Origin of the sequence: Corynebacterium sp. HMSC063A05, assembly GCF_001809695.1 — a bacterium.
Lineage (GTDB): Bacteria > Actinomycetota > Actinomycetes > Mycobacteriales > Mycobacteriaceae > Corynebacterium > Corynebacterium amycolatum.
This window is the reverse complement of the sequence record NZ_KV798493.1, coordinates 115344-172343: the sequence shown is the minus strand read 5'-3', so window position 1 is coordinate 172343 and position 57000 is coordinate 115344. Positions and strand designations below refer to the sequence as shown.

The 57000-nt window shown below is 58.7% G+C and carries 52 protein-coding genes and 1 tRNA gene; 26 read left to right on the top strand and 27 right to left on the bottom strand.

Annotated elements, in window-relative coordinates; all coding sequences use genetic code 11:
* Window positions 1-211: 211 nt before the first annotated feature.
* The gene (locus tag HMPREF2651_RS01730) at window positions 212-1354 is read left to right on the top strand and encodes an alpha/beta hydrolase (RefSeq protein ID WP_070585953.1); all 1143 of its coding nucleotides are present in this window, start codon (window positions 212-214) and stop codon (window positions 1352-1354) included.
* 131 nt (window positions 1355-1485) lie between these two features.
* On the opposite strand, the gene HMPREF2651_RS01725 is transcribed toward HMPREF2651_RS01730, so the two are convergent.
* From HMPREF2651_RS01725 to HMPREF2651_RS01715, 3 genes are all read right to left on the bottom strand, one after another.
* Entirely contained in the window at window positions 1486-2127 is a 642-nt protein-coding gene (locus HMPREF2651_RS01725) for a DUF3239 domain-containing protein (protein ID WP_038626431.1), read from the bottom strand.
* Between the two features lie 25 nt (window positions 2128-2152).
* Complete coding sequence (locus HMPREF2651_RS01720) at window positions 2153-3856, bottom strand: DNA repair helicase XPB (RefSeq protein ID WP_049180898.1); 1704 nt, start codon at window positions 3854-3856, stop codon at window positions 2153-2155.
* Window positions 3857-4004: 148 nt separating this feature from the next.
* Window positions 4005-6521: a helicase-associated domain-containing protein gene (locus HMPREF2651_RS01715; RefSeq protein ID WP_049180899.1), complete on the bottom strand. Its 2517-nt coding sequence runs from the start codon at window positions 6519-6521 to the stop codon at window positions 4005-4007.
* A gap of 74 nt (window positions 6522-6595) precedes the next feature.
* Here HMPREF2651_RS01715 and HMPREF2651_RS01710 point away from each other — a divergent pair, with 74 nt between their 5' ends.
* Complete coding sequence (locus HMPREF2651_RS01710; RefSeq protein WP_016423317.1) at window positions 6596-6784, top strand: hypothetical protein; 189 nt, start codon at window positions 6596-6598, stop codon at window positions 6782-6784.
* A 315-nt stretch (window positions 6785-7099) separates the two neighbouring features.
* Here the strand turns inward: HMPREF2651_RS01710 and HMPREF2651_RS01705 are convergent, their stop codons facing one another.
* Window positions 7100-7720, bottom strand: a complete 621-nt coding sequence (locus HMPREF2651_RS01705; RefSeq protein WP_038626426.1) for a transglycosylase family protein — start codon at window positions 7718-7720, stop codon at window positions 7100-7102.
* Window positions 7721-8590: 870 nt separating this feature from the next.
* Here HMPREF2651_RS01705 and HMPREF2651_RS01700 point away from each other — a divergent pair.
* Window positions 8591-9022 carry a cold-shock protein gene (locus HMPREF2651_RS01700; RefSeq protein ID WP_070585952.1) on the top strand — a complete coding sequence of 144 codons (432 nt, stop codon included), beginning with the start codon at window positions 8591-8593 and terminating at the stop codon, window positions 9020-9022.
* Window positions 9023-9093: 71 nt separating this feature from the next.
* Here the strand turns inward: HMPREF2651_RS01700 and HMPREF2651_RS01695 are convergent, their stop codons facing one another.
* Window positions 9094-9633 carry a DUF2771 family protein gene (locus HMPREF2651_RS01695; RefSeq protein WP_239663043.1) on the bottom strand — a complete coding sequence of 180 codons (540 nt, stop codon included), beginning with the start codon at window positions 9631-9633 and terminating at the stop codon, window positions 9094-9096.
* A 77-nt stretch (window positions 9634-9710) separates the two neighbouring features.
* Entirely contained in the window at window positions 9711-10871 is a 1161-nt protein-coding gene (locus HMPREF2651_RS01690) for a glutaminyl-peptide cyclotransferase (RefSeq protein ID WP_049180901.1), read from the bottom strand.
* A 23-nt stretch (window positions 10872-10894) separates the two neighbouring features.
* Here HMPREF2651_RS01690 and HMPREF2651_RS01685 point away from each other — a divergent pair, with 23 nt between their 5' ends.
* The 3 genes from HMPREF2651_RS01685 (at window position 10895) to HMPREF2651_RS01675 (ending at window position 14142) form a co-directional block, all read left to right on the top strand.
* Window positions 10895-11587 carry a DUF3027 domain-containing protein gene (locus HMPREF2651_RS01685; protein ID WP_239393054.1) on the top strand — a complete coding sequence of 231 codons (693 nt, stop codon included), beginning with the start codon at window positions 10895-10897 and terminating at the stop codon, window positions 11585-11587.
* Between the two features lie 158 nt (window positions 11588-11745).
* Window positions 11746-13260 (top strand): NCS2 family permease, encoded by a 1515-nt coding sequence (locus tag HMPREF2651_RS01680; RefSeq protein WP_070560173.1) that lies wholly within the window; start codon window positions 11746-11748, stop codon window positions 13258-13260.
* Window positions 13261-13269: 9 nt separating this feature from the next.
* Complete coding sequence (locus tag HMPREF2651_RS01675) at window positions 13270-14142, top strand: TrmH family RNA methyltransferase (protein ID WP_049180904.1); 873 nt, start codon at window positions 13270-13272, stop codon at window positions 14140-14142.
* Window positions 14143-14145: 3 nt separating this feature from the next.
* Here HMPREF2651_RS01675 and HMPREF2651_RS01670 read toward each other — a convergent pair whose 3' ends face one another.
* The 3 genes from HMPREF2651_RS01670 to serC form a co-directional block, all read right to left on the bottom strand.
* Window positions 14146-15042: a DUF6928 family protein gene (locus tag HMPREF2651_RS01670; RefSeq protein ID WP_246817321.1), complete on the bottom strand. Its 897-nt coding sequence runs from the start codon at window positions 15040-15042 to the stop codon at window positions 14146-14148.
* Between the two features lie 24 nt (window positions 15043-15066).
* Window positions 15067-16194 carry a septation protein SepH gene (sepH, locus tag HMPREF2651_RS01665; RefSeq protein WP_049180906.1) on the bottom strand — a complete coding sequence of 376 codons (1128 nt, stop codon included), beginning with the start codon at window positions 16192-16194 and terminating at the stop codon, window positions 15067-15069.
* A 222-nt stretch (window positions 16195-16416) separates the two neighbouring features.
* Window positions 16417-17553: a phosphoserine transaminase gene (gene serC, locus HMPREF2651_RS01660; RefSeq protein WP_049180907.1), complete on the bottom strand. Its 1137-nt coding sequence runs from the start codon at window positions 17551-17553 to the stop codon at window positions 16417-16419.
* 715 nt (window positions 17554-18268) lie between these two features.
* Between serC and HMPREF2651_RS01655 the strand changes: the two genes are divergently transcribed.
* Entirely contained in the window at window positions 18269-19564 is a 1296-nt protein-coding gene (locus HMPREF2651_RS01655) for a citrate synthase (protein WP_038626406.1), read from the top strand.
* Window positions 19565-19777: 213 nt separating this feature from the next.
* The gene (locus tag HMPREF2651_RS01650) at window positions 19778-20137 is read left to right on the top strand and encodes an FKBP-type peptidyl-prolyl cis-trans isomerase (protein WP_005511805.1); all 360 of its coding nucleotides are present in this window, start codon (window positions 19778-19780) and stop codon (window positions 20135-20137) included.
* Window positions 20138-20310: 173 nt separating this feature from the next.
* Here the strand turns inward: HMPREF2651_RS01650 and HMPREF2651_RS01645 are convergent, their stop codons facing one another.
* Window positions 20311-21792 carry a carboxyl transferase domain-containing protein gene (locus tag HMPREF2651_RS01645; RefSeq protein ID WP_049180908.1) on the bottom strand — a complete coding sequence of 494 codons (1482 nt, stop codon included), beginning with the start codon at window positions 21790-21792 and terminating at the stop codon, window positions 20311-20313.
* Between the two features lie 108 nt (window positions 21793-21900).
* Here HMPREF2651_RS01645 and HMPREF2651_RS01640 point away from each other — a divergent pair, with 108 nt between their 5' ends.
* Window positions 21901-22887, top strand: coding sequence for a ribokinase (locus HMPREF2651_RS01640; RefSeq protein WP_038626400.1), 987 nt, complete (start codon window positions 21901-21903; stop codon window positions 22885-22887).
* Between the two features lie 92 nt (window positions 22888-22979).
* Here HMPREF2651_RS01640 and HMPREF2651_RS01635 read toward each other — a convergent pair whose 3' ends face one another.
* The 4 genes from HMPREF2651_RS01635 to HMPREF2651_RS01620 form a co-directional block, all read right to left on the bottom strand.
* On the bottom strand, window positions 22980-24245 hold the full coding sequence (locus HMPREF2651_RS01635; RefSeq protein WP_038626399.1) for an ABC transporter permease: 1266 nt from the start codon (window positions 24243-24245) through the stop codon (window positions 22980-22982).
* Window positions 24242-25147, bottom strand: a complete 906-nt coding sequence (locus HMPREF2651_RS01630) for an ABC transporter ATP-binding protein (protein WP_038626397.1) — start codon at window positions 25145-25147, stop codon at window positions 24242-24244. Before HMPREF2651_RS01630 ends, HMPREF2651_RS01635 begins: the two co-directional genes overlap by 4 nt.
* A 64-nt stretch (window positions 25148-25211) precedes the next feature.
* Entirely contained in the window at window positions 25212-25781 is a 570-nt protein-coding gene (locus HMPREF2651_RS01625) for a hypothetical protein (protein ID WP_038626395.1), read from the bottom strand.
* A gap of 2 nt (window positions 25782-25783) precedes the next feature.
* Window positions 25784-26047 (bottom strand): helix-turn-helix transcriptional regulator, encoded by a 264-nt coding sequence (locus tag HMPREF2651_RS01620; protein ID WP_038626393.1) that lies wholly within the window; start codon window positions 26045-26047, stop codon window positions 25784-25786.
* Between the two features lie 143 nt (window positions 26048-26190).
* On the opposite strand from HMPREF2651_RS01620, the gene HMPREF2651_RS01615 reads away from it, so the two are divergent.
* From HMPREF2651_RS01615 to gcvT, 6 genes are all read left to right on the top strand, one after another.
* Window positions 26191-27057 (top strand): aldo/keto reductase, encoded by an 867-nt coding sequence (locus HMPREF2651_RS01615; RefSeq protein WP_049180909.1) that lies wholly within the window; start codon window positions 26191-26193, stop codon window positions 27055-27057.
* A gap of 61 nt (window positions 27058-27118) precedes the next feature.
* On the top strand, window positions 27119-27871 hold the full coding sequence (locus tag HMPREF2651_RS01610) for an enoyl-CoA hydratase (protein WP_070585951.1): 753 nt from the start codon (window positions 27119-27121) through the stop codon (window positions 27869-27871).
* Between the two features lie 41 nt (window positions 27872-27912).
* Window positions 27913-30366, top strand: coding sequence for an HAD-IC family P-type ATPase (locus tag HMPREF2651_RS01605; RefSeq protein WP_038626388.1), 2454 nt, complete (start codon window positions 27913-27915; stop codon window positions 30364-30366).
* 229 nt (window positions 30367-30595) lie between these two features.
* Window positions 30596-30973 carry a DUF485 domain-containing protein gene (locus tag HMPREF2651_RS01600; protein ID WP_038626386.1) on the top strand — a complete coding sequence of 126 codons (378 nt, stop codon included), beginning with the start codon at window positions 30596-30598 and terminating at the stop codon, window positions 30971-30973.
* A gap of 2 nt (window positions 30974-30975) precedes the next feature.
* Window positions 30976-32628, top strand: a complete 1653-nt coding sequence (locus HMPREF2651_RS01595) for a solute symporter family protein (protein ID WP_038626384.1) — start codon at window positions 30976-30978, stop codon at window positions 32626-32628.
* A 279-nt stretch (window positions 32629-32907) separates the two neighbouring features.
* Window positions 32908-34080 (top strand): glycine cleavage system aminomethyltransferase GcvT, encoded by a 1173-nt coding sequence (gene gcvT / locus HMPREF2651_RS01590; protein WP_049180911.1) that lies wholly within the window; start codon window positions 32908-32910, stop codon window positions 34078-34080.
* Between the two features lie 188 nt (window positions 34081-34268).
* Here gcvT and HMPREF2651_RS01585 read toward each other — a convergent pair whose 3' ends face one another.
* A complete protein-coding gene (locus HMPREF2651_RS01585; RefSeq protein ID WP_235191267.1) occupies window positions 34269-34898 on the bottom strand; it encodes a hypothetical protein in 630 nt (209 codons plus the stop codon).
* Window positions 34899-35185: 287 nt separating this feature from the next.
* On the opposite strand from HMPREF2651_RS01585, the gene HMPREF2651_RS01580 reads away from it, so the two are divergent.
* Window positions 35186-35764 carry an RDD family protein gene (locus HMPREF2651_RS01580; RefSeq protein ID WP_038626380.1) on the top strand — a complete coding sequence of 193 codons (579 nt, stop codon included), beginning with the start codon at window positions 35186-35188 and terminating at the stop codon, window positions 35762-35764.
* 14 nt (window positions 35765-35778) lie between these two features.
* Here the strand turns inward: HMPREF2651_RS01580 and HMPREF2651_RS01575 are convergent, their stop codons facing one another.
* Window positions 35779-36636, bottom strand: coding sequence for a siderophore-interacting protein (locus tag HMPREF2651_RS01575; RefSeq protein WP_038626378.1), 858 nt, complete (start codon window positions 36634-36636; stop codon window positions 35779-35781).
* A gap of 391 nt (window positions 36637-37027) precedes the next feature.
* Between HMPREF2651_RS01575 and HMPREF2651_RS01570 the strand changes: the two genes are divergently transcribed.
* Window positions 37028-38245 carry an IS481 family transposase gene (locus tag HMPREF2651_RS01570; RefSeq protein ID WP_049180912.1) on the top strand — a complete coding sequence of 406 codons (1218 nt, stop codon included), beginning with the start codon at window positions 37028-37030 and terminating at the stop codon, window positions 38243-38245.
* 29 nt (window positions 38246-38274) lie between these two features.
* Here HMPREF2651_RS01570 and HMPREF2651_RS01565 read toward each other — a convergent pair.
* A tRNA-Arg gene (locus tag HMPREF2651_RS01565) sits at window positions 38275-38347 on the bottom strand.
* A gap of 275 nt (window positions 38348-38622) precedes the next feature.
* Here HMPREF2651_RS01565 and HMPREF2651_RS01560 point away from each other — a divergent pair.
* A complete protein-coding gene (locus HMPREF2651_RS01560) occupies window positions 38623-38904 on the top strand; it encodes a cg0963 family protein (protein WP_016423292.1) in 282 nt (93 codons plus the stop codon).
* Window positions 38855-39703: a precorrin-6A synthase (deacetylating) gene (gene cobF, locus HMPREF2651_RS01555; protein WP_038626374.1), complete on the top strand. Its 849-nt coding sequence runs from the start codon at window positions 38855-38857 to the stop codon at window positions 39701-39703. The genes HMPREF2651_RS01560 and cobF overlap by 50 nt, the downstream gene beginning before the upstream one ends.
* A 30-nt stretch (window positions 39704-39733) precedes the next feature.
* On the opposite strand, the gene HMPREF2651_RS01550 is transcribed toward cobF, so the two are convergent.
* The 3 genes from HMPREF2651_RS01550 to HMPREF2651_RS01540 form a co-directional block, all read right to left on the bottom strand.
* On the bottom strand, window positions 39734-40135 hold the full coding sequence (locus tag HMPREF2651_RS01550; protein ID WP_038626372.1) for a hypothetical protein: 402 nt from the start codon (window positions 40133-40135) through the stop codon (window positions 39734-39736).
* A gap of 115 nt (window positions 40136-40250) precedes the next feature.
* Window positions 40251-42038 carry an acetyl/propionyl/methylcrotonyl-CoA carboxylase subunit alpha gene (locus HMPREF2651_RS01545; protein WP_038626370.1) on the bottom strand — a complete coding sequence of 596 codons (1788 nt, stop codon included), beginning with the start codon at window positions 42036-42038 and terminating at the stop codon, window positions 40251-40253.
* Between the two features lie 420 nt (window positions 42039-42458).
* On the bottom strand, window positions 42459-43343 hold the full coding sequence (locus HMPREF2651_RS01540) for a sulfurtransferase (RefSeq protein WP_049180913.1): 885 nt from the start codon (window positions 43341-43343) through the stop codon (window positions 42459-42461).
* A gap of 364 nt (window positions 43344-43707) precedes the next feature.
* Between HMPREF2651_RS01540 and HMPREF2651_RS01535 the strand changes: the two genes are divergently transcribed.
* Window positions 43708-44766: a Cj0069 family protein gene (locus HMPREF2651_RS01535; protein WP_038626366.1), complete on the top strand. Its 1059-nt coding sequence runs from the start codon at window positions 43708-43710 to the stop codon at window positions 44764-44766.
* Between the two features lie 66 nt (window positions 44767-44832).
* On the opposite strand, the gene HMPREF2651_RS01530 is transcribed toward HMPREF2651_RS01535, so the two are convergent.
* The gene (locus tag HMPREF2651_RS01530) at window positions 44833-45435 is read right to left on the bottom strand and encodes a Maf family protein (protein ID WP_038626365.1); all 603 of its coding nucleotides are present in this window, start codon (window positions 45433-45435) and stop codon (window positions 44833-44835) included.
* Between the two features lie 157 nt (window positions 45436-45592).
* Here HMPREF2651_RS01530 and HMPREF2651_RS01525 point away from each other — a divergent pair, with 157 nt between their 5' ends.
* Together HMPREF2651_RS01525 and HMPREF2651_RS01520 are read left to right on the top strand one after the other, a co-directional pair.
* Window positions 45593-45805 (top strand): helix-turn-helix transcriptional regulator, encoded by a 213-nt coding sequence (locus tag HMPREF2651_RS01525; protein WP_038626363.1) that lies wholly within the window; start codon window positions 45593-45595, stop codon window positions 45803-45805.
* Between the two features lie 2 nt (window positions 45806-45807).
* Window positions 45808-46344, top strand: a complete 537-nt coding sequence (locus tag HMPREF2651_RS01520) for a hypothetical protein (protein WP_038626361.1) — start codon at window positions 45808-45810, stop codon at window positions 46342-46344.
* Window positions 46345-46486: 142 nt separating this feature from the next.
* Here the strand turns inward: HMPREF2651_RS01520 and HMPREF2651_RS01515 are convergent, their stop codons facing one another.
* From HMPREF2651_RS01515 to HMPREF2651_RS01505, 3 genes are all read right to left on the bottom strand, one after another.
* Entirely contained in the window at window positions 46487-46747 is a 261-nt protein-coding gene (locus HMPREF2651_RS01515) for an acyl-CoA carboxylase epsilon subunit (RefSeq protein WP_038626359.1), read from the bottom strand.
* Window positions 46744-48372, bottom strand: coding sequence for an acyl-CoA carboxylase subunit beta (locus HMPREF2651_RS01510; RefSeq protein ID WP_049180914.1), 1629 nt, complete (start codon window positions 48370-48372; stop codon window positions 46744-46746). The genes HMPREF2651_RS01515 and HMPREF2651_RS01510 overlap by 4 nt, the downstream gene beginning before the upstream one ends.
* A 105-nt stretch (window positions 48373-48477) precedes the next feature.
* Entirely contained in the window at window positions 48478-50118 is a 1641-nt protein-coding gene (locus tag HMPREF2651_RS01505; protein ID WP_038626355.1) for an acyl-CoA carboxylase subunit beta, read from the bottom strand.
* Window positions 50119-50244: 126 nt separating this feature from the next.
* On the opposite strand from HMPREF2651_RS01505, the gene HMPREF2651_RS01500 reads away from it, so the two are divergent.
* The 4 genes from HMPREF2651_RS01500 (at window position 50245) to purE (ending at window position 53485) form a co-directional block, all read left to right on the top strand.
* Entirely contained in the window at window positions 50245-51102 is an 858-nt protein-coding gene (locus tag HMPREF2651_RS01500) for a biotin--[acetyl-CoA-carboxylase] ligase (protein ID WP_080972820.1), read from the top strand.
* A gap of 6 nt (window positions 51103-51108) precedes the next feature.
* Window positions 51109-51570 carry a YdbT family protein gene (locus HMPREF2651_RS01495; RefSeq protein WP_038626353.1) on the top strand — a complete coding sequence of 154 codons (462 nt, stop codon included), beginning with the start codon at window positions 51109-51111 and terminating at the stop codon, window positions 51568-51570.
* 30 nt (window positions 51571-51600) lie between these two features.
* Window positions 51601-52890: a 5-(carboxyamino)imidazole ribonucleotide synthase gene (locus HMPREF2651_RS01490; RefSeq protein WP_080972821.1), complete on the top strand. Its 1290-nt coding sequence runs from the start codon at window positions 51601-51603 to the stop codon at window positions 52888-52890.
* Window positions 52891-53020: 130 nt separating this feature from the next.
* A complete protein-coding gene (gene purE, locus HMPREF2651_RS01485) occupies window positions 53021-53485 on the top strand; it encodes a 5-(carboxyamino)imidazole ribonucleotide mutase (RefSeq protein WP_070585955.1) in 465 nt (154 codons plus the stop codon).
* A gap of 34 nt (window positions 53486-53519) precedes the next feature.
* Here the strand turns inward: purE and HMPREF2651_RS01480 are convergent, their stop codons facing one another.
* The 3 genes from HMPREF2651_RS01480 to HMPREF2651_RS01470 are packed head-to-tail and all read right to left on the bottom strand — an operon-like array spanning window position 53520 to window position 56899.
* Window positions 53520-55130, bottom strand: coding sequence for an FMN-binding glutamate synthase family protein (locus tag HMPREF2651_RS01480; protein ID WP_038626348.1), 1611 nt, complete (start codon window positions 55128-55130; stop codon window positions 53520-53522).
* Window positions 55131-55183: 53 nt separating this feature from the next.
* Complete coding sequence (locus HMPREF2651_RS01475; protein ID WP_049180915.1) at window positions 55184-55909, bottom strand: TIGR03089 family protein; 726 nt, start codon at window positions 55907-55909, stop codon at window positions 55184-55186.
* 54 nt (window positions 55910-55963) lie between these two features.
* Complete coding sequence (locus HMPREF2651_RS01470) at window positions 55964-56899, bottom strand: AEC family transporter (protein WP_049180916.1); 936 nt, start codon at window positions 56897-56899, stop codon at window positions 55964-55966.
* Between the last annotated feature and the right edge of the window lie 101 nt (window positions 56900-57000).

Sequence of the window (57000 nt, the reverse complement as noted above, 5' to 3'; positions counted from 1 at the left end):
TGGTTGCTCCCCTTTGTTGTTGTGGGGTGGTGGCTGCGGCCCACTTTTGTTTTACCCACAAGTAAACGACATTAAACAAAATAAACAGCGCAAAATACTATTCTTTTTCCCATCCAATATTCTGTTGATTTTCAGTTAGCAAACGATCGATTAAATTCCCGGTTTCCTATTTCGATGAATTCTCGTGGGTTCTCTGTGGCAGACTGTCTCTATGACTAATCAGACACCTAACTCCGATGTGGTTAACCTGGCTTCTTCTGAGGGCGAGGCTCAAGACAACTTCACTCCCGTAACGACCGAAGAGGGTAAGCTGCAACAGCTTATTGAATGGCTCGAAGAACACGTCTCGGCCTATTCCTACTTGAGCGAGGTTGTCCCGTTGGGTGCCTCTGAAGAAGACATCAGGAAGGCTCGTGCGTCAGTCAATGACCGCGGTGCTCGTATGCCCGACGCTATTATTCACGGTTCGATGATGGTCTTGGGGGCGGCCGTCAACCATTCTTCGCCATACCTTGCGTATGCCGATGGCAAGGTTGAAGTAACGGATACGACGGTGGGGGATAGTCCTAGCGTTCCGGTTCGAGTTTTTGTTCCGCAGGATCCAACCGGATCTGTGGTAGTTGCCGCACACGGTGGCGCTTTCTGGATGGGTGACGGCAGTCTGCGTGAGAATTCCTTCGGCCCAAATATGGCGGCCCTGGCAGCCCGATCCGGCGCAATTGTTGTGGATGTGGACTACCGGCTCGCACCAGAGCACAAGGTGTCTGAGGCCGTCAATGACATCGCGCGGGTAGTCACATCTGTCGCAGATGATTCGTTGCAGCTTCAGAAATTGGGTGCAATGCCCATCAGAGATCAGAACCCGATAGTTCTCTACGGTGTCTCTTCAGGCGGGCACAACGTTGTTTCCGCGGTAAACCAGATTAGTCAGGACACGCCGGTTGCTTTGTTGCTCGTTGCTCCGGCCCTAGACTTGCGTGGTGCGCCTGCGGTGTGGTTGCAGGCATTCTTCGGCACCTCTGACGATTCGGCAAAGGAAGTGTCACCGGGATTGCATGAGCCGTCGCGAAGCATGCGTGTCCACGTTCAAGCGGCCTCCCGCGATACTGTCGTTCGTCCAGCTACCGAGTACCTGAAGAAGGTCGAGGAGTCGGGCGGAGAGGCCTCTCAGGCGGAATTCTTGGCAACTCACCAGATTGCGGTTCCAAAGGTTCAGCGAGAGCAGATTACGGACGCGGCGCGGTTCATTTTAGAGGCCACTCACACGGAACGTGAGCTGCCAGAGGACCCGGCAGGTGAATACGATAAGGAAGCGATTGACCGGCAGAATGAAGAGTCCTGGGGCAAGAGCTAGCCAACCCGTTTCAGTTCCCAATGGCGCTCTCGCTGTGCATGTGAGCGCTGCGGAGGGGGCGCCGGTAGGGAAACCGGGGGCGGAGCTAGAACAGCTCAGTGCCAGAAGGCCGGGGGGCGAACAGGCCCCGACTAGTTCAGCGGCAGGAGGTTGCGCTTCGTTGCGTGGACCTCTTCCACCCGGTCGATGTTGCGTTCGAGGACATTCCAATCGTTGACCGGAATATTGCGCTGGGCTTGGGCAATGACTGACTTGTCAGGAGTGGACCACGCGAGGGGCACTGGGGTGATTTCATCGTAGAACTCGGTGCGGCTCTTATGCGTGCCGGCCACAGCAACAGCTGGCACCTTCGCGCCCACGCGGCGGGGAACCCCGGAAATCGTGGTGACAGTACGTGTAGCCAGGGCCGGGACGGGCTCTCCATCGGAGGGGTTTTTACGCATGTCCACCAAGGTCATCAGCACCATGGTTCGCTCATCCACACGCGCAATCATGGCCGGAACCAGCGGGGATTCGTCGTAAAGCTCTTGCGGATCCTTGATTGCGCGTCGCACCTGGAAGGTAACGCCGACGTAGAGAGTCGCGAGGGCGAAAAGCACAACCGCGCTGCCGATAACAAACGGCGTGCGGTCGAAAACTACTAGAACCAGCACAGCGCCGACGAGCAGCAGAGCAGAGAAAATGCCGGAGGAGATGAGCAGTCGGCGGGCATCGCGGTAGTACTCGTTGTTGGCGTTGGTGTGCTCGCGGTTGACGGGGAAGTGAAAGTTCATGGCAGTCCTTTAGTTATCCATTTTTCTAGGATTCCGAGCTAGCGGTGGAATCGCCGGGCAGGGTTGGGCCGAGGTACTCATCTGCGTCGACGATTCGGTAGGCGTAGCCCTGTTCCGCCAGGAAACGCTGGCGATGAGCTGCATATTCAGTATCGAGCGTATCGCGAGTTACCACCGAGTAAAAGACGGCGCCACCACCATCGGACTTCGGGCGCAGGAGACGCCCCAGACGCTGCGCCTCCTCCTGTCGGGAACCGAAGGTGCCGGAGACTTGCACGGCGACAGAGGCCTCGGGAAGGTCAATGGAGAAGTTCGCAACCTTGGAGACCACCAGCGTGTTGATCTCGCCGCGCCGGAACTTCCCAAAGAGCTCCTCGCGTTTGGCGTTGGACGTCTTTCCTTCGATGACATCGACGTCCAGTTCCTCGCCAATCTCTTCGAGCTGATCCAAGTAGGCACCAATCACCAGAGCGGGTTCGCCCTCGTGTCGGGCAAGGATTTGCTTGACGACGGGAATCTTCGTCGGCGTCGTTGCGGCCAGGCGATACCTGTCGGAGGCTTCAGCTGTGGCGTAGAGCATGCGCTCGGACTCGGTCGGGGTCACGCGGACCTCAACGCAGTCAGCCGGCGCGATCCAGCCCTGAGCTTCGATGTCTTTCCATGGGGCGTCGTAGCGCTTCGGGCCGATCAGGCTGAAGACGTCGCCCTCGCGGCCATCTTCGCGCACCAGGGTGGCGGTGAGCCCCAGTCGACGGCGCGACTGCAGATCCGCACTCATTCGGAACACAGGAGCGGGCAGGAGGTGGACCTCGTCATAGATGATGAGGCCCCAGTCGCGGGAATCGAATAGCTCGAGTGCGCGGTATTCTCCCTTGGTCTTGCGCGTGACCACTTGGTAGGTCGCAATAGTGACGGGGCGAATTTCCTTCTTTTCGCCGGAGTATTCGCCGATTTCGTCCTCGGTCAGCGAGGTGCGTTGCAGCAGCTCGTCGCGCCACTGCCTGCCGGCGACGGTGTTGGTGACCAGGATCAAAGTAGTGCGCTGCGCGTCTACCATGGCCGCCGCTCCGACGATTGTTTTTCCTGCGCCGCAGGGCAGCACCACGACGCCGGAGCCACCCTCGCGGAAGGAATCGGCCGCCATGCGTTGGTAGTCGCGCAGTTCCCAGGTGTCGTGGCCTCCGGTGCCCTGATCCTGCCAGGCGATGGCGTGTGCCTCTCCGTCGATGTATCCGGCGGTGTCATTGGCAGGCCAGCCGACCTTCAGCAGCTCCTGTTTGATTCGGCCTCGCTCGGAGGGGTGCACGGTCCAGGTGTCGGCATCGATTTGCTCGCCGAGCATCGGACGAATCTTTTTGTGCTTGGTCACCTCGGCCAGTACCGCGGGGTCGTGTGAGAGCAGAATAAGGCCGTGAGCTGGATGCTTGGTCAGGCTCAGGCGACCGTAGCGGTCCATGGTCTCCGCGACGTCGATAAGCAGTGGCTGGGGGACGGGGAACTTGGAATAGCGCTCGAGGACATCGACCACCTGCTCCGCGTCGTGACCGGCAGCGCGGGCATTCCACAGCGCCAGCGGGGTGATGCGGTAGGTGTGCACGTGTTCAGGAGCACGTTCGAGCTCCGCGAATGGTGCCAGCGCCGCGCGTGCCGCATCCGCCTCCGGATTATCGACCTCCAGCAGCACCGTCTTATCCGATTGGACGATCAGCGGACCCGTACCGAAACCCATTACTTCCTCGCCTCGCAGACATTCGACCAAAAATAAGCTAAAGGTCAATTCTGCCACGATTACGCAGAAGATGCGCCACGGGCTCGAATCATCCCGAACCGTCACATTCGCTTTTGCATCGCTTTACGACGATCCCCGCGCCCGTCGCCTAGTCGACAGGATGTACTTCGGTAATGCGATGCAGCAGAAAGCGCAGCACTTGGCTGGTGGCCGGGTCGATAGCATCGACCTGCCCACCGGAGACAGTGACTGGGCGCACGCGCTTGCGGCCGGGTTTGCCGTTGCGGTCGACGTAGCTTAAATACAGGTCGTCGCCGTGGCGAGCCGCGCGCTGCAGTAGCTTGAATGCTTCGGTGCCGGAGGCGTAGCCGCTCGTGCCACCGGTGCTAGCGCTAGCACCGGCAGCCGTCCCCGTACCTGTCGCCGAATCCGCAACCGAGCCAGAGACCCCAGCAGTGCTGCCACTGGCTGTAGCGCCACTGGAACTACCGGCGTGCTCAGCAGCACGGTTGCCATCGGCAATGGCCGTCAACGCCTGGCTGATGCGTTCCGGTTCGGGCATCGTTGTACGCGCAGTAGGCACCGGAGCTGGCGCCTCAATGCGGCAGGGAGCGCGACCGAGATCCAGCACCAAACCCTCTGCATCTTCGGCGATGATGGAAAAGCCCGCATTTCTAGCGGTCTCAATCACCTGGGCAAGCGGGGCCTGGCTAATTAGCACCGTTTCGGCAATCTTCCGCAACGCCAGGCTTTGTCCAGCCTGGTGACTCTGGAATGAGGCCAGCAGAGCCGGATCGTCACAGCGGATAAACGAAGCTGCGGGGCCACCGCGGAGACGACCGTGGCGGCGGGCGACGTCGTCAAGCAAATAGGTAATGGACTGCGGCACTTCGCCGACGGCGTAGCGCGAGAGAAACTCCGAGATATCGGCGGCGTTGATGCCGGTGTCGAGGGCATCGCGGAGGCTGTCTTCGGTCACGCGGTAGACGCTGGCGAGGCCGGGAGATTCCAACTGCGCAATCGAACTGAGCATGCGTTCCATCTCCGGGGATGCGGGGCCCGGTACGACGATGGTGTTGTCCGCCTGGACCATCAGGTACGAGGCGTTCGGCGGCAAGAGGTTGTTACAGGCAGCACGCAGATCGTCGAAGGCCTCGGCAGTGCCGGATTCGATGAGCGCGACTATGGCTTTGCCGACCTCGCTAAGGCCGACGGAAATCGTTTCCACGCCCGGGTCCCGCACGACGATGCCGAGGGCGACCAGCTCGTCGACCACGCCACTGAGAGTCTCGTCCGTGCACCTCGCGTTGGTGATGGGGTAGTAGTAGGCGGCGCATTCACGCAGGTCAGTCAGAGCAACGACGTCGTTGCCGCTTGCCGACGACGCCACCTGCGCACAGCAGGCCAGCACCATTTCCCGGATTGACGGTACCCCGGAGAGCCGAGTTTGAGGTGAGAGCAGAGCAATGCGCTTGCCTTCCTCATTGAGCTGGTCGACCCGCCAGGGCGCTGCGTCGCTAGTGCGAGTGCCGACTGTCAAGCTCACCCACCGGTCAACCAGATCGGCGTCGAGGAAGCCGTCGGCTGCCAGCGTGGGTGCGAAATAGTCACCACCGGTGTCGTGCAGTGGCAGCGGATGCGGAGTGCCGACATGAACCAGGCCCGCTGCACCGAGGTTAGCCACGCCGCGAGCCAGCTCCGAGATGTCGACACCGAGCTCCTCGATGAGATTGCGGGTTTCCCGCACTCCGATGACACCGTTTTTCAAGGTCGGTGCGGGGTTGGTTCCCAGTAGGTCCAGGAGGTCAGTCGCCTGTCGCAAAGTTTCCCAGGCGGTGGCGGCAGCACGGTCGTTACCGCTGGCAATTACATGGGTAGCGGGGGTTTCGGGGCGCAGGGGGACGTCGTCGTCGGCAAGCCCGACTCCACGCATAAGCGCGCGAACGGTGGCGGGCAAGCGGACGGTGCCCTCGTCGATGCGTTCGAGCAGGCCGGCGCTGATGAGCGCTGGGACCGGCAGCGAGGGGTCGGCATCCGGATGAGCGTCCTTTGTGACGCCGAGACCTCCGGAGTTGGCGAGGGTATCCAGGAGACGCTGCTGCCTGTCTGTGACCTTGGTGAGTGCCGTGCGTAGCTGGCTGCGGCTGGGGCCATCGGGATTGGGCAGAAGATACCAGCCGGGTGGCAACGAGGTGGCGACCTCATCGCTGAGACAGAAGTAGTCCTGCCAGGGCAGAGGCTTCTTGCGGGTGGACTTGCCGGTGAAAGTGCCGCGTGGGCCGGCGCCGTTTCCCCAGATGAGTCCGTATGCGCGCAGGGTATCGAGGCCTGTCCGAATATGTGCGGCCGTGGGCCGTTGATTGGCGGGAACCTCTGCTCGAGAGAGTAAGTCGAGAATGTAGTCGATGAGGGCGTCCGCAGTGACGGGTTCGGCGTCGGCACCGAGGTCAGCGGCAGCCTCAATGCAGGCGAGCTCCAGTGCGGGCAGTTTGGTCAGCGCGCGGGAGACAGAAGCGCGGAGCTGGAGCCTTGCCGCTAGCACCTGGGAAGACTTCGGCGGCGGCGACAGCGCATCGGGGCGATTGCTGAGGATAGTGCCCACAAATTGGTCTGGTTGACCTGCCAGCCAGTCGGAAAAGAGTGCAAAGGGGGTGGTGCTAGTCATGACAATCCCCACTTTAGTGAGGTTTAAGGAGGGGAGAAGGTGACTGGGGAGAAAATTTTTGGGATAATCTCAGCATGGCTAACGTTGCAAAGAAATCCTATGTCGATCCCGGCTGGCCGAAGGACCTCGAGCCTGGTCAGCACGCTGTTACTGAATTGATTGCTCACCACGCTGGTGCAGATTCGCCTTTCGGCGACATTGAGTTCCCGGTTGATCCGGAGACTTTGGGTTACGTGCACCCGACCACGGTGATTAACAAGTAATCTTTTATATTTTTAGCAGAGCTAGATCTGCAGGAGGCCCGCAGCCGTGACTGCTAGTTCAGTCGTGGCTGCGGGCTTCAAATATGAAACTGTGCGAGTTTATGACACTTTCAAGCCATTTTTCGGGCCATTTTTTGTCATAAACGCAGTCACTAACTCGCGTTGGCACGCGGTCGCCAGCCATAAACGCAGGCAGTAACTCACGCAGGCAGTAACTTACATTGGGCCGGTACCGCCAACCTGTTGAAGACAAATAGTAGCCCCGAGGTGAATCACCCTCGGGGCTACTGTGATGAGCTGGCTAGCTCGAAAGCCTTAAATCAGACCCTGCAGCTTCGACAGGTCGAACGGAATGGCTGCGACCAGTTCCTGCGGAAGCTCAATCTGACCGGTCAGTGCACGGAACTCAGCGATGAGTGCCTGGGCGTCGGACAGGCTGTCGACGTTGGAGAGGCGGTCAGCGAACTGCTGGATCAGGTCGGTCTTGGAGTCGGAAGCAGCAGCTGCCGGAGCGGCCTGTGCGCGAACAGGAGCGACGCCCTGGCTCGGGTGCGGACGATCGGTCGGGCCGGAAGAGAGACCCAGGCTTGCGGAGCAAGCCGGCCATGCGCCCCAACCCTGCTGAGCCAGAACCTTCTCAGCAACGTAAATCTGCTGCTCGCGGGAAGCCTGATCAGCGGTCGAAGCGAACTCGTTACCACCGAAAGCGTTCCAGGTGCTTGCGGAGAACTGCAGGCCACCGTAGTAGCCGTTTCCGGTGTTGATGTGCCAGTTGCCACCGGACTCACACTGTGCCAGGCGGTCCCAGTCGGAGTCTGGAGCTGCAGAAGCGGTCGGTGCGAAGATAGCGGCACCGGCGCCGAGGATTGCGCCGGTCAGTGCAACCTTTGCCGAAGTGGAAGCGAAGGTGTTGGTCTTAGCTGCGTGGCGAGCCATATGAAAATTTCCTTTTCGTCGATTTTCTTTGTGGCGCCAGTGGGGCTAATGCAACCCCATCTCACTCTTATGGAAAGTTCTTCACGTTGTTGGTAGCGGGCCGATGTCATCGCACTGGAGTGAGATGAAGGCGATCTATGCGACTTCGTCCGTTAAACGTGTCGATTGCACACCGTAGCGGTTGGTAACGAAATAGTCACGCGAACCGCCGGATTCTTAATTTTGAGCGCAGGTTGGAAATATGGATAAAAGTAGGTGAAACTGCAGGTAGGAGATGTGACTGTTAGTGGTGATGTGTAAGTTAAAACATCATAATGTGATAAAGCTCACGTTATCGTCTTGTTATTTTTCCTGTTTTGGCGCGTCTCCGGCACTTGAAAAAGAGGCCATAAGAGATAGCCAAGAAGAACCAACGCTGGCAGTTCGTTGCAGTCTCTGTGCGTCAATCCGCGAGGGTGCTCGCTTCCCACAAATCCATCTTCCCTTTATGTCCCCATCTATGGGTATAATTGAGTTCTTTAGGTAATCGGAGGTGACGTGCACATGCACGCCGCTACCGCTGCCGCCACTTCGCACTAGTAAGCAGTAATAAATAATGTGTTCCCGGTTGGAGTGCGTCCCGTTTTGGTCGCACCTTAATTAAAGGAACACCATTAAGACAGCGCCCGGCCCGGCATATCCTCGCGGTCCTGTCTGGCCAAGCTCGCCTCAATCGAGCCTCTAACTCTGGCCGTTTGTGCGTGCGAGGACGGTGGCGAGTGCGGAAGAATTGCATCTCCGATCCGAAGACCCCGAAGGGCAGTCACCGCTGCCCAAGGGGAACGAGGTTGAGTGCCCCCAGTCGTAGGGCACGGGAAGGTTAGGTGGAAAGTGCCCATCGGTAAGGTCGGGTGGTACGACAAGGATCGCGGTTTTGGCTTCGTGTCGAATCCGGACGGTGAAGATGTCTACATCGGCAAGAACGTGCTGCCGAAAGGCGTGGAAGAGCTTGTAACTGGTCAGCGCCTGGAGTACGACTACGCTGACGGCCGCCCAGGCCCACAGGCCCTCCGGATCAAGGTGCTCGACGAGGGACCGCGCAGTGCCCGTCACCGCCGTGGCGGGGCAGGTGGGGGCGCAGGGGCCCGTCGTCAAGCGAAGAAGTACAGCCCCAGTGATCTCAACGGCATGATTTCGGACATGATTTCCATGCTGGAGTCGACGGTGCAGCGTGACCTGCGCGCCGGGCGTTACCCGGAGCGTAAGGACGGCCACCAGATGGCTGAAGTCCTGCGTGCGGTCGCGCGCGAGCTGGACTCGTAAGTCGTTAGAAGACGTGAAAACGCCCGCTCATGAAAGTGGAAAACCTCAGTGAGCGGGCGTTTTGCTGTGCTTTACGACGGTTCGTTGACGATCGACCAAGTAATACCGTAGGTGGTCTCTTCGCCCTCGGAGTTCTTTCCGATGAGCGCGGTGGAAACCTCCACGACCCCGAGTGGGGTGCGTTTGCCGGCAACAGCTGCGGAGCCAGCGATGGTCTCGGTCGTGGCTTCGCCCGGATCCTTGCGAGAGGTGGAGTTGACCGCATCGTCGGAGAAGAAGCGCTGCAGAGTCCAGGAGTTAGAGCCAACAGTGGAGCCGACGTTAACCTCAGCCGTCTCCTGCTCGCCCAGGGAGATCTTGGCGGCGTTGGCCTCAGTCGTGGTGCAGGCATTCTTCTCAAAGAGGTCGCAGACGCGGTAGGGAAGAACCTCTGTGGTTTCGCCGTCCTGGTTGACCTCGATGGTCAGCGCGTGTGGGTCGTCGATTGCCTGGTTGGTCCACTTATTGACAGCAAGGACGATGCCGGTGACGACAAGACCCACCACGACAATAGCGCCGACAACCACGAACGCCTTACTATTCTGTTGCCAGCGGCGCCTACTCGATCCCATCAACTCTCACTTCCCGACATTCGTAACGGAATTGAAGCTACGTTCAGTCACACTAGCCGTTCTCGGGCCAGATACTGCTATTCACTCACGGTAACACGGTAGGCTGTGGGCCATTTCTTCCCTGTAAGCAGGAACTGACGGGTTCCATTGGGCGAGGTAGACGAAGAATCCGGCATCAGCGCAATGCCGTTGAGCACATCAACACTCTGTTGCTCTGCCGGAGAGAGCTGCGCGTACAGGTCGCGGAAGAGTTCGGTGGCATCGACGATGCCTGTGACCTTTCCGTCTTCCGGGTTGATGCGGTAGATGAATGGACTCTGCCAGACGTTGGCCCAAATCTCGCGGTGCAATTGCGGGGAGGTTGGTCCGTCTGCGTTGCTCTGGCTGTTTGAATCGCTCGTGTCCGCCGGTTCTTCGTCCGGAGCTGCGTCCGGATCTACGTCGGTGTCGACAGCGACGCACTCGAGTTCGTTGAGCCACGTTGTCTCCGTGCCTGCCGCAGTGACGGGCAGTTGACGCAGGGGCGAGAGGTCATCAGGGGAGCGGAAAGTGAGGGTGCCACTGCCATCGGAGGTCACGATGGTGTCATCGAAGGAGCACGCGCCCCAGCCCTCGGCGTCAAAGGGAACCTCGCGACGCTGCCTGAGAGTAGCCGCATCGCGTTCTATGGCGCGTCCTTCCTTCCACGTCAGCTGCCACACGGTATCTCCATGGCGGGTGATGCCCTCGCCGAAGAGGTCAGGCTGCAAATCTTCCACGTTGGTCGGCTCGGCCGCAGAGTTGTCGAGCCACTGCGGCAATCGGTAAATCTGGGACTCACCGTAGAGGCCGGTGCCCATCAACAAAGAGCCATCCGGTTCGAACTCAAGGCCCTGGACAAAAGGTGCAGTGACATTCGTCGAAGCGGGAAGTGGTGGAGCGGAGGTGGGATAGGACTGCTCGATGGTCAGTTTCAGTGTCGGAACGTCACCGAGCCCCGGCACCTTATCGGCGCCGACCAGCTTGGAGGGGTTAACCGAAGCTGAAGTCGACCTTCCGGCGGTGCCGGAGTTCGAACCCGCACTAGCTCCACTAGCTGGGACCTCGCGTGAGGAATTGCTACCTGAACCTGTTTCAGTCGCACAACCGGCCAATAGGGCGGCAGTTGCCACGGAGAGGATGGCAGCTCGGGCCGTCGTAAAGCGTGATGAGTGGAAGGGGCGGGCGGGTTTTGCGTCGCCCGACGGGAATCTGTCCATAGCTTCACTCTAGGATAGGAAACGTGACTGAAAATCGACGACGTTCCCGAAACAGCCGCCGACGGGGGAAGGTGATGAATCACCAGGCGGTCGACACCGCCCGTACCGCGATTGAAGAGCTCGGGGAGGGGCCTGCCGGCGCGCACACCGGTGTAAGTGTCGTAGGCGAGGGCGTTGCGGTGCATCGTTTTGCGGCTGACCTGCCCGGATATAGGGGCTGGGAGTGGCATGTGGTGGTCGCGTGCGCGCCGGGCACTCAACAGGCGACGGTCAGTGAAGTGGCTCTTGTCCCTGGCGAAACCGCGCTGCAGGCGCCCGAATGGGTTCCTTACGAGGAGCGGTTGCGCCCCGGTGACCTCGGTCCGCGCGATCTGTTGCCGGCTGCAGTGGGAGATGAGCGACTCGACGGCGATGACTTGCAGACCCGCACGTTGTCGGCGCATGGTGTGGAAGATACCGATCAGCGCTGGGTAGAGGGCGATACCGGCCCCGAGAGTGACTTTGCTCGGGAAGCATTGCACCGTTGCCGAACCTGCGCCTTTATGGTCCCGCTGACCGGGCCGCTCGGTAAGAACTGGGGAGTGTGTGTCAACGAATGGACATTCGATGCCACGGCCGTAAGCTTTGACCACGGCTGCGGTGCTCACTCAGCTATCCCGGAAGTAACAGGGCAGGGCGCACCGGTGGCGGAACCCTACCAGGATTCGCACCTGTAGCTTCCCGCCTAGGCAAACGCGATGACGAAGACGGTGCAGCTTCGACGCCACCGTGGCCCCAGAGACTGCACCGTTACGGCTTTCGGCACAAAAATTCCGCTTTGACACGGATAAACACGTGACACGGATAGTAAAGAGACTCTAGAGAGGCATAAAAAATGGACAAAGGTACGTCCACCTCTGCAATATCCTCAGATGAGGCGAAGGACTCCAAGCCTGCACGGTCGGGGAGCCATCTTTCAGCAGTGGACCGCTATTTTCACATCACGGAGCGCGGTTCGACGACCGTAACCGAGATTCGCGGTGGCGTAGTGACCTTCTTCGCGATGGCCTACATCATTCTGCTCAACCCGCTGATCCTCGGCAATATCGAGGATGTCAACGGCAATAGCCTGGGGATACCGCAGGTCGCCGCTGTCACCGCGCTCGCCGCGGGCGTCATGACCATTACTTTTGGTCTCTTTGCCAAGTACCCCTTCGGCATTGCGACGGGCCTGGGCATCAACACTCTGGTTGCCGTGACATTCGTTGCTAACGAGGGGCTGGCCTGGGAAGAAGCGATGGGCCTGGTCGTGCTGGACGGCGTGATTATCGTGCTGCTGGCGCTGACCGGATTCCGAACAGCTGTCTTCCACGCGATTCCGTCCGATATGAAGGCCGCGATGAGTGTGGGCATCGGCCTATTCATCGCCATGATTGGTCTGGTCGACGGTGGCCTGGTTCGCCGTATTCCCGATGCCGCGGGCACGACTGTTCCGGTGCAGCTCGGCATCAATGGCCAGATTGCCTCGTGGCCGACCGCCGTGTTCGTCCTCGGGCTGATTATCTGCGGCATCATGGTTGTCCGCAATATTCCAGGCGGCCTGTTTATCGGCATCGTGCTGAATACCATCATTGCGCTCGCAGTCGAGGCCTTGACGGATGCGGGCCCCTCCTTCGCTGATGGCAAGCCAGTGCCGACCGGTTGGAATCTCGCGGTGCCGACTCTGCCGGACCGTGTAGGTGGTATGCCGGACTTGTCCCTCGTTGGCGCTGTGGATTTTTTCGGCTCCTTTGCCCGCGTCGGTGCCCTCAGCGCCACCATGCTGCTGTTCACTTTGGTCCTGGCTAACTTCTTCGATGCCATGGGCACGATGACTGGTCTGGGCAAGCAGGCCGCACTTGTCGATGAAGACGGTGTGCTGCCGGACATGAAGCGCGCACTGGTTGTCGAAGGCACCGGTGCCATCGTCGGCGGTGCAGTCAGCTCCTCGTCGAACACTGTCTTTGTGGACTCCGCAGCGGGCATCGCCGATGGTGCACGCACTGGCCTTGCCAACATTGTCACCGGCATCCTCTTTCTAGCGGCGATGTTCTTCACCCCGCTTTATGAAATCGTGCCCATCGAGGCTGCCGCGCCTGTGCTGGTCATCGTCGGTGCCATGATGATTGGGCAGATCACCGAGATTGATTTCACCCGTTTTGACATCGCACTGCCGGCATTTTTGACTATTGTCACCATGCCATTTACCTACTCGATTGCAAATGGTATCGGCATCGGTTTCATCACCTTTGCTGCGATGGCTATCTTCTCGGGTCGTGCCAAGTCCGTGCACCCGCTGATGTGGATTGTCTCCGGCCTGTTCGTCATCTACTTCGCTGCCGATCCGTTCACCGCTCTGCTGGGCGGCTAAAGAGTTTCCATGAGTACCACCACATCCCTCGAACGCTTTGCGCCCATCGTCGTCGACGATCCCGCCGACAGCCGTCTCGATGACATCCGCAACCTCAACAAGTCCGATTCCCGCCCCGATTTGCCCGGTGGGAAGGGCCTGGTCATCGCCGAAGGCACGCTCATTGTGCCGCGGTTAGTGCGCTCACGCTTTCCGCTCCGCGCAGTCTTTGGTACTCGCCAGAAGCTCGCATTGCTTGCCGACGGACTGACCGCGAGCGAGGCCGATATTGCGGAAGCTGTGCCCTGGTTTGAACTCGACCGCGAGGTTCTGGCCGCAGCGGCCGGATTTGATCTTCACCGTGGCCTGCTGGCCACCGCTGACCGCGCGCCGGAGCTTTCGGTGGACCAAGTTCTGAGTGGAGCAACCACCTTGGCTGTGATGGAGGGTGTTGGGGACCACGAGAACATCGGGGCTCTGTTCCGTAACGCGGCGGGCATGGGCGTGGATGGGGTTGTCTTCGGCGCGGCCTGCGCCGATCCGCTGTATCGCCGCAGCGTGCGTGTTTCCATGGGGCATGTGCTGACAGTCCCATTTGCGACTCTGCCCGGTACTACGACCACCTGGCAGCGAAGCCTGGACCAGCTCAAAGAGCAGGGCTTCCGCGTGGTGTCGATGACCCCTGCGGGCACGGTGGACCTGTGGGATGCCATGGACACGGACAAGGTCGCGATTCTCGTTGGTGCTGAGGGGCAGGGACTTACCGAGCACGCGATGGCAGCCACCGATGTGCGTGCCCGCATTCCCATGTCACCGGGAACTGACAGCCTGAATGTGGCTACCTCCGCAGCGATTGCGTTCTACGAGCGACTACGCGTTCAGTCGCAGCGCGCAGGGCAGTAGAAACTATTTCCCGAACTTGCCTCGCGCCCGCTGCCAGGTGCGGCCAGCGAAGTTCTTGGCCTTAGCACCAAAGCGACTGAGCTCCTCCAGAAAGTCTCGGTTCGGCTCTGCGTTGTGAACTTCGTAGTCGTCGTAGGCGCGGTCAAGCTCTGCGCCAGACTCGGAGGAACCCGGCTCACTCATTAGCCCGCGCGGACTACGAGATGTCGAATACGAAGTTCCGGGAGCCGCACGACGGCCATCGACCGCAAAACCACTAACAGGGATATCTGTAGCGGGCGAATGCGGGTCGAATCCAAGCCAGTCGGTGATGACGGCGTCGGCAAGCTCTGTCGGAATGAACGGCAAACCGACCCCTTCGCGTGGACGTGAAGCCGTACCTTCGGAAGCGTCGGGCATTGGGCGGTGCTTGCCCGCCCAGAAGCTGCCCTCTGCGGGGCAGGGAAGACCGATGTCTTCCAGTGTGCGGTAGCGAGTAGCGGAGAAAGCGCGCTTGAGCTCACCATCGTGCCAATGCGCAAAGGCACCGAAGCCCGTGGATTTATTCGACACACTCGCGTAGACGTCCGTGGCGGCAATCTCCTGGCGCAGACGAGGCGACAGCTTGGACAGCTGCGAGACATCGTCGAGAACCGTCTGCAGTACGGCAACGCCTTCAAAGCCGCCGATGTAGTATTCGCCGTCACCGGTTTCCGCCGAGCGGTTGAGCGGGAAATCACCAATCGGTGTTACCGGCAGCGTCGAATCATAGAGAGCTAGGAAACGACGCCCGAAACCGCGGTCATGCTGAACACCTGTCTCCAGGGTCGCAGCAGGGTCATTGGTGCTGATAAACCAAATCGTGACTACACCGCGGCGAATCGCGGAGAATTCGAAATCAGAAGCGTTGCCACTGGTCATGGAGCTCATTGTCGAGGAAAACTCCTACTTCTTCGGGCCGTTCGGACGTACGCCGAGAAGCACATCCTCCCACGACGGCATGACAGTCTTCTTCTTGCGCTTCGGCTGCTCCGCGTCCGGGTGCTGCAAGAACTCCGCCTCGTCAACATCGTCGTCGTCGGCGTCGCTTTGCGACGGAACGTCCTGCTCCCCGTGGCCTCGCTGCGGCTCCGCCGAAGACTGCCATGCGGCTGGCATCTCAGAGGTATCCGCGGTATCAGCAGCTCGATTGGCCTGCGGAGCCAAGTCTCGGTTGCGGCGGGCAAAGTCGGGGTCAATCAGCTCTGCTGCCAGCTCATTGCGAGCAATGGTGAGCGCGGAAAGTCCCTCCGCCTGGTAACTCCACTCGGCCACGTTGGTGGTGTGGCCCACATTCCAAGTAACCGTCACAATCCACTGTCCGCTCGGGTCGCGGTAGGCATCCCACGAGGCATCGGCGAGTTCCTGACCACGGGCGGCAAAAGCGGTGGCGAGAATCTCCCACAGGGACAACTTGGCCGGGCCATCAATGCGACGTGGCTTTGACTGCTTGCCGAGCTCCGCAATACGTGCGCGCTCCGCAAGCACCGGGTAGGCGAAGGACTCAATCTTGCGCGGCTGCATGCCGCTGTACTCAATGAGCTCCTCGACCGTCTGGCCGCTGCGAATGCGATCCTGAATCTCGCGTGGCGACAAAACGACGCGAGGCTCTTCCAGAACTGGCTTCGGCGCCGTTGGAGTCTTTTTCGGTGCCCCGCCTGACGCACCGGAGTTGTCGGCCGTCTCACTGCCTTCGGCCGAGCCGCCGCTTGCAGTGGTGGCTTCCGCTGTGCTGCCACCAGTGGAACTTTCGTCGGTGGAACCGCTCTCTGCGGTAGCACTCTCCCCAGAGCTACCGCAGGCAGTGGCGGTGGTGGTGCTTGATCCGTCGGCAAGCGATGCGGAATCAGCTGCAGCAGGGGAACCGGTGGCATCGGCGAGCTCGAAGTGCTCGACCAGGAAAGTGCGTAGGTTCTCGTCGAGAGGCAGCGTGAAGCGAAGTCCCTCCTGCCGTTCCTGCTCGGTGATATCAGCGGGAACGAGAATCAGTGAATCGGTCACATCGCCGTCCAGAACTGGCTTCAGCTCCCTCATGCGAGAACCTCCTTGTTGGTCGACGTTATAAGTAATGCTCACTAATCATGGTAAACGACAAAACTCCCGCGTCACGGACAATTGGGGCAATGCCCTTGCGCGTGGCGCGGGAGTTAAGCGGCTGAGGCCGGTAAAAGGCGGCTGCTTTGCGACTAATTTGGCGTTACTTTGCAGTGGCCATGCCGCTACTTGGCAGCTGCCATGCTGCTAGCTGCCCTGCTATTACTTGGCAGCGTAGCCGTTGTCCAGAACCCAGTCGATAGCGCCAGTCAGACGACGGATGTCCTCCGGGTCGATGGCCGGGAACATACCGATGCGTAGCTGGTTGCGGCCCAGCTTGCGGTACGGCTCGATATCGAGGATGCCGTTGGCGCGCAGAACCTTGGCAATCTGTGCGGCGTCGATGTTGTCCTCGAAGTCGATGGTGCCGACGACCAGCGAGCGCTTCGCAGCATCGGTGACGAACGGAGTTGCCTCCGCGCGGTTCTCAGCCCAGTTGTAGAGGTGGGAGGAGGACTCGGTGGTGCGAGCGACCATGCCGTCGAGGCCGCCGTTGGCGTTCATCCACTTGACCTGATCAGCCAGCATCAGCAAAGTACCGACGGCCGGGGTGTTGTAGGTCTGGTTCTTGCGGGAGTTATCAACGGCAGTTTGCAGGTTCAGGAAAGCCGGGATGAAACGGTCGGAAGAATTGATCTTCTCAATACGCTCGATGGCAGCCGGAGACATTGCAGCCAACCAGATACCGCCGTCAGAAGCGAAGCACTTCTGCGGGGAGAAGTAGTAGACGTCAGCCTGGGACATGTCGACCGGGAGGCCGCCGGCGCCGGAGGTGGCGTCGATAGCCACGAGCTGGCCCTCGGAGCCTGCCGGGCGGGTGACCGGAACCATGGTGCCGGTGGAGGTCTCGTTGTGAGCCCAACCAATAAGGTCAACGCCCTCTTCACCAGCGACAACCTCAGGTGCGGAACCCGGCTCTGCTTCGATAATCTGCGGAGCGTCGAGCCACGGAGCCATCTTGGAGGCCTTGGCGAACTTGGAGGAGAACTCACCGTAAGTCAGGTGAGCGGACTTCTTCTCGATGAGCCCAAAGGTGGCAGCATCCCAGAAAGCGGTTGCGCCGCCGAGGGACAGGACAATCTCGTAGCCTTCCGGAAGCTGGAAGAGCTCAGCCAGACCCTCGCGAACGTCACCAACAACGTTCTTCACTGCCGGCTGACGGTGGGAAGTACCCATGATAGAGGTACCGCCGTCAACGATTGCCTGAATCTGCGCCGGGCGAACCTTCGACGGACCGCAGCCAAAGCGGCCGTCGCCGGGCTGGAACTCTTCAGGGAGGACTGGGAATTGATCGCTCATATGAGGCGCAACCTTTCAAAGTGTATTCAAAGTGAAGCTTGATATACAGCCGTTGTCTTCAAACTCTAGCGGTAATCGGGGGTACTTATCGCAAAAGGGTGGGGTTCAATTGCCCCCGCTTCCGTACTTTGCATAACAAAACAGGGTGGATTGACGTATTTGCAAAGTTTGCGAAGAATTTTTTCCAGTTTTGTTGGCGTTGAAAACTTAGCGATGTGGGGCCTCTGGTGGGCAGGGAGGGGTGGATTATTGTGGATTTAGTCGATGTGTTTTCGGGCGTTGGTTCGATGACTTTTGAACTTTTAAAGACATCGGCTGTTGAATGGGCTCCTGGTTGGTAAATGAGCAGTGACAACGTAATAAACCCGTTTTTTCATTTGCATTTCAGGGTGAAGAGGGGTCAAGATTGGGTAAGCCCAGGCTGCCCGAATGGGGTAGAGGGTGTTGCGCTGCTCACACTCTTTGATATTGTGTGTTCTAATCCACTGCAGGTGTCGGTTCTTTATGGTTACGACACGGTCGATGTGAACTAAGCAAACTTTTTCACTGGACAAGATGCAATGGAACGCAAATGTCGCGCATAATTGAATCATTGGAAACAATGCGACCCCGAAGGGGTGGCGTGGAGTTGGGAGGCAGCATGCTGTTTTCCGCTGTGCCTGCTTCCCCCGCACTCTGGAGTCGTTAAGAAGAATTTTTCTGTGAAAGGGAAGTTGTGGCTACTAAAGACGGCAAGGCTGTACTCCACTACCCGGGCGGCGAGTTCGAGATGGACATCGTCAAGGCAACCGAGGGTAACGACGGTATTGCTCTGGGCAAGATGCTCCAGGAAACTGGACTGACCACCTTCGACCCGGGCTACACCGCCACCGGTTCTACCGAGTCCAAGATCACTTACATCGACGGCGGTAACGGCATCCTGCGCTACCGCGGTTACCCGATTGAGCAGCTGGCTGAGAAGGCCACCTTCAACGAGGTTTCCTACCTGTTGATTCACGGTCACCTCCCATCTGAGGAAGAGATCGCACAGTTCAACCACGACATTCGTCACCACACCCTGCTGGACGAGGACTTCCGTCGCGCATTCAGCATCTTCCCGCGTGGCGCACACCCGATGCAGACCCTGGCTTCTTCGGTCAACATTCTGGCTTCCTACTACCAGGACGAGCTGGATCCGCTGAACGAAGAGCAGCGTAACCTGGCTGCAGTTCGCCTGATGGCTAAGGTTCCGATGCTGGCTGCATACGCTTACCGCGCATCCAAGGGTGAGCCGTACATGTACCCGGACAACAACCTGAACGCTCGCGAGAACTTCCTGCGCATGATGTTCGGTTACCCGACCGCTGACTACGAGGTTGACCCGGTTGTGGTTGACGCTCTGGACAAGCTGCTCATCCTGCACGCTGACCACGAGCAGAACTGCTCCACCTCCACCGTCCGCATGGTCGCTTCCTCCGGCGCTTCCATGTTCGTCTCCATCGCTGCTGGTATCAACGCTCTGTCTGGCCCGCTGCACGGTGGTGCTAACCAGGCTGTTCTGGAGATGCTCGAGGACATCCAGCAGAACCACGGTGGCGACGCTACCGAGTTCATGAACCGCGTAAAGAACAAGGAGCCGGGCGTCCGCCTGATGGGCTTCGGTCACCGCGTCTACAAGTCCTACGACCCGCGTGCAGCTATCGCTAAGAAGACCGCTCACGACGTGCTCGAGCACCTCGGTGGCGACGAGCTGCTGGATCTGGCCATGAAGCTGGAAGAGATTGCACTGGCTGATGACTACTTCGTCTCCCGCAAGCTCTACCCGAACGTTGACTTCTACACCGGCCTGATTTACCGCGCCATGGGCTTCCCGACGGACTTCTTCACCGTCCTGTTTGCCATCGGCCGCCTCCCGGGCTGGATTGCTCAGTTCAACGAGCAGGTCACTGACCCGGCATCGAAGATCAACCGTCCTCGCCAGATTTACACCGGCGAGACCGAGCGTGACTTCGTTCCGCGCGACCAGCGCTAAGGTTTTAGCGATTACCGCGTAGGGGTTCCTCGCAGGTAGCTCAGCATAGAAAGTCCAGCGTTGAAAACGCGAAAAGGCGCGTACTAGCCTTCGAAAGGTTGGTACGCGCCTTTTATTTTTCCTAGAATTTTAAGAAACCCCATTTGAGTTGGGTCCATTTAAGTTGGAATAATTGCCAGCTTTGATAAATGCCAACTGTGATAGGAGATTGTCTTGTCCAAGCCAGAACTCACTGCTAAGTCCGGTCCGGCTCCGACGGAACTCGTCATCAACGACCTCACTGTCGGTGACGGCAAGGAGGCCACCCCGGGTGCTCGCGTCGAGGTCCACTACGTGGGTGTTGACTACGAGACCGGTGAAGAGTTCGACTCTTCCTGGAACCGCGGCCAGTCCATCGAGTTCCCGCTGAACGGTCTGATTGCCGGTTGGCAGGAAGGCATTCCGGGCATGAAGGTCGGCGGTCGCCGCGAGCTGATTTGCCCGCCGGAGAAGGCTTACGGCCCGGCTGGTGCAGGACACTTCCTGTCTGGTAAGACCCTGGTCTTTGTCATCGATCTGTTGGACGTTAAGTAAAACTTCTCCCCGATAGTAAGGCCCCGGATCTCCAGCGGAGAAAGTGACTGCGTTTATGACGCTTCAGGCGTGAAAATTTGCCCAAAAGTGCCATAAACCCAGTCACTTTCTTGCTTTCTGAGATTGGGGTGGGGCTGAAGGCCTGAACCAGGCCCAAACCAGCCCCCGGCCCCCTACTCACCCAGTGCGAAGCGACGGTAGTGGTCGAAACGTTGCTCACGGCCAACGCGAGCCGGGTTCTTCTCCAGTTCCCAGAGGGCGTGCTCGATAGCGCTCAGGGCACGGCGGGGCAGTTCGGCCGGATCCGCAGGTTCGGCCACGATCTCGTCGATGACCCCGGTCTTCAGCATGGCCTCGGCGCCAACGCCCTGTTCCTCCATCATTTCTGGAGCATGCTCGGTGTCTCGGTAGATAATCGCCGAAGCACCCTCCGGAGGCAACGGAGACATCCAGGCATCGTGCATTGCCAGCACGCGGTCAGAGGGCAGCATGGCCAGCGCGCCACCACCGCAGCCCTGGCCGAGAATGAGAGACACGGTCGGGACCTTCAAGTTCACCAGCGTGGTCAAGGTGCGGGCAATCTCGCCGGCCATGGCATTTTCCTCGGCATCTTTGGTCAACTCAGCGCCGGGGGTATCAATGACCGTGACCAGCGGAATGTTCAGGCTCTCCGCAATGCGCATCGCGCGGCGGGCAAAACGCAGCGAACCCGGCCCCATTGGGTGTGTGCCCAGCGGCGGCTGGTTATGCCGGTCCTGGGCGACCAAAATCACCGGCCGCTCACCAATCCGCGCTAGGCGAGCCCGGACCGACAGCGATTTGTGGCCATCGCCAGTGCCGGAGATTGGCACGGAGCAGTCGACAAGGGCATCGATAATATCGCCGCCACCTGGACGAGAAGTATCGCGGGTGCGCAGGATAGCTTCCCAGGTATCGCGACCATCAATGTCTGCTGCTGGCGGTGGGGTGGGTTCGCTGGGGTCTCCGTCGGCAAGCACGTCGATGGTGCGGCGGACAGCGCCGCGCAGACCTTCGAGCGGAATGATGCCGTCGATAATGCCCTGCTTGAACAGGTTCTCGGAGGTCTGAACGCCTTCGGGCATGGGTTCGCCGGTAGCGAGCTCGACGACGCGCGGGCCGAGGAAGCCGAGAAGCGCGCCGGGCTCTGCGAAAGTGAAGTGACCTGCCGACCCCCACGACGCCATGACACCGCCGGTGGTGGGATTGCGCAGGTACACCAGGAAGGGCAAGTGAGAATCCTTGTGGCGCGCCACTGCGGTGGTAATAGAGATCATGAGCGCGAACGCCGCGGTGCCCTCCTGCATGCGAGTGCCGCCCGAGGTTGGTGAGAGCAACAGCGGCAGCTGCTCCGCGGTCGCGCGCTCGATGCTGCGGATAATCCGGCGAGCGGTAGCGGTGCCGATAGAACCGCCGAGGAAGCCGAACTCAGAACAGATGACGGCGACGCGCTTGCCGCCGACGGTGCCTTCGCCGGTGATAACGGCCTCATCGAGACCTGTTTTATCAGAGGCGCGGGACAGTGTGCCGCGGTAGGCCTCGTCGATGTCACCGTGCTCGGGCGCGCCGTCCCAGGATGTGAAACTTCCGTGGTCGAGGACGGTATCTATTACTTGTTGGGCGCTGATTCTAGCCATACCTCCACGGTAGTAAACAAGGGGTAAACCGGCTTAGTTGATGGTGGGCGGAAAGGGGTAGCGCTATTGTCGGAAAAAACATGTCCGCACTACCGAGGAGTCGAACCAATGCCGATTACTGAGCGCCTCACCGAGCTGGCTAATCAGCGGCCAAACGTATGTGTCGTCGGTTCCATCAACGCAGACCTGACTGTCACTGTGAAGCGCCTGCCGCATGGTGGTGAGACTATCGAGGGGAGTCCCTTGCGTATTCTGCCGGGCGGTAAGTCGGCGAATCAGGCGGCGACGGCTGGCAGGCTGGGCGCGGCCGTGGAACTGGTCGGCGCGGTCGGTTCGGATCCCAACGCACAGTTGCTGCGCGACGCGCTTACCGACGCTCACGTGGACATCTCCGCAGTTGAGACCGTCGACTCTGCCACTGGCACAGCCATGATTGTTGTTGATGATGCGGCGGAGAATTTCATTGTCATCTCCGCTGGCGCCAATGGTGAAGTCGATGCTGAGACGGTTCGCAGTCATGCGGACAAGATTCAGCGGGCGGGGTGCCTCGGTCTGTGTCTGGAGATTTGTGATGAGGCGGTCCTGGCCGCCGCGCAGATTGCCCACGATGCGGGCGTGCCGGTGGTGTTCAACCTGTCGCCGATTCGGGCGGTCAGTGAGGATCTGCTCGCGCTGGTCGATGTCCTCATTGTCAATGAGCACGAACTCGCAGCCATAATCGGCTGCGAGCGCGCGGTCGCCGGTTGCGAGCACGGTCAGTGGGACGCGGTTGGTCGCGCGCTTGCCGACGAACACGGGATTTCCACGGCCATTGTCACACTTGGTGGGGAGGGGTCTGCGGTCCTGAGGACGTCGGAAAGCGAGGTGTCAGTCACACGCATTCCGGCGCTGCCCATCGAGGTCGTGGATACCACGGGCTGCGGTGATGCGTACATGGGCACGGTCCTCACCGCGTTGGCCGCGGGCGATGATGTGGTGACGGCAGCTCGTCTTGCGGCGGTGGTCTCGGCTCATGCGGCGACAGGCGTGGGGGCGCAGACCTCTTATGGCGAGACAGGAAAAATCGCGCAGTTTGCGGCGGACCACGGTCTATAAGGTGCGCTGAGCAAACTACGCGATTGACGAGTATTCGGTTTTAGGTGACTGTGGCCGAAGGGGGCCACGCTCCTTTTTTGGCAGGGCTGGGACTAGCTCTTGGCCGTTAGGGCCTTCTTCCAGCTGACCGCGGCACCGGTGCGCAGGACATTGCGCGGGTAGATCCAGGCTGCGAGTGCGATGACTGCGGCTACTCCCACAACCATGATTAGCAGTGAGGCAACCAACTGGAGTGCGGAGAAGTTGCCAACGGCATACTGCAACGGAGCGGTGGTGATGGAAACCGGCGGAATCCACGAGGCAATCTGCATGACGGTAGAGTCCAGCTTGCTCCAGCCAAACAGCGGAACATACATCGTAATCAGCGAGAACACCAGTACCGGCATCTGTGCGCCCTGGAAATCTTCCATGCGGCTGACCAGTGATGCGGAGGCTGCATACAGCGCTGCGAAGAAGAAGTAACCGAGGATGAAGCACGGGACCAGCAGCCAGACTGCGGACCACGGGACGTCGAAGCTCTCCGCCAATCCGGTAATCATGAGGGCAATTGCGGCGCTGGCGGTCAGCACACTCATCATGATGATGCCGGCCAGACCGGCGCCGAGGATCTTGCCGGCCAACAGGTGCGCCGGGCGGACTGTCGAGAGAATGATCTCGATGACGCGGGAGGACTTCTCCTCGATGACGCTGGTGGCAACTGCGCCACCGAAGACGAGGATGGCGGTCATCATGACCATCACACCGATTAGCGTGATGAGCATCGCAGGCATCTTCTCGTCTTTTGCTTCATCCAGGGATTCCACCGACACGACTGCGCTTTGAGTCTTGGAGAAAAACTCGCCGGGGTTGATTCCGTTTTCGCTGAGCAGCATGGCTTCGTTCTGTTTCTGCAGCGACTCCTGCAGCATTGGGGCTAGCCAGGATGGGGCGTCGTCGGCAAGCAGTTTCCACGACCCTTCCCTGCCTTCTGCCGTGTCGGGGACGAGAGCGGCGTCGGCATCGCCGTCGGTGACGGCAGCGCGAGCGGCCTTGTCGTCTGCAGCGGACGTAGTCTCCAACGGTGACAGTGATGCCGTGGAAAATGCGCCGGCTGCGGCGTCCGCGTCTTCAGCGTCCTTCATTTCGGCGGTGGCGTCGGCGAGAGAGTCCGCGAACGGCGCTTCTCCGACAACCGCGATCTTGACAGCGTCATTATCGGACTTGGAAGTCATGTAGTCGGCAACGAAGATACCGCCGACGACCGCCACTGCCATGATGATGAGCGTGATCAGCGAGCTCTTCTTCAGTAGATGCTCGCGGAGTTCGCGGACGAAAACGGTCTTGACGGCCGTTGAGGCGTTGTAAGTGTTGGTGCTCATTGCTGTACGGCCTCCTGGTAGAGCTCGGTAAGTGGAATTTGCAGAGGTCCGAACGAACGGACCGTTCCCGCTGCCATTGCGCTGTGCAGCAGCTTCTGGTCGGTGTCGGCTGGGGCGTCGGAATCGAGGTGAACGACGGTGGAGCCGTGGGCCTCGCGCTCCACGCTTGTTACGCCTTCGACAGAGGCCGCCCAATCCTGGGACGCACCATCGAGCTTGACGACGAAAGCCCGTGGGCCACGTGCGCGCAGCTCATCAACGGTGCCTTCCACGAGCATGCGGCCGTCGCGGATGATGCCGACGCGGTCACACATGCGCTCGACGAGGTCGAGCTGGTGAGAGGAAAACACGATTGGGGTGCCGCGGTCGGCGTACTCTTTGAGGACCGAGCTCATCACCTTGACCGCAACTGGGTCGAGGCCAGAGAAAGGCTCGTCGAGGACGAGTACCTCCGGGTCGTGGACGAGGGAGGCTGCCAGCTGCACGCGCTGCTGATTGCCGAGCGAGAGCGTGTCGACCTTGTCGTTGGCGCGCTCGGTGAGACCGAGGCGTGCCAACAAGTTATCGGCGTTGGACTCCGCGCGCTTGGTGGGCACACCGTGCAAGCGAGCAAAGTAGATCAGCTGCTTGCGGACTTCAGCCTTCGGGTAGAGACCGCGTTCTTCTGGCATGTAGCCAATCGTGCGGCGTAGCGAGTCATTCATCGGGGTATTGCCGATGCGCACTTCGCCTTTATCGGTGGCCAGCACGCCGAGGGCAATGCGCATGGTGGTGGTCTTGCCGGCACCGTTGGAGCCGACGAAACCGTAGATTTCTCCAGGGTTGACTTGGAAGCTCATGCCACGGAGAACCTGCAGGTCTCCGTAGGACTTCTCAAGCCCGTCAACAATGAGGCTGTTCATGGTGATCCTTAGATTGAGGAGTGAAGGGCAGAGGGGAGGGGGGAGCGTGAGATTTGGGCCCGGGCTAGTCGTCCCGCAGATTCCAGGCGTAGACGACGGTGGGCAGTGTGGAAATGAAAAGAAAGATGACGATGCCGAAGATTCCGAAGCTGTACGGAATGTAGTGTCCCCAGTCAGGCTGTGCGTTCAGAACATAGGTGCCCACCAGAACTAGAGCGAGGAAGGACACTAGGCCGAAGTAGAGGAAGCAGCGGTAAGTGAGTCCGCGCAGGTTCAAAATTTGTTCTTGCTGGTACTCGTCCAGTAGTGAGATGGGTGCGCTGTCAACCATGTCGACTGTGATGTTGAGGCTGGTCCAGACAAAGATCATTATGAGGGAAGTCGCGGGCCAGAACATAGAAAGCCAGTCCGGGAAAATGTTGGTCAGAGTGCCGAGAAGTGCGATGCCGCTCAGCAGCATCAGCACAAGGCACACCTCGAATGCGATGACCAGCTTCCGCCGCGCCGCCTGGTTGCGCCAATTAGTCAGCCAGCCTGACATCTGCTCGACGCGCTTTGTGTATTTTGCTTCTCGCCGGACTTCTAGCTTCTCAAAAAAGCTCGGTGTTGCGTTTTCAGTCCGAATAGTTGGCATCGTCAGCTTTCCTTTCGGTAGAGGGCAGAGGACATGGGCTTGAATTCCTCGCGAGAAAACACTGCTTCCACGGGGAGATCGAACACTGCGCAAATGCGGAATGCCAGATCCAAGCTGGGGTAGTGGTCACCTCGCTCCAACGCGCCAATCGTTTGAGGATTGACCTCTACTTGTTTGGCTAGTTCGGCTCGGCTGAGTCCGTGTTCTGCCCGCAGCACTGAGATTCTGTTGAATATCGGTTCTTTGGGTCTAATCTTTGGGGACACATTCCAAAGTATTGTATAAACACAACGCTCCGTCAACTGTTTGCAACAAAATGAATGGCAATCACTTTTTTAAATCGCAGGTCAGCGGGGCAGAAAAAATCTAAAAAATTTTCAGCCCGTACACTTCCGTACACTCGGTTGGCATGACCGCACCCAATCTGAAGTACGATGCAGCGACAACCGGAATTGTCAACGTGGAAATGGTTGATGGTAACGCCATCCCGATTCTGGGGTTTGGTACCTACAAGCTCGACGATGCGCAAGCGCGTGAATCCGTGCGCTATGCTCTGGAGCTCGGATACCGTCACATCGACACCGCATCGCTCTATGGCAATGAGCGTGGAGTTGGGCAGGGAATTGCTGATGCGGTCGCTGCGAACGTCGTAAAGCGTGAAGATATCTTCGTGACCACGAAGGTCTGGAACGATGCGCAGGAGACGGCGGCGACGCGCGAATCCGTGCAGGCATCTTTGGAGCGGCTCGGCCTTGACTATGTTGACCTGGTGCTTGTGCACTGGCCGGTGGCGAAGCAGGGGACGTTTGGGCAGTGCTTCGACACGCTGCTAGAGCTCAAGCGAGAGGGGCTGATTCGCTCGGTTGGTGTGGCGAACTTCTACCCAGAGGTCCTCGACCAGCTCTCCGAGGTTCCGGTGGTCAACCAAATTGAGCTGCATCCGCAGTTCCCGCAGGATGAGCAGATCGCAGACGATCGCCGTCGTGGCATCGTTACGCAGGCGTGGTCGCCACTGGGGCGCGCGAAGTACTTTGAAGGTTCGCCGATTGCTGAAATCGCAGACCGCCTGGGTAAAACTCCCGCCCAAGTTGCTATCCGCTGGCACCTCCAGCGTGGCATCGTGGCCATCCCGAAGTCGGGTACGCCGTCGCGCATCAAGGAGAACTTTCAGGTCTCCGACTTTGAGCTGACCGACGAGGACATGGAGACGATTGCGTCGATGGCGCGTGCCGACGGGCGCCTGAGCGGCGACCCGCGGGTATTCGGCAATGAATAAGCGAATTTAGAGTTGCTTATAGCCCCATCACTATTGGTGTTTCGCGGGTAGCCTAAATGCTATGACGAACCCAGCATCTGAAATCCGCGTCGAAGCCGACGGCGCGATTGTCACTATCACCATTGATCGAGATCATAAGCGCAACTCCCTGACTGCCGACGTGTGTCGTGAGATTGCCGACGCGGTGGAAGCTGCCGCTGAGGTTCCCGAGCAGCGCGTTATCCTGCTGCGCGGCGAAGGTCGTGCGTTCTGTGCGGGTGCTGACCTGAGCGGCCAGCATCACGACGATTCCTTCCATGAGCAGCTGCGTCGAATGCTGCGCACAATCGAGGCCAGCCGTCTGGTGGTTATTGCGGATGTGCAGGGACCGGCCGTCGGCGCTGGCATGCAGCTGGCGATGGCAGCTGATTTACGCGTCGTTGGCGATCGCGGTTGGTTTATGATTCCGCCGGTCAAGCTCGGTATCGCTGTCGATGCCTGGACTATTCGCCGCGTACGTGTACTCGTCGGCGGTGCCCGTGCCCGCACTATTTTGTTGGCGGCCGAGCGCATGGATCAGGAAGCCGCCCGCGGTTGTGGTCTGGCTTCCTACCTCGGTGGTCCGGACAAGGCTGAGGAGGTAGCGCTCCGTATCGCCACCTATGCGCCACTGTCGCTGGCCTACCACAAGGCGGTGCTCAACGACGATGAGACGCACAGCCCGTTGAAGGACTACCAGCAGGAACTCTACGACACAGTCTGGGCTTCCGAGGATGCTGCGGAGGCATCGAAGGCGCGAGCTGAAAAGCGCGAACCAAATTTCATTGGCAAATAGTTCGAATAGGTTCAGCAATTAGGCGAATAGGGTAGGCAGTCATGGGCTCGTGGAAAACTCCCGACAGCGGTCTTACTCAACAGCAGGTCCAGCAACGCATCGAGTTGGGGCACGTCAACGAGCTGCCGCCAACATCCGGGCGCAGTGTGTGGGACATCATCCGTGCCAATGTGTTTACCCGGATTAACGGTATTCTCGCTGTGTTATTCGCAGTCGTGCTCTATACCGGCTCAATCGTCAACGGTGCCTTTGGTCTGCTGATTATCGCCAACTCTATCGTCGGCATCATCCAAGAACTGCGTGCCAAGCGCACACTGGACAAGCTCTCCATTGTCGGCCGCGCAAAGCCCATGGTCATTCGCGACGGAGAGCCGGCTCGCGAGATCGACCGCGAGTCCGTCGTTCTCGACGATCTCATCGAGGTCGGTCCCGGCGACCAAATCGTCGTTGACGGTATTCTCCGCTACGCCTCTGACGTGGCCGTCGATGAATCCTCTCTCACCGGTGAATCCGATGCCGTCGATAAGAGCGTTGGGGACATGGTCTACTCGGGTTCCTCGGTCGTGGTGGGGTCGGCGCGATATCAGGCCACCAAAGTGGGCAAGGAGGCTTACGCCGCCAAGCTCGCAGCTGAGGCCAACAAGTTCACGCTGACTGATTCCCAGCTCTTCCGCGGCATCAACAAGATCCTGACCTACATTTCTTGGATTCTCATTCCCGTCGGCGCTCTGGCAATCTATACGCAGCTCTTTGTTGCCGGCGATGATCTCAATGATGCGCTACTGGGGATGGTCGCCACGCTGGTGCCCATGGTTCCTGAGGGGCTTGTTCTCATGACCACCATCGCATTTGCCCTCGGCGTGGTGCGCTTGGGGCGGCATCGAGTGCTGGTCAATGAGTTGCCCGCCATCGAAGGTCTCGCGCGCGTTGACACCGTGTGCGTCGACAAAACTGGCACACTCACCGAAAACGCGATGCAGCTGGTAGAAGTCGATATCGTATCGGGTGACGGTACTTCCCGCGATGAGCTCGACGCTGTGCTCATCAATCTTTGCAAGCTCGACGATCGCCCCAACGCAACGGCTCGCGCACTACTCGATGGGCTTGCGGACGCAGGGGACGTCGTAAAGCATGAGCAGACCGAAACCCGCCCCTTCACTTCAGCGAATAAGTGGTCGGCGCTGACGTATCACGGCGGTGCGACGTGGGTTTTCGGCGCGCCCGATGTGCTTGTCGACGACTCCGCGGTCGGCATGCAGAAAGCTCGGCAGCTTATGGAGGAAGGACTTCGTGTGCTCCTGCTTGCGCGGACCTCAGTTGGGGCAGATGGCCTGCCCGGCGGTGCGCTGCGGAAGAGTGGCGAGGTGGAGTTGGAGCCGGTCGCACTTGTCGTGCTAGGGCAGAAGGTGCGTTCAGATGCGGCGGACACGGTGGCCTACTTCTATGAAGAAGGTGTCGAGGTCAAGGTCATTTCTGGTGACAATGACCGCTCCGTGGGGGCTGTTGCACGTGAGCTGGAAATGCAGGGGGCTAACAACCCTGTCGATGCTTCTGAGCTTCCGGCGAGCCGCGATGATGGTAGCGAAGCTAAGAGCGCCGAGATTCGCGATGAATTTGCAGACATTGTGGAGTCGCGGCAGATCTTTGGCCGTGTCACGGCGGAGAATAAGCGCGATATGGTCCATGCGCTGCAGTCGCGCGGACATCATGTGGCGATGACCGGTGACGGTGTCAATGATGTGCTGGCGCTGAAAGCGGCGAATCTGGGCGTGGCTATGGGCGATGGGGCGCCGGCGACACGTTCGGTTGCGCAGTTGGTGCTGTTGGATAATCGCTTCGCCGTGATGCCGATGATTGTGGCGGAGGGGCGTCGCGTCATTGGCAATATCGAGCGTGTGGCCAACCTCTTTTTGACGAAGACCATCTACTCGGTGGTATTGGCGCTGGCTGTGGGGCTGTGGGGGATGGATTATCCATTCGAGCCGATTCATGTGACCATTACGGGCTGGTTCACGATTGGAATCCCGGCCTTCGTGCTGTCGTTGGCTCCTAACTTGGAGCGTGCGCGCGATGGTTTCGTGCGGCGCGTGTTGCGCTTAGCGATACCGGCGGGCATCACGGTGGGGTTGTTGACCTTCATATTTTGGTTGTGGGCAAACCCGGGAGTCGACGCCGGCGATGCGGCACGAGGGGAGGCGTCCACCGCGACCCTCATTGTGCTGATTGTTTCGGCATTTTGGGTCTTGGTGGTCGTGGCTAGGCCATACACCTGGTGGAAGGTTCTGTTGCTGGCGGTGTCGGCAGGAGCGTACCTGTTTATTTTCTCGGTTCGATCAGTGGCTTCAGTGCTTAATCTGTACTGGGTGGGGCGGGAGCTGTTGATTCCTGCGCTGATTGTGGGCGCCATCGGTGCGGTCATTATCGAGGCGCTGTGGTGGTGGCGTCAGAGTAAGCCATTGCCGGAAGAAGTGGAGAATACGAGCATAACAGCGTAAATGGGGGGGGTAGTAAAAGGTCTCCTCAAGTATGCAGGTAATGGCGTTTTTGGGGGTGCCTTAAGGCTCGCTGAGAAGTGGTTAGTCGCATTTAACTTCTTTGCTAACTGTGTTCCAGGTAACTTTGTTTCAACACCTAATGAAAAGTGTGGTGCATGGCACACCAGTAGGGTGGCTGTGCTGAACCCCATTACGAACACCTGCATAACTTCCTGGAAAGGATTAGCCCGTGTCCGCAACTCCTATGCCGACAGGCCGGCATAAGCCACAGGCGGCTGAGTACCGCTACGTGCAAGACTCAGCGCAGTTCCAAGAGCTCCGCTCTACATTCCGTTCATTCGCTATCCCGATGACCGTTGCAGGTCTGGTGTGGTACATCGCATTCGTTCTGTTTGCGACGTTTGCGCCGGACCTCATGGCAACTCCCGTACTGGGCAACATCAACCTGGGCATTGTCCTTGGTCTGCTCCAGTTCGTGACCACCTTCGCCATCACTTGGGTGTACATCAACTTCGCCAACAAGAAGCTTGAGCCGATGCAGGCAGAGCTGCGCGAGGCACTGGAAAGCGGAGAAATCGCTGAAATCGTCGCAAAGAAGGAGGCATAGACATGCTGACCAGTTTCTTTGCTGCAGATGACACTGCAGCAGCAGGTAACCCGATTCTCAACATCGCGGTCTTCGTCGCCTTCATTGTTGCGACCATGTTCATCGTTACTCGCGTGGGCAAGGGCGGAAACAAGGGAGCATCGGACTTCTACACCGGTGGTGCACAGTTCTCCGGTACCCAAAACGGTCTCGCCATTGCAGGTGACTACCTCTCGGCGGCTTCCTTCCTCGGTATCGTCGGCGCCATTGCGCTGACTGGTTACGATGGATTCCTGTACTCCATCGGCTTCTTCGTCGCTTGGCTCGTCGCGCTGCTGCTGGTTGCAGAGCCGCTGCGAAACGTCGGTAAGTTCACCATGGCCGACGTGCTGTCATTCCGTCTTAAGCAGCGTCCGGTCCGTACCGCAGCTGCTATCTCCACTCTCGCAGTGACCCTGTTCTACCTCATCGCGCAGATGGCCGGTGCAGGTTCCCTGGTCGCCGTGCTGCTCAACATTCATGACTCCACTCAGCAGTCCATCGTTGTCGCAGTCGTTGGCATCATCATGGTTGCCTACGTTCTCATCGGTGGCATGAAGGGCACCACTTACGTGCAGATGATTAAGGCCGTCCTGCTGGTCGGTGCTGTCATCATCATGACCCTGATCATTCTGGTGGGTGTTAAGGGCAACTTCTCTCAGCTACTGCAGGACGCAGTGGACATGCACGCGAGCTCGGACTACATCGCCGAGAAGGGCTACGAAGCCTCCGCCATTCTTGAGCCGGGTCTGAAGTACGGCGGCTCCTTCGTCCAGCAGCTGGACTTCATCTCGCTAGGCCTGGCACTGGTTCTCGGTGTTGCTGGTCTGCCTCACGTGCTCATGCGCTTCTACACGGTGCCGACCGCAAAGGAAGCTCGTAAGTCCGTGACTTGGGCAATCATCCTCATCGGTGGCTTCTACCTGTTGACCCTGGTGCTCGGCTACGGTGCTGCTGCGCTCGTCGGCCCGGACCGCATCACGGCCGCGCCGGGCGGAGCCAACGCTGCCGCTCCGCTGCTGGCCTTCGAAATCGGTGGCTCCATCTTCATGGCAGTGGTCTCCGCAGTGGCGTTCGCTACCGTGCTGGCAGTGGTCGCTGGTCTGGCAATTACCGCTTCCGCTTCTGTCGGCCAGGACCTCTACCAGGCCGTGATCCGCAAGGGACAGGCAACGGAAGCCGAGCAGGTTCGCGTCTCCCGCATCACCGTTATCGTGCTGGGTGTTGTCTCCATTATCCTCGGCATCCTGGCCATGGGGCAGAACGTCGCCTTCCTGGTGTCACTGGCCTTCGCAGTGGCCGCATCCGCAAACGTTCCAACCATCCTGATGTCCCTGTTCTGGAAGCGCTTCAACACCGCAGGCGCAGTTGCCTCCATGTACACCGGTGTCATCGCCTCGCTGGTTCTGATTATCTTCTCCCCGGCAGTTTCTGGCAGCGAGTCCTCGATGATTCCGTCCGTTGACTTCTCCTGGTTCCCGCTGACCTCGCCGGGTCTGCTCGCAATCCCGCTGGCGTTCTTGGCTGGCATCATCGCCACCTACATGGGCAAGCCGGATAACTTCGATGACCTGGCAGCTGAGATGGAAGTTCGCTCCCTGACCGGTGTCGGTACCGAGGCTGCGGTTGATCACTAATAACCACTGAGTCCTTGGCTGGCAGCGCTGCCCGAACAGCTCAGCCAATCTCAATTAACTGAATAGACAAATGCAAAGGCCCCGTTATCGTCACTGGTAGCGGGGCCTTTGTGGTGGGCGCGGGGTCGTCGTCAAGCATGTGCGAATCAGTGCATGATAGTTAATGGACGGGGCTGTTGCCCTAGCTCTGCAGGGGCTCGCGGAAGCGAGCTCGGAGTCTTAGATATAAGGTGGGAAGGTAACAATCTGGTTTGCCCCACCGCAATAATTGGAGTGTGTATGACTGACAATTCTGGCGCTTCTGAGAACAACAATTCTTTCCGTAGCGCCCTGCATGATGAGCACGTAAGCCTTGGCGCAGAAATGCGCAATGTTGGTGGCTACGAAGTGCCGTTCCGCTACTCTTCGGAAATTGCAGAGCACAACGCAGTGCGTGAGGCCGTTGGTGTTTTCGACCTGTCGCTGATGGGTATCATCCGCGTCACTGGTGAGGATGCGGCGGCGTTCCTTGCACACTCCCTGATTTCGGCAATCAAGCCGCTGGCGTTGGGTCGTGCCAAGTACACCATGATTGTGCAGGAAGACGGCGGCATTATTGATGACCTCATCATTTACCGTCTCGGTAGTCACGAATTCATGCTGGTGCAGAATGCCGCAGCCGCTGAAGATGTGTACTCGACGCTGTGCGAGCGCGTTGGTGGCTACAACGTCGAGGTTGAGCGCATGAATGATAAGAATGTGCTCCTGGCCATTCAGGGGCCGAAGGCTGCGAAGCTTCTGCGCCGTCTGCTGCCGCAGGATCTGCACGCGACTCTCGATGGCATGAACTACTACTCTTGCACCCTGCTCGAGGTCGCAGGTGTGGAAATGATTGTTGCCCGAACCGGCTACACCGGTGAGGACGGCTTCGAGATCTTCCCGCCGGCTGACCGCGCCGTCGAGGTCTGGCGTGCAATCATCGCAGCAGGTGGCAAGGTGGAAAATCCAGAGGATCCGGCTGACAACGGCGCTGACCTCGGCCTGCTGCCGTGTGGTCTGGCCTGCCGCGACACCCTGCGTCTTGAGGCCGGTATGCCGCTCTATGGCTACGAGCTGACTCGAGACCGCACTCCGCTGGAGGCCGGCCTGAAGTCCATCATGGGGCCGACCAAGGGGCAGTTTATTGGGCGAAATGCCCTGATTAACCGTCCGCAGTCGAAGGAGCTGCTGGTTGGTCTGCGTTTCTCCGGCGATGAAGCTCCGAAGCGTGGCACCAAGCTCATTGATGCGGAAGGTAACGAGGTTGGTGTGCTGACTTCCGCCAAGGTGTCGCCGACTTTGGGCCACCCCATCGGTTTTGCATACGTTCAGCGTTGGCAGTCCTCCACTGGCACTGAGCTAACCGTCGAAGGCGCCGACATTACCGCTACCGTCGTGCCGACGCCGTTCTACAACCGTCGTCACCGCAAGTAGGGGAGCCCGCTTGTTCGGCCGCGTTGTGGCGAGCCGAAGTTTCGTTCAGGCTTGCCACAGCCTGAGCGATTCTGCAATCACAAGAATCCGCTGCAGTATTGTTGCAGCGGATTTTGGTGTTTTAGGGCGAGCTAGCGCACCTTACCTAATGGGTACCAAGCCGACGAACCTCGCCGCCCGAGACGAACCTAGCGGAACAGACCGGTGAGCCCTTGATTATCTTCGCTTGGCTGCTCTTCTTGCTCTGATTCCGATTCCGTCGGCTCGCCGGAGGTTGTCGGAGTCGTTGAAGTAGTGGGCGGCGTGGATGCATCAGAGGTCGTCGAGCTCTCCGTCTCACTCGTCTCCGTTGTGCTCTCGCTCGGAGCCGTCGGCTCAGGTTCCTGAGGCTGTGGCTCAGAGGTCGTCGGAGTAGTGGAGATCCACATTTGCTGCGATGTCGGGTCCGCGGAGGTCTGCTGCAGCACCGTCCACACTTCCTGCCCGCCGACCTGTGCGCATTCAAGATCCTGGCCGTTGGCGCTCATTCGTATCTCGCCAATCTGGTTCGGGCACAGCTGCCCAATGCGCGGCGTGCCGCCTTCTCGAACCTTTGGCCCGGTCGTCGTCGGCGAGCTTGTTGTCGACACCGTAGTAAGCAAGCTTGACGACGAGGTTTGTGTCGCCGCAACCTCCTCGCTTTCGCCGTTGGCGCAGCTGGTGGCAGTGGCTGCGAAAGTGAGGAAGCTGCAGGCCAGCGCCAGGTGCCGGCGGTTCTTGCACCGGCGGACAGTGAGTTGAGGGTGTTGTACGGTTGACAGCTGAGTTCGCGTATTCACATCCAGCTCACTTTCTGGGCTTCTCGGGCCTGTTTCGCGTGGTTTATTCTCGGCTTTCTGGGTCGGCGTCTCCTGAAAAACCACTGGGGGAGCCAGCTGTAGGTTTACTTGCCGAGTTACTGGCATGGAAGGAGCTAGCATCCAATAGATAGGTTGATTCAACCGGCAACTATACAGTCGACTTTTCGATTTGCATACTAGATGCTTCTAACCGTGGCAGAGCGGGTGCGGCCAGAATCGAGAATTCGTCTGCGAAGCTATAAGTGATTTTTGATAGCATGTGCCCGATGAAACAGCGCATCTCGAATCGATTCTCCGTAAAGAGTAATGCGGATCTGTTCGCTCGACGCAGTGGTGCGTGGATGCTGGATTCGTTCCTTGTAGGAATCTTTGTTGCCATCATTGTGGCACTTGGCAAACTTGCGTGGGAAGCAGCCACGGCGAGCTGGGCGCTGCCGAGCCCGCCAGAGTTCAGAATTTTGTATGGTGCCATTTTCCCAGTTGTCTTTTTCATTGTGCGCGTGGTTGCAGAGGCACGCGGTGAACAGACGTTTGGGAAAAGCTCATTTTTGCTACACGTTGAGCCAGCGTGGAAAGTAGACTCTGGGGCGACTCCGTTCGAAGCCGCTCAGCCAGAGGGGACATCGGAGCTCGAGTCAGGAGACGATTCTTGGCGCGGAGGTTGGCAGGCGGCGGTACGTAATTGCTACCTATTGTTGATGATTTTCTTGCTTACGGATTTGGAGCCAATCGTTAGACTGTTTTTTGGTGTCCTGATGATTTGGGTTGCTGTTTGCCGCTGGCACCCATTCGACTGGTTGGCAGGAAAACGCGTCGTTGTTGAAAAAGGGCGTAGCGAGCGCTAGCGTTCGAGCAAGCGTCAGGCCCTGGCCTTTTCCTCCTCGGCCTCAACCTCAGCGTTGAATTCTCGTTTAGAGGACTGCCACTGGTCTTCAGTCATGCCGATACGCCAATAGCCAGAGATTGAAACGTCCTTCTTCGGGACCTCAGATTCAACGAAGAGGAAGCGACGCAGTTCCTTAATCATCTCGGCGACACCGTGGATGAACCAGCTAGTTTCCTTATCCTCTGGAATACCCGCCTCGCGCACCGTGCGGGATAGCTCTGTGCCGTGGGTTGCGCCGTTGCGGAGAACCCAATGGATTTCCACGCCCTCTCGGGTTGGGAGCTCAAACTTGCGATCTTCGGCTTCGACTTCGATGTATGCGGTTGCAGTCGTGCCTTCTGGGAGGTGCTTCAGTCCGGCGCTGATCGCTGGTGCTGCGGACTCATCGCCGGCGAGTACAAAGTGTTCATATTCTGCCGCAGGCCCCCACGCGCCACCTGGCCCTAAGAAGCCAAGCTTGTCTCCGACTTCAGCTACCCGTGCCCAAGGCCCAGCCAGGCCGGAATCGCCGTGGGTGACGAAGTCGACATCGAAGTCGCCCGTTTCGGAGTCCAGATTAATCAGAGTGTAGGTGCGGGTGATTGGCAGTTTATCTCTCGGCTGTTCGGCGCGAATTTGCGCAATATCGAACGGCCAGGAGTAATCAGCTTCCTCTGGCACAAACAGTAACTTGATGTAATGGTCGGTAAATTCCAGCTCCTTGCCCACAAATGCAGGCGAGTTCATGCTCAAACGAACAAGGTCTGGAGAGATCTGGCGACGTCCAATAACTGTTGCCTCATGTGCCTTACGGGGCTTACGCTTCGGTGCTGCTTTAGCTAGGTCAGCCATAGTTGTCACTGTCCTTCAACAAGTTTTTGGGCTGTTATGTACTGCCGGAAGTCTACACGCCATACGATTAGGTAAGCCTAACACAAGTGTTGCTGGAAATTGTTGGGTGATGCGTTCTCAGGAGAGGGGGGCGGGCGTAGTGGCCGGGCGTCAGAAAGACAAAGAACCCTCGCGTCCTATATGTAAAAGGTCACGAGGGGTATTTGTGCCCCAGAGAGCGTCTGGTTCGGTGACATCGTTCCGCATGTCTCATGAGATCGTTCCGGTGCCGAGAACCATCATGTCTCGTCACATCGTTCCGGCGAGAAACGATGTGCCCGGCAACACGCCACAGTTGCCCCAAACACGCCGAAACTGATGTCTCGCGACATCGTTCCTCCATGCTGAAACCATGGAGAAACCAGCTCCGAAAATCATCATCGAAACCATGCTCGCCACCGGCATGACCCAAACCGAAGCAGCCCAACACTTCGGCGTGACAACGCGTTGGATCCGCACATTACAAAAGCGCTACACCGAAGGCGGCATCAAGGCACTGACCCCTAAATCAAAACGCCCTCATACAAATCCACGCGCTACCGCCCCTGACGTAGTCGACCGCATCCTCCAATTACGCTACGAACTAACCAACCGCGGCACCGACGCGGGAGCCCACACCATCCGCTGGCACCTCGAGCAAGAAGACACAACCCCACTGCCAGCAACAGCAACGATCCATTGCATCCTCAAAAACAACGGACACATCACACCCCAACCACAAAAACGTCCCCGCAGCTCATGGATACGATTCCAAGCAGACCAACCCAACGAAACATGGCAAATGGACTACAGCGACTGGACCATCGCCGGCCACCAACGCGTCGTCATCCTTACAATCCTCGACGACCACTCACGCTATGTACTTCACTGCCAAGCCTTTAACAGCGCAACCGTCACCCACGTCATCGAAGCCTTCACCTACACAGCCACCATCCACGGTTACTCACAATCAACCCTGACCGACAATGGACGAGCATTCACAACCAGCAACGACCGCACCAACCCAGCACGCAATGGCTTCGAACAACTCCTCCTAGACCTAGGAATTGAACAGAAAAACGGCAAACCCTACCACCCGCAAACCCAAGGGAAAGTTGAACGATTCCACTACACACTCAAACTGGCACTACGTAACAGACCCCAAGCTAGAGACATCGACAACCTCAACGAACAACTCGATGGCATCATCGACTACTACAACAACAAACGCCCCCACCGAGCACTCAACCGATGTACCCCTGCGGAGGCCTACAACGCTTTACCCAAAGCGCATCCCCGCCCAGGAAACAAGACTTATGACTACCGCCTGCGCACCGACAAAGTCGCCAAAAACGGCAAAACGACACTGCGGTGGGGCGGACAACTCAGACGCCTCTATATCGGACGCCGATGGGCCGGAGAACCCATCACCATCATGTGCGTAGACAACACAGCAGACATCAAAATCACCGCCACGGGGCAACACATAGCCCACTACACACTGACCTCAGACAAGATCTACTACAACCAAAAAGACAACGAACTAAACCCCACCCCGGGCAACAAAAATAAAGGAAGCCTCGAGACATAACCGGAACGATGTCTCGAGACTTCACAATGTGCCCCAGAGAGGAATCGAACCTCCGACACCGGCTTTAGGAGAGCCGTGCTCTATCCACTGAGCTACTAGGGCAGTCATCTTCCGGGCAAAGCAGCCGCAAAACCTATCTACCAATCCCGGAAAAATTACCTCATAACCTTAACGCATCTGCGAGCTCTAGTGGCAATTGGGTCCTCGGCCTGACATGCAAACATGCAGGAAGCCCGCTATTACCCCCAAGTGTTTTTGCGCCCGGCGGTGTCGTTGAAAATCCGGCTAACATGGTTTATAACGAGCGACTTTCTTGCGCTTGCGGTCGCAACAGCGCTACTTATTTTCCGGTCGCTGTTTTGGAGGAGGATGACAAGATGATTAAGCCAACTTTCACGGATGTCAACGGTGTCAAGATTAAGTGCTCCATGACCACGGACTCAGACAAGCCGCACCTTCTGGTTTCGCGCATGGAAGATGATGGCTCTTTGACTCCGATTCTGGAGATGAACGTGTACGACTCCAAGTACATGGCCAACGCTTGCGAGATCTACCTGAAGCAGGCCGCTTCGGCTAACCTCCAGGGTTCGATGGCTGGCCTGTCTCCGGATGAGATGGCTGAACAGTTCGGTTACGAGGGAGATCCGACCAATCACTAGTCGAAACGACGCCGCCCGCACTCAGGCTGAGAGCCCTGTATACAGCGGGTATGTCGATGTAGACGTCATCGGAATCGGCGCCGGTAGTCCGAGCCACATTACGCTCGAGGCTATCGGCGCTCTTGCTGATGTCGACGTAGTTTTTGCTCTCGACAAGGGCGATGCCAAAGCGGACTTGTTGGCTGCGCGACAGGCGATCGTCGATAAGCATGCGCCGCATGTCGAACTCGTTGCCGTTCCCGACCCGCCACGTGACCGCACGCCCGATAACTACGGCGCAGTCGTCCGTGACTGGCATCAGCGCCGTGCAGAGCTGCTTGCCGACGCCTTCGTCGCTCACCTCGGACGAGAGGGCAAGCGCCGCGGTGCGTTCTTGGTCTGGGGGGACCCCGCCTTGTACGACTCAACGTTGCGGATTTTGCAGCGCGTCCGCGACCTTGGAGTGGACGTGCGCTCGCGAGTTATCCCCAGTGTGACAGCGATTTCCGCGCTGACCGCAGCGCATGGAGAGTGCCTGAACCAGATTGGTAAGCCGGTGTTGATTACCACTGGTCGGCGCCTGGGGGAGCGCGCGCCTGGTACGGATGCGGTGGTAATGCTCGATGGTGGGGCAGCCTGGCTCGAGCACGCGGACCCGGAGGAAGAGATTCTCTGGGGTGCATTCCTGGGAACGGAGCTGGAGACGCTCCGCCGTGGTCGTGTTGGCGATGTCGGCGAAGAGATTGCGGAGCTGAAAAAGGAGCTACGTGCGGAGCACGGTTGGATTATGGATATCTACCTGCTGCGCTCCGGCGCCTAGGACTGAGCAGTCGCAGCCGCGCTAGTTCGGCTAGCTGACTTTCTTACCCAAGAAGCCCTCTGCCCATCGGTGGAGGGCTTTTTCGGCGGCTTCGACGCCGTCGGCGACGGTTACCTTGGTGAGGACCTGATCGTCGTTAGGTAACACGCGTGTGGGGTCGCCTGCGGGGCGGACGGTGATGCTGACATGGTCGGCATCGATGACCTCGACCGTCGCTAATGCGAGCATCTCGACGTTCGTCTGCTCGGCAACTGCAAAGCGGTAGGCGGTGTCGTTTTCCCACTCGGTGGTGGAGTTGCGAAGGAACTCGGCGACGGAGTCAGGGGCCAATTCTGTGAGTAATTGGGTTGCGACCGGGGCATCATCGACGCGGGAATCGTGGCGCAGGGGGCGGCAGTAGAAGCGGCCGGCATTTACTTCCATGGGTTCCATACCGTCCACTCTAGACGTCCTGAACAGTGTTTGAGGGGTCGGGGAGGGGACGAAAAGAATCGAGCGGGGCTGGCTGCGAATCCCATCGCAACCAGCCCCGCTTAGAGCTTTAGAACTACTTCAGTTCCATCAGGACATCGCCCTTGCCGACACCCGAGCCAGCCTCGGTAGCCAGACCAGTGACAACGCCGTCCTTGTGAGCCTTGACTGGGTTTTCCATCTTCATGGCCTCAAGGACAACCACGGTGTCACCCTCGGAGACTTCCTGGCCCTCTTCGACGTTGACCTTAATGACGGTGCCCTGCATCGGAGCAACCACAGCGTCACCGGAAGCAGCCTTCTTGGAACCGCCAGCGCGCTTCTTCTTGCTCTTCTTCTTGGCACCAGCGTTGCCGCCCCCCAGGGCCAGGTCGCCTGGCAGGGCTACCTCGACGCGGCGACCGTCAATCTCGACGACGACCTTCTGAGCCGGGACGGTGTCGGTGTCAGCGTCAGAGTCACCGTCGTACGGAGCGATTGGGTTGTCCCATTCCTCCTCAATCCACTTGGTGTAGACGTCAAACTTCTCGCCATCGCCGACAAACGCCGGGTTCTCCACAATGTGGCGGTGGAACGGAATGACCGTTGCCAGGCCCTCAACCTGGTACTCGGACAGGGCGCGAGCGGAGCGGCGCAGAGCCTCTTCGCGGGTCTCGCCCCAAACAATCAGTTTGGCCAGCATGGAGTCGAACTGGCCGCCGATGACATCGCCCTCCTTGATGCCGGTGTCCATGCGGACACCTGGGCCGGACGGTTCGACGTACTTGGTGATGGTGCCCGGAGCCGGCATGAAGTTGCTGCCGGCGTCCTCGCCATTGATGCGGAACTCGAAAGCGTGACCGTGCATCTCCGGGTCTTCCTTGATGGACAGTTCCTTGCCTTCGGCAATGCGGAACTGCTCACGGACCAGATCGAGGCCGGTAATTTCCTCGGTGACCGGGTGCTCCACCTGCAGGCGGGTGTTGACCTCGAGGAAGTTGATCAGGCCGTCAGCGCCGACCAGGTACTCAACGGTGCCAGCACCGTAGTAGCCAGCCTCGCGGCAGATGTCCTTAGCGGACTGGCGCAGGCGCTCATCCTGCTCCGGGGTCAGGAACGGAGCAGGTGCTTCCTCGACGAGCTTCTGGAAACGACGCTGTAGAGAGCAGTCACGGGTGGAGGCGACAACGACGTTGCCGTGCTTATCAGCGAGAACCTGGCACTCGACGTGGCGTGCCTTGTCCAGGTAGCGCTCTACGAAGCACTCACCGCGACCGAAGGCGGCAACGGCCTCGCGAGTAGCGGACTCGTAGAGGTCAGCGACCTCTTCCATCTCGTGTGCGACCTTCATGCCGCGACCGCCGCCACCGAAAGCAGCCTTAATGGCGATTGGCAGACCGTGCTCCTTAGCGAACGCGACGACCTCGTCTGCATCCTTAACCGGTTCCTTGGTGCCTGGAGCCATCGGAGCGTCAGCCTTCAGCGCGATGTGACGAGCGGTGACCTTGTCGCCCAGGGCGCGGATGGACTCCGGCGACGGGCCAATCCAAATCAGGCCAGCGTTCTCAACGGCCTCTGCGAAGTCGCCGTTCTCCGACAGGAAGCCGTAGCCCGGGTGGATGGCATTAGCGCCAGACTTCTTTGCAGCGTCCAGAATCTTGTCGAAGACCAGGTAGGACTCAGCGGAAGTGGTGCCACCGAGAGCAAAAGCCTCATCCGCCATGGTCACAAAAGGAGCGTCCGCATCCGGCTCAGCGTAAACGGCGACGGAAGGAATGCCTGCGTCCTTCGCAGCGCGAATAACGCGAACGGCAATCTCGCCACGGTTGGCGACGAGAACCTTCGTGATTTTTTCAGTGGTCTGCTCGGACACGAAATCCTCCATTTTTCGTGGGCACCCCGAGAATTGGCCCTCGGGGCAAGGTTGCGACAGTCATTTGTAGGAATCACAAGCAGCACTGCAGTTAACTGAGCGGTGAACCGCAATGCGGTTAACCACGCGGTAGCTAACAGCGTGTGACCCAATGCCTCCATTGTGTCACAGGTGCGGTAAGCAACCTCTTTTTGCTCGCTACATAAGGGGGTAGAGATTGTGGTCTTGAGCAGCGTTCAAGTGGGTGTGGGGGCAGCTGAAGTGGCTATTTTCCGCCCAAAAATCTAAGTTTGCGGCTAAAATTACCATCTAAGAGTGCAACTGCCGCCCCCTTGATTGGGGGCGGCAGGGGGAATTAATTCTCCGCTGTAGTGCCAGTCGCTGACGCCGGGAAAACGGTGGGGAGAAGTGCCCACCGGTTGCGTCAATCGTCTACAGGCTTCCCGGCTCCGAACCGTGGGCGATGGGCATGCCAATCATGTTGCCCCACTCAACCCACGAGCCGTCGTAATTGTGAACATTCTCGTGGCCGAGCAGGTGGTGCAGTACAAACCAGGTGTGCGCGGAGCGCTCGCCTATGCGGCAGTAGACAATCGCCTCATCTTCGAATTGGACGTGCGCGTAAATCTGCTCAAGCTCTTCGCGGTCGCGGAAACGCGAGTTCGGGTGAACGGACTGATTCCATGGAATGTTTACCGCGGTTGGAATGTGGCCACCTCGCAGGACGCCTTCCTGTGGGTAATCGACCATATGGGTTCGCGCACCGGCATATTCCTCCGGAGTGCGTACGTCGATAATCGGAGCCTTTTCAATGAGCTCACGCGTATCGCTGAAGTAGGCGCGCAATGTCCTGTCGTCGCGCTCGACGACAGGGTAGTCAGTGCGTGGGTAGTTAGGGACCTCGAAGCTGGTGTCTCGTTCTTCAGTCATCCAGGCGTCGCGGCCACCGTTGAGAAGGCGCACGTCGGGATGTCCAAAAAGCTCGAAGACCCAGAGTGTGTAGGCGGCCCACCAGTTGGACTTGTCGCCGTAGATTACGACGGTGTCGTCGCGCGAGATACCCTTCTCGCGCATGAGCTCGGCAAAGCCTTCGGCGTCGATATAGTCGCGGCGCACGGGGTCGTTGAGGTCGTGATGCCAGTCGATGCGAACCGCGCCCGGAATGTGTCCAATGTCGTAGAGCAGTGAGTCCTCGTCGGATTCAACAACGCGCAGACCGGGAGAGCCCAGTCGGGCAGCAAGCCAGGAGCTAGAGACGAGGCGCTCAGGGTGGGCGTACTGCTGGAACTGGGGGTGCGGGTCGTGCGGAACAGCCATCGGATACTCCCTTGGCGCAAGTTGGGTGGGTGGGACTTTCTGACGTTTATCGTCAATTGCATATCTAGTTTACGGGTCGCGTGGCGAACGGCGGAATAGTCCCCGGTGTGAGCGCTTTCCAACGGCAACAATTGCGTCCGCGGCCACCCCTGGGATACGCCTCACAGTTGGGGGTAAAAGGAGTGTTTTCAGCGCGCTTGGAGTCCAGGTAGTGCCCTAAAATTTAGCTGAGAGTTAGCGCAAAAACTGTGTTGATTCGTATCACTGGAAAATGGGCTGAAATGGGCTATCTGCCTGGGTATTCGCTGCGTTACGGAGACAATTGAGTGCCGGAAGTCCATGTATTTTCTTAAAAGGAGTGCCTGTGCATAAGAACATTGTTGTATTCGAAATCGAGGGCGGCTCGGACAAGTACTTCGACGGACACCGCAAGGACACCATGCCAATCGTCAACGCTATCCGCGAAGCCGGTTGGTCCGCTGAGGTCGTCTACTACCGACCAGAGTGGAAGGACGACCTGTACGACTATGTCTCTCAGAACTTCGACGGCTACATCTCCCGCGTTAACCCGGGCAACATCCCGGGTGGTGAGAGGGGCTACTTCGAGCTTCTGACTAGCCTCTCGGTCGCTGGTTTGGTCGGTATGTCCACCCCGGGTGAGATGATGGCCTACGGCGCAAAGGACGCACTGGTCAAGCTCAAGGATACTGACCTGGTTCCGTCTGACACCGCTGCTTACTACGACGTCGAGGCATTCCACAAGACTTTCCCGACTTCCCTGTCCTACGGCGAGCGCGTCCTCAAGCAGAACCGTGGCTCCACCGGGTCCGGCATCTGGCGTGTGCGCATCGCTGACGAAGAGGTTGCTAAGAACGTTGAGCCGGGCACCCCGCTGCCGCTGGACACCAAGCTGAAGTGCACCGAGGCCGTGGACAATCACACCGAGACTCGCGAGCTCGGAGAGTTCATGGATTTCTGTGACCAGTACATCATCGGCGATAACGGCATGCTCGTGGACATGCGCTTCATGCCGCGCATCACCGAAGGCGAAATTCGCATTCTGCTGGTCGGTCCGCACCCGGTCTTCGTGGTTCACAAGAAGCCGGCCGAGGGCGGCGATGCTTTCTCGGCAACCCTGTTCTCCGGTGCGAAGTACACCTACAACAAGCCGGAAGAATGGCAGGACCTCATCGACATGTTTGCTGAGGCTCGCCCGGTCATTGCCGAGAACCTCGGTGGCGACAATATCCCGCTGATCTGGACAGCTGATTTCATGCTGGCAGACGGCGAGGACGGCGAGGACACTTACGTTCTCGGCGAGATTAACTGCTCCTGTGTTGGCTTCACCTCCGAGCTGGATATGGGTATCCAGGAGCTCGTTGCTCAGGAAGCCATCAAGCGCGTTGAGGCTGCTAACAAGTAGTCCCGACAGCTAAGAAAACCGCACCAAATTGGTGCGGTTTTTGCTTTCCGACGGTCGTTGCGATGCCTACCTATTCCAGAACTGGGAGACCGAATAGCCGTAGCGATACAGAGCTCGGCGCACGACAGGTAGCGACAGTCCGATCACACTGGATGAGTCGCCATTGATGCCATCGACAAACCAGCCGCCTAGAGCCTCCAAGGTAAACGCGCCAGCGCACTTCAGTGGCTCGCCCGTCGCAGCATAGGCGCGGATGTCCTCTTCTGGGACTTCAGCGAAATCGAGGGAAGTAATGGCCACCTCAAGGTGCTCGCCCTTTGGTGTCACGACACAGTGACCGGTAATCAGCTCAGCCGTCCGGCCGCTCTGTTGGTGCCAGCGCTCAATGGTCTTTTCTTCCGTGTGAGGCTTGCCCTGCAACTTGCCGTCGAGAAGCAGCATTGAATCCCCGCCAATGACAATGTCATTGGGATAGGCCGGAGAGGCAGCGTGTGCCTTGGCCTGTGCGAGTTCCTCGACGATGCGTACCGGCGATGCGTCCGGAAGGGCAGCGACCACGGCATCCTCGTCGACGTTGGGCGCTACTGTGATGGGCTCGATGCCTGCAGAGCGCAGAATGTGCAGTCGCGAAGGGGAAGTGGAGGCCAAGACGATTCGGGGGCTGCTCATAATTAGTGATTTTAGTGAGGGTGGAATCGTAAAGCCTAATTTTTGTGGCAAACATGCGTGGGGTCGGCCCGATTGTAAAAATGCGCAGATTCTTAAATGGCAGCTCTCCTCTGATGGTGTAAAGTAAAGTTGACATTAAGGTAAAGAAAGTACGCAAATGAGTGGGGAAGAACGTTCGAACCAGGTCAGGAGATACCGACGCTGGTTGGAGCTAAGCCAAGCGGATTTAGCTGCGCAGGTGGAAGTCTCGCGGCAAACCATTGCAAATATCGAGCGGGGAAATTACTCGCCTTCGGTGTATTTGGCGTTGCGTATCTGCAAGGTCCTGGGAAAAACAGTCGAAGAAATTTTTGGTGAGGAAGGATGCTGACAATGTCCTATGCGGATGTCGTGATTGAACGCAACAGTGCCACGGTGGACGATGAATATCAGCAGATGTTGCTGCATAAGTCCTACACGTACGGGTTCACAATGATGATGTGGGCTAACTACGTGCTTGCAACGGTACTGATTTGGCTTATTCCAGAGCCGAAGATGGTGGGCGTGACAGTGGCAATCATCTTGATGCCACTGGTTGGACTCCTGTTCTCGCAGCGGTGGTTGCGACGTCAGGTGCCAATGCCGAAGATTAATGGTCTTACAAAAGGGGAGATTGCAGCAGTCGTGGTCGTCATTGGGCTGTGGCTGATTGGTTTTATCAGAGTGCAAATGCTCTCTGAGGCAAGCGCTGGTGGGGCGCTATCAGAATCGTGGGGATCCATTGCTGGAGCTGTGGTGGGGGCTGCCATCGGTCTGGCGTTTGTGTATTTCCTGTTCAAGGTGGTGTGGCCAGCAGCTCGTAACCGCGATCAGCGTCGTCTGGACCGGGAGCTCGATGATGAGTTTGATGGCGAGTCGCTGGGTGAGTAGCGCCAGTAACAGGCAGTAGCCAAGACCAAGGCAGTAACAAAAACCAAAGCGCCACCGTCGGAAAACCCGATGATGGCGCTTCGTGCTAGCGAATCGACGCAGTTAGCGTGCGGTAACGACTACGCGGTAAACGGTAGCTGTACTAGTAGAAATGGACGTTGCGGAACGTACCCGGTACGTGCTGGTGCGGCTGGTGGAACCCCTCTTCCAGCCGGCCCCAGTCGTTACGCGGGCCGCGGTCCTCTGGGGCACCGCCAGCTGCTGCCATACCCGCGAACAAAAGCGCGAGCGTGGCAGTTTCAGCGTCAGACGGGTTGCCCTTGAGGACGGACATGAACGGTGCAGCCGGGACCGCAGCGGTGTCCTTGTCTTCGGTTGCTGGGGTGTTTTTGGAATCGGTCACAGCGGAATGTTCCCATGCTTCTTGGCGGGTACGTTAACAACCTTGCGATCCAACAGACGCAGACCCTCAATGATCTGGCCGCGGGTCTCGCTCGGCGGGATAACGGCGTCGATGAAGCCACGCTCAGCAGCCATGTACGGGTTGACCAGGGTGGCCTCGTACTCTGCCTCGTACTCCTTCTGCAGTGCGACGACATCCTTGCCTTCGGCCGCAGCAGCCTTGAGCTCCTTGCGGTAGATGAAGCCGACAGCGCCGGAAGCACCCATGACCGCAATCTGAGCGGTCGGCCATGCCAGGTTGATGTCAGCGCCCATGTCCTTGGAGCCCATCACACAGTAAGCTCCGCCGTAAGCCTTACGGGTGATGACGGTAATCTTCGGAACGGTGGCCTCAGCGTACGCGTACAGCAGCTTGGCGCCACGGCGGATGATGCCGTCGAACTCTTGGTTGGTGCCCGGCAGGAAGCCTGGAACGTCAACCAGCATGATGATCGGAATGTTGAAGGCATCACAGGTGCGGACGAAGCGAGCCGCCTTCTCGGATGCCTTGATGTCGAGGCAGCCAGCGAACTGAATCGGCTGGTTGGCAACGAAACCTACCGAGCGGCCCTCCACGCGACCGAAGCCGATGACCACGTTCTGTGCGTAGTCCTCCTGAATCTCCAGGAAGTCCTCGTCGTCGACCAGGCGGGTGATGACGTCCTTGATGTCGTACGGCTGGTTCGGGGAGTCCGGAATCAGCGTGTCGAGCTCGAGGTCAGTCTCAGTGATGTTGTCAGCGATGGATCCCTCGAATGGCTCAGCCTCCATGCGAGGAGCCTCAGCGCGGTTGTTGGACGGCAGGTAGCTGACCAATTCCTGAACGAATGTCAGAGCGTCTTCGTCATCAGCAGCGGTGTAGTGCGAAGTACCGGAGGTGCTCATGTGAGTGCCAGCGCCACCCAGCTCGTCCTGTGTGACCTCTTCGCCAGTGACGGTCTTAATAACGTCCGGGCCGGTGATGAACATCTTGGAAGTGCCATCGACCATGACAATGAAGTCGGTCAGAGCCGGGGAGTAGACGTGGCCACCAGCGCAGGCACCCATGATCAGGGAAATCTGTGGGATAACGCCAGAAGCCTGGGTGTTCCGGAAGAAGATCTGGGAGTAGAGGCCGAGGGAAACAACGCCCTCCTGGATGCGGGCGCCAGCGCCTTCGTTGATGCCGATAATTGGGACACCGGTCTTGATGGCCAGATCCATGATTTTGACAATCTTTTCACCGTAGACCTCACCGAGTGCGCCACCGAAGATGGCGCCGTCCTGCGAGAAGACACAGACCTGGCGGCCATCGATGGTGCCGTAACCAGTTACAACACCGTCGGTGACAGGGCGCTTGGCGTCGAGGCCGAAGTTCTTGGAGCGGTGACGCGCGAGTGCGTCCACCTCCACGAATGAGCCCTCGTCCAAGAGAAACTCGATGCGCTCACGAGCGGTCATCTTGCCCTTGTCGTGGACGCGGTCAATACCGGCCTGGCCCATTGGGGCCTGGGTCTCTGCGAGACGGGCTCGCAGATCGGCCAGTTTTCCAGCAGTAGTGGTCAAATCCGGGGTTTCACCGGTTGATGTATTTGCGGCAGTCGTCATGCCAACTAGTTTACGTTTCGAAAACGGGGGGAGGTAGTTGGGGGCAATCGCTGTTAACAAAAGTAGGGGTAATGACTAGCTCGTTGTTCAGCAAAAAGCCTGCTCTTACAGTGGAATATTGCCGTGCTTGCGCGCAGGCCACGGTACTTTCTTTGAAGTTAGAAGGCGCAGATTTTTTATCACCCGAGTTCGTGTCTCGGAGGGGAGGATGACTTCATCAATTAACCCCCGTTCGGCGGCGCGATAAGGCGTGAGCATGTGTTGCTCGTATCCCATTTCCAGTTCAGCAATGAGTTCTTTCACACTCTCGGGAGTGCCAAATCTATCGGCCGCTGGGTCTTTTGCGAGAGCTGCTTCGGTGGCGGTTCGAATCTCGGCACGATGGAGGAAGCGTACTGCGCCAGAGGCGCCCATCACGGCGATCTGTGCCGTCGGCCAAGCCAGATTTACATCCGCGCCGAGCCCCTTTGATCCCATCACGCAATACGCGCCGCCGTAGGCTTTGCGCATGGTGACGGTGATTTTAGGAACGGTTGCTTCTGCATACGCATAGAGCAATTTAGCGCCACGGCGCAGAATTCCCTGGTGTTCTTGATTCGAGCCGGGGAGAAAGCCTGGTACATCCACGAGAAAGACGAGTGGAATGTTGAAACAATCGCAGGTTCGAACGAATCGCGCGGCTTTCTCCGCTGCATCGATATCTAGGCAGCCCGCAAATTCCATGGGCTGATTAGCGACAAACCCAACAGATTGACCGTTGAGACGGCCAAGGCCAATTACGACATTGGCTGCCCGGTTTTCCTGGATTTCCAGGAACTCCGCATCGTCGCAAAGCGCGTAGATGACTTCATGCACGTCGTACGGCGTGGAAGGGCTGTCGGGAATGAGACTGTCGAGGGTGCGATCGGTGTCGGTGATCTCGTCACTGGCATTGGAATCCCAACTGGGCGCGGGGGAGGTTGTGTTGTTGGGGAGGTAGTCGAGCAAATCGCAGACCCAGTCGAGTCCATCCTGCTCGCTAGTGGCGGTGTAATGGGAGTTTCCGGCGAGCTCCATATGGGTGTCGGCGCCGCCAAGCTCGTGCTGGCCGATCTTTTCGCCAGTGACCGTTTCAATTACGTCAGGGCCGGTGACAAACATGCGGGAGTTTTCCTCCACCATGACAACGAAGTCCGTCAGCGCTGGGGAGTAGGCATTTCCACCTGCGCAGGCACCAAAAATGACTGAAATCTGCGGAATGACGCCGCTGGCACGAACGTTGTGGTGGAACGTCTGGGCAATAAAGTCCAGTGAGACTGCGCCATCTTGGATGCGGGCGCCGGCACCTTCGTACATGCCAATAACGGGACGGCCGGTAGTGATGGCAAGGTCCTGAATCTTGACCATCTTTTCGCCGTAGACCTCTCCGAGTGCACCACCGAAGATTGTGCCGTCCTGAGAGAAGATGCAGACCTCACGGCCGTCTATGGTTCCCCAGCCGGTGATAATTCCGTCAGTCACGGGGCGTTTGGCTTCCATTCCAAATGCGGTAGTGCGGTGGCGGGCTAGCGCATCGAATTCGACAAAAGACCCTTCGTCCAGCAGGTAGTCAATGCGCTCGCGGGCATTCATACGCTCAGTCAGTTTGAGCTTGTCGTAGCCTCGCGACCCCATCGGAGTCAGTGCAGCAGTGCGTCGGCGTAGAAGGTCTTCATTGAGAAAAGCGGTGGTGTGTTGCTCCGCCGTCAAACGTGAGGAAATAGTCATGTTATGGAATGTAGTGTTTGAGAAGGAAAATAGTAAAGCGGGTGAGCTGTGATGATTCTCACGCTGTCGTCCCCTTGAGAAAGGCCTCGACGCGCTGAATCCGGCCATAGCGCTAGACTGCTGTGCATGACCGACCCCCGAATTGTTGCTTCCCGCAAGCCTCTTGATGCCGCGCGTGTGCGCGCAGCCGCGCCGGGCTGGAGTTCCATTGAGGTTGTCGAAACCACTGGTTCGACCAATGCCGATCTTCGGAAACAGGCGGCACTGGGGCAGGTGGCAGATCTCAGTGCGCTCATCGCCTCGGAGCAGACCGCAGGTCGCGGTCGGCTGAGCCGTAGTTGGACAGCTCCGGAAGGTGCATCCATTGCGCTCAGCACACTGCTGCGCCCGCAAGGGCTCGCACCGGAGCAGCTGGGGCTCTTGCCCTTAGTCGCAGGTCTCGCAGTCGTCGATGCTGTTGTAGAGGTCGTGGGTCTGGTGCCTGAGCGCGTATCCCTGAAGTGGCCGAACGATGTCCTCGTTGACGGTCGTAAGCTCTGCGGAATTCTGGTAGAGGCTGCTTCGCTGACACCACCAGCTCTCATTCCAGGAATCGGCATCAATGTTTCTCTGCAGGAAGACGAGTTGCCTGTGCCACACGCCACTTCGCTATACCTGGCGGGCGCAGACAATCTCGACCGCGACGACATCTCCGCTGGTGTGCTGCGTGCGCTGGGACGTCGTCAAGCACAGTGGCGAAAGGGCGATGCTGAGTTGCTGCGGGACTACGAGGCGGTGTGCGCGACCATCGGCTCGAACGTGCGCGTGGAGTTGCCGGGGGATCGCGTGCTGGTCGGCAAGGCGGTTGGTGTGCGTGCCGACGGCGAATTGATTGTCACCGACGAAGCTGGCACAAGCCACTTTGTTGCGGCCGGTGACGTGTTCCATGTTCGTGCCACTGACGGCGGCTATGCATCCCCGCAGACTGACTCGGACCGGAGGTAGTGCTGTATGGCCTTTCCCGATGATGAGTTGGACACGCGCGAGGCAATTCTGCTGGACACCAATCCAACTTTTGGTCGGCTGGTGTGGCCGCTCTTGGAGCTCATGGTTATCACCGGCGTCTGCTGGTTGCTGATTGGCTTTATCGACGGCCCTGCGATTGCTCCGGGAGACTTACAGGGTGTGCGTCAGCTGCTGCTGTTTGCGTGGCTGGGGCTTATTCTCTGGCGTGTTGTTCGTCCGGTACTAAGTTGGCTGGGGGAGCGGTTTGTACTGACTGATAGGCGAATTGTTCTGCGACGTGGAATTCTGCGCCCGCAGGTGGTCTCGATTGATCTACGTTCGGTGCGTGCGGTCAATCGCAAGGGCGGCGTGCTGTATCTGCAGACCCGCAGTTTCGGCCCGCCGCTGGCTGTGGAAGATATTCCCAGCTCCCGCAAGGTGGCTAAGTTGGTCTCCCGGTTGACTTAGAATTTCGGGTCATAACCTACAATCAGGGGTGTGATTGCTTCGGATACCCCTGAAAACTCCACTAATTCCACTTCTGATTCCGCTGCAGCGCTAACTGCTGCGCAGCATCCCGCGCATGCTGATGGCGTGCCGGTTGTGGCGGTGATTGGTGACGGTCAGCTGGCTCGCATGATGCAGACTGAGGCCATTGAGCTGGGACAGTCCATCCGTTTGCTCGCCGGTTCCCCGGATGCTTCCGCAGCGCAGGTGTGTGCGGACGTTATCATCGGCGACTATCACGTCTGGGAGGACGTTGACCGCGCTGTCGCTGGTGCGCAGGCCGTGACTTTCGACCATGAGCACGTTCCCACCGAATTTCTCAACAAGCTGACCGAGATGGGCTACTCGGTTCAGCCTCAGCCTTCAGCGTTGCTGTACGCGCAGGATAAGCTGCTGATGCGCCAGCGCTTGGAGGAACTGGGCGCTCCGGTACCTGCCTACGCTGCTATTGAGTCCGTCCAGGATGCCGAGGCCTTCTTCGACCGCGTTGACGGTGCCGTCTGCCTGAAGGCCCGCCGTGGCGGTTACGACGGTCACGGCGTGTGGTTCCCGAAGGATCGCGAGGACCTGCGCACGCTTGTCGACGAACTGTTGGGCAAGGACGTGCCGCTGATGGCCGAACGGAAAGTCGCGCTGGTTCGCGAGCTGTCGGCCATGTGTGCCCGCACACCGTCGGGTGAGGTCAAGGCCTGGCCAGTCCTCGAGTCTATGCAGCGTGACGGCATCTGTGTTGAGGCAATCTGCCCGGCGCCGGGGCTTTCCGACGAGCTTGCGAGCGCGGCCGAAAAACTCAGTGTGACCATCGCTTCCGAGTTGGGAGTAACCGGTGCGCTGGCAGTTGAGCTGTTCGAGACCGTCGATGCAGATGGCAATCCGGAGATCTACGTCAACGAGTTGGCGATGCGCCCGCACAACACTGGCCACTGGTCGCAGGACGGCTGTGAGACCAGCCAGTTTGAGCAGCACCTGCGTGCAGTTGCTGACATGCCACTGGGTTCCACTCGCCCGACTGCACCGGTGACGGTGATGGTCAATACGCTGGGTGGCGAAGAGGCCTCGGACGTGCCGATTGCGCAGCGCTTTGCTAAGGTATGGCGCCGCTTCCCATCGGTGAAGATTCACTGGTACGGCAAGGATTGGCGCCCAGGACGTAAGCTGGGTCACGTCAATCTGTGTGGTTATGACGCAAGCGCGGAGGGCATTGCCGAGACCCGTCGAATTGCCAACCTAGCTGCTGGTTACGTAGTCGATGGAGTATGGGCAGACGGCTACACGGCATGAAGCTAGCGCCGATTAAAGCTAGCGCCTTTAAAAATTAGATTGCTATCCCAAGGAGACAACATTGGCTGAAGCAAACCAGGTGGCAAGCCCGAAGCTGACCAACGCAACCGGTCCGTTGGTTGGTCTGATTATGGGGTCGGACTCAGATTGGCCGACCATGGAGCCGGCAGCTGAGGTACTGGCTGAGTTCGGAATTCCGTTTGAGGTAGGCGTGGTCTCTGCGCACCGTACTCCGGAACGCATGATTGATTACGCAAAGTCAGCCGCTGACAAGGGCTTGCGCTGCATTATCGCAGGTGCCGGTGGTGCTGCGCACCTACCGGGCATGGTGGCGTCTGCCACTCCGCTGCCGGTTATCGGCGTGCCCCGTGCACTCGAGAACCTGGAGGGCGTCGACTCGCTGCTGTCGATTGTTCAGATGCCGGGCGGCGTTCCGGTGGCAACCGTCGGCGTGGGCGGCGCTAAGAATGCTGGCCTGCTGGCTGTGCGTATCCTCTCGGCTGGTTACCCGGAGCTCATTGTGGCGATGGAGAACTACCAGGCCAATATGCGCGATGAAGTCCTGGAAAAGGACGAGCGCCTGCGCAAGAAGTGATGGGTGAGTAGGGCGTCCAGCCACCCCCCCCGAACTACCCGCGCATATGAACTGCAGGGTAGTGGAACGTGTCCGGGTCGGCGGTCTCCCAGGCCTCGGCCCAGTTGTGAAAACGGGTGCCGCTGAGCAACTCGCCCGGCTGCAGCCAGTTGTAGAGCTCCGCGTAGGTCTCACCAACCTGCTCATTTGTGCGCCGCAGCAGGTGGGATGGCCCTAGCTCAGAGAAGCTATTGAGACCCATCGATGCCAACAGGCTAGCCGCTTCTGCGACCGTGGCATTGTGATAGTTGGCCACACGCTGACCCTTGTCGTCGACATCCAAAGCCTTCCACAGACTCGGATCCTGGGTAGCCACACCCACCGGGCAGGTGTTGGTGTGACATAGCTGAGATTGAATACAGCCGGTGGCCATCATCATGCCACGAGCTGAGTTCACAAAGTCAGCGCCGATACACATGCGCTTAACAATGTCGAAGCCAGTAATGACCTTGCCGGATGCACCGAGCTTGATGCGATCTCGCAGACCGGCACCTACGAGCGCGTTATGGACGAGAATTAGACCGTCGGTAAGCGGCAGGCCAACGCGGTCGGAGTATTCCAGCGGCGCAGCGCCGGTGCCGCCTTCAGCGCCGTCGACGATGATGAAGTCTGGCGTGATGTTCTCTTCCAGCATGGCCTTGCACACGGCGAGGAACTCGAGCTGCGAGCCGACGCATAGCTTGAAACCGACCGGCTTGCCACCGTTGAGCTCGCGCATTGTGCCCATAAAACGAACAAGTTCACGCGGGGTGGAGTAGACACGGTGGTACGGCGGACTCATTACGCCCTTGCCAACTGGCACGTGGCGAGTAGCGGCGATCTCCTCATTGACCTTGTGGCCTGGCAGCATGCCACCGAGTCCCGGCTTTGCCCCCTGGCTAACTTTCAGATAGGTAGCCTTGACCTGCGAAATCTTAGCCTTTTCGCGGAACAGCTCCGGATCGAAGTCGCCATCCTCCGTACGCGCCCCGAAGTAGCCGGAACCCAGCTGCCAGTAGATGTCCGCACCGTACTTCAAGTGGTAAGGGCTGATAGCGCCCTCGCCAGTGTCCTGCACGAAATTGCCCAGTTTCGCGCCCTTATTCATTGCCATGACAGCGTTCGGGGACAGGGAGCCAAAACTCATGGCTGAAATATTGAAGATCGACGCGGAGTACGGCTGGGTGCAGTCCGGACCGCCAATATCTACGCGGGGATCTTCGATGACGTGCTGGCTCGGTGCCATGGAGTGGCGGACGTATTCGTAGCCAGGGGCGTTAATTTTGCGTTCAGTACCGAAGGACTTCTTTGAGGACAGCCCCTTCGCACGCTCGTAGACCACGGTACGAGTATCGCGGTCGAACGGAGCGCCGTCGAAGTTGCGCTCGATAAAGTACTGCTGCATCTCGGGGCGAATGGTCTCGCCCATGTAGCGCAGATGGCCAATGACCGGGAAGTTCCGCAAGATGGAGTGCTTCTTTTGAAGCATGTCATAGATAGCCACAACATCCAGGAAGAGGATGAAAGCCATCAGAATCCACCACCACGGGCTCAGATCCCATACAGCCAGTGCGCCCAAAACGTTGATGAGGGCAAGAATCGCGAGAATATATGGTCGGGTAATCACAATTTCCAGATTATCGCGCCTGCCGAGAGCGCCTCTCGTCGGAGGGGATGTGATTAAATCACACGGGCTCTTTCGGCCGTAGAAATAGCAGTGACACGCTCGGTATCGCCGCCGCGCACGACGACGGCAGCACCGCCCTGAACCCAAGCCGACAGCACATTACGCGCCCATCTATCTCCGCTGACCTGTGAAGAATCAGGCACCAGCCAGCCGTCGGAAACGACGCGGGAACCGGGCGTGAGCTGCATCTCGTCCGCGTAATCGCCAGCTGATGAAAGCAGTTCTGCAGCCGACTTCTCCCCAATAACGGGGGTTTGGTCGGAGTCCGGGCCTGCGCCTAGATATGCGTCTGGGTGGAAACGAACTTCCGGACCGAAGTCAATGACTCCCGGTGGAATATCATCACCACATTCCACGACACCGCGGCCAAAGGGATCGTCGGTAAGCACTGCGATATAGGCGTCTGGGAACTTCTCTTCCCACGTGCTGACGTTAGTGACGGTGGTGAAAACAACCAGCGGCTCCTCATCACTAACGGTGACGCCAGCGCGCTCGCAGCCAAGAATGATACAGGCGGACTGCCAGATTAGTGGTAGATCAATCCATGCCTGGTCCCCGGCGACGAGGTCGAACTCATCGTGCAACATGTTGGCAATCTTGCAGGCCCAATTGTCCAGGGTCTGCGCCGACAAATCGGTACGACCGCCAGTAGTTTCGTCATAACAGGTCAAACGAGGCACCGATGGGTCGGCCTCGAGAAGTGTCTTCAGAATCTCCACGTCCCCAAGGGTAACGAGAATTGCGCGATGCCGTCGGCGTGAAGACCTAGCCTCCTAACTCAGCAGCAGGGTGAACAGCAGAACCGTCGGCAAGCAGGCGATTGTCGTAATCACGCCACAATCGCGTGCCTGCTCAAGGTTCCGGCCGAAGCGGGACGCGAATGTGTAGACATTTTGAGCAGTCGGCAAACCGGCGATAATCACGGCTGCCAGCAGCGCATGCCCGCTGAGTCCAAAGACAAAATGGCCGAACAGCAGAGCGAACGCTGGGTGGAGGAAAAGCTTCAGAGTCGACGCCACTACGACGGCGCGACGAGGGGAGTGGCCTGCTTCCATAAACGGCATACCATGCAGGCTGATACCGAAGGCCAGAAGTGCCATAGGCACCGCCGCCTGCCCCAATAGCCCCACCGGATGTGCCACGAACTGAGGTACTTCGATAGCAAACGCATTAATCGCAAGCCCCACCATCGCAGCCAGAAAAATAGGATTTTTCAGCGGAGCCATGATGACATTGCGGGGTCGAAAGCGGCCGCGGTTAGTGAGGATCTCCAGCACCGTCATGGAAGCGGGCGCATAAAAAGCAATCTGAAAAATAAGGGCCGGGACGACGGCGGTAGCGTCGTGAAGCACCGCGACCGCGATGGGCACACCGAGATTAGCGACGTTGTTGTAACTCGACGACATCGCGCCGACCACAGCATCAGCGCTGCGCTGTTTGAACATGGGTGCCACAAAGATTCGGTAGCACGCCGCCGTGGTCAAGGCAGACAGTGCCGCGACACCAAACGCCGAACCGAAGATGTTCGCCGAATCCGCCGTCGCGAGCGTGTGCGCGAGCATGCACGGCATCGCGATCCAGAACACGACCATGTTCAGGGTAAAAGATGCCCGCTTATCGACGATCTCACTGCGCCCAAACAGCCAGCCAACAATGATCAGTACTGCGACGGAACCAAAGCCGGTGAATATTTCGGTGAGAGCGGGCATAAGTGCATATTTTAGACAATAAAAAACGGACCCAATCCAATCCCCTCGGTGGGGAAGGACTGAGTCCGTTTTACGCTGTTATCGCATGTATCGTCATGCGG

Coding starts and splice junctions, on each gene's coding strand:
- gcvT (WP_049180911.1), top strand. CDS start 32,908: ATGACTGACAATTCTGGCGCTTCTGAGAACAACAATTCTTTCCGTAGC.
- HMPREF2651_RS01505 (WP_038626355.1), bottom strand. CDS start 50,118: ATGACTATTTCCTCACGTTTGACGGCGGAGCAACACACCACCGCTTTT.
- HMPREF2651_RS01630 (WP_038626397.1), bottom strand. CDS start 25,147: ATGAACAGCCTCATTGTTGACGGGCTTGAGAAGTCCTACGGAGACCTG.
- HMPREF2651_RS01560 (WP_016423292.1), top strand. CDS start 38,623: ATGATTAAGCCAACTTTCACGGATGTCAACGGTGTCAAGATTAAGTGC.
- HMPREF2651_RS01545 (WP_038626370.1), bottom strand. CDS start 42,038: ATGGAGGATTTCGTGTCCGAGCAGACCACTGAAAAAATCACGAAGGTT.
- HMPREF2651_RS01710 (WP_016423317.1), top strand. CDS start 6,596: ATGGCTAACGTTGCAAAGAAATCCTATGTCGATCCCGGCTGGCCGAAG.
- HMPREF2651_RS01610 (WP_070585951.1), top strand. CDS start 27,119: ATGACGAACCCAGCATCTGAAATCCGCGTCGAAGCCGACGGCGCGATT.
- HMPREF2651_RS01530 (WP_038626365.1), bottom strand. CDS start 45,435: ATGAGCAGCCCCCGAATCGTCTTGGCCTCCACTTCCCCTTCGCGACTG.
- HMPREF2651_RS01715 (WP_049180899.1), bottom strand. CDS start 6,521: ATGACTAGCACCACCCCCTTTGCACTCTTTTCCGACTGGCTGGCAGGT.
- HMPREF2651_RS01540 (WP_049180913.1), bottom strand. CDS start 43,343: ATGGCTGTTCCGCACGACCCGCACCCCCAGTTCCAGCAGTACGCCCAC.
- HMPREF2651_RS01625 (WP_038626395.1), bottom strand. CDS start 25,781: ATGCCAACTATTCGGACTGAAAACGCAACACCGAGCTTTTTTGAGAAG.
- HMPREF2651_RS01695 (WP_239663043.1), bottom strand. CDS start 9,633: ATGGGATCGAGTAGGCGCCGCTGGCAACAGAATAGTAAGGCGTTCGTG.
- HMPREF2651_RS01690 (WP_049180901.1), bottom strand. CDS start 10,871: ATGGACAGATTCCCGTCGGGCGACGCAAAACCCGCCCGCCCCTTCCAC.
- HMPREF2651_RS01725 (WP_038626431.1), bottom strand. CDS start 2,127: ATGAACTTTCACTTCCCCGTCAACCGCGAGCACACCAACGCCAACAAC.
- HMPREF2651_RS01645 (WP_049180908.1), bottom strand. CDS start 21,792: ATGGCTAGAATCAGCGCCCAACAAGTAATAGATACCGTCCTCGACCAC.
- HMPREF2651_RS01570 (WP_049180912.1), top strand. CDS start 37,028: ATGGAGAAACCAGCTCCGAAAATCATCATCGAAACCATGCTCGCCACC.
- HMPREF2651_RS01720 (WP_049180898.1), bottom strand. CDS start 3,856: ATGGGTTTCGGTACGGGTCCGCTGATCGTCCAATCGGATAAGACGGTG.
- HMPREF2651_RS01595 (WP_038626384.1), top strand. CDS start 30,976: ATGCTGACCAGTTTCTTTGCTGCAGATGACACTGCAGCAGCAGGTAAC.
- HMPREF2651_RS01500 (WP_080972820.1), top strand. CDS start 50,245: ATGACCGACCCCCGAATTGTTGCTTCCCGCAAGCCTCTTGATGCCGCG.
- HMPREF2651_RS01580 (WP_038626380.1), top strand. CDS start 35,186: ATGAAACAGCGCATCTCGAATCGATTCTCCGTAAAGAGTAATGCGGAT.
- HMPREF2651_RS01705 (WP_038626426.1), bottom strand. CDS start 7,720: ATGGCTCGCCACGCAGCTAAGACCAACACCTTCGCTTCCACTTCGGCA.
- HMPREF2651_RS01575 (WP_038626378.1), bottom strand. CDS start 36,636: ATGGCTGACCTAGCTAAAGCAGCACCGAAGCGTAAGCCCCGTAAGGCA.
- HMPREF2651_RS01605 (WP_038626388.1), top strand. CDS start 27,913: ATGGGCTCGTGGAAAACTCCCGACAGCGGTCTTACTCAACAGCAGGTC.
- HMPREF2651_RS01470 (WP_049180916.1), bottom strand. CDS start 56,899: ATGCCCGCTCTCACCGAAATATTCACCGGCTTTGGTTCCGTCGCAGTA.
- HMPREF2651_RS01510 (WP_049180914.1), bottom strand. CDS start 48,372: ATGACGACTGCCGCAAATACATCAACCGGTGAAACCCCGGATTTGACC.
- HMPREF2651_RS01730 (WP_070585953.1), top strand. CDS start 212: ATGACTAATCAGACACCTAACTCCGATGTGGTTAACCTGGCTTCTTCT.
- HMPREF2651_RS01670 (WP_246817321.1), bottom strand. CDS start 15,042: ATGACCAGTGGCAACGCTTCTGATTTCGAATTCTCCGCGATTCGCCGC.
- serC (WP_049180907.1), bottom strand. CDS start 17,553: ATGAGCGATCAATTCCCAGTCCTCCCTGAAGAGTTCCAGCCCGGCGAC.
- purE (WP_070585955.1), top strand. CDS start 53,021: ATGGGGTCGGACTCAGATTGGCCGACCATGGAGCCGGCAGCTGAGGTA.
- sepH (WP_049180906.1), bottom strand. CDS start 16,194: ATGAGGGAGCTGAAGCCAGTTCTGGACGGCGATGTGACCGATTCACTG.
- HMPREF2651_RS01525 (WP_038626363.1), top strand. CDS start 45,593: ATGAGTGGGGAAGAACGTTCGAACCAGGTCAGGAGATACCGACGCTGG.
- HMPREF2651_RS01680 (WP_070560173.1), top strand. CDS start 11,746: ATGGACAAAGGTACGTCCACCTCTGCAATATCCTCAGATGAGGCGAAG.
- HMPREF2651_RS01520 (WP_038626361.1), top strand. CDS start 45,808: ATGTCCTATGCGGATGTCGTGATTGAACGCAACAGTGCCACGGTGGAC.
- HMPREF2651_RS01640 (WP_038626400.1), top strand. CDS start 21,901: ATGCCGATTACTGAGCGCCTCACCGAGCTGGCTAATCAGCGGCCAAAC.
- HMPREF2651_RS01675 (WP_049180904.1), top strand. CDS start 13,270: ATGAGTACCACCACATCCCTCGAACGCTTTGCGCCCATCGTCGTCGAC.
- HMPREF2651_RS01635 (WP_038626399.1), bottom strand. CDS start 24,245: ATGAGCACCAACACTTACAACGCCTCAACGGCCGTCAAGACCGTTTTC.
- HMPREF2651_RS01495 (WP_038626353.1), top strand. CDS start 51,109: ATGGCCTTTCCCGATGATGAGTTGGACACGCGCGAGGCAATTCTGCTG.
- cobF (WP_038626374.1), top strand. CDS start 38,855: ATGAGATGGCTGAACAGTTCGGTTACGAGGGAGATCCGACCAATCACT.
- HMPREF2651_RS01550 (WP_038626372.1), bottom strand. CDS start 40,135: ATGGAACCCATGGAAGTAAATGCCGGCCGCTTCTACTGCCGCCCCCTG.
- HMPREF2651_RS01615 (WP_049180909.1), top strand. CDS start 26,191: ATGACCGCACCCAATCTGAAGTACGATGCAGCGACAACCGGAATTGTC.